Here is a 54766-nt window from a genome sequence, read left to right as displayed (position 1 = left end):
CAAGGGCTTTCCCTATGTACTCCTCCCTCGGGTCTGCCTTTCTGAGCGTTCCAAGTTCATTCCATGGAGCTTTTTTGAAGTTCCCGGATTCGAGAATGGCCTCAAGTTTGTCCTCCATTTCTGGAGTATATGCCATCCCGTTGGCCTGCCACACCTTTATTCCGTTGTATTGAGGGGGGTTGTGGCTGGCCGTTATCGTAACGCCCGCCTCTGCCCCGTAGAGCTTGATGGCGAAGCCTGTCAGGGGCGTTGGGGCCAAACCGATGTCTATAACGTCTATTCCCACCGATAGAAGCCCGCTTATTAAAGCCCTCTTCAGCATCTCGCCGCTCGTCCTTGTGTCCATGCCAACTACAACCGTCCCGGTTTCGAGGTAAGTTCCCAGAGCCCTGCCAACACTGAGGGCAAGCTCGGGGGTCAGCTTTTCGTTGACGACCTCTCGAATACCGCTGGTTCCGAAGTATTTCCCCATGGTGACCACCTGTGAGAATGATGTAACCAGTCAGAAGGTAAAAGCTATAATTTTTTCGTCGATTGAAGAAACGCAAAGTGGAAAGCAGAAAAAACAGCTCACTTCTTCACGAGCCTGTATATACCCACGGAAACCTCGTAGGAATCGACGTTCATTGGAGCCTTGTAGTCTATCCTCACCTGGAATCTCTGGGAAGAGCCGTAAATCATTTTCCCACCTTCGGATTCCGTTAGAACGTTCCCGTTCTCGTCGAGGATGCTTATCTTTTCGACTGTGCCTTCACTTTCCGCCTTTATCAGGTACTTTCCGGGCTCAAGGACGTTGGAGAGGTAGAAGACGTCTCCGCTGACGGTTTCGCTTTTGACCTCTACAGGAACCTGGTCGTAGGCGTTTTCGTAGTAGTACTGCATTCCAAAGACCCCGATAATGCCAATGAGTATCAGCAGAAAGAATCCACCGACGAGTTTCTTGATAATCCCCATTTTCTCACCTCCTTCACTCCTTTTCAAGTTCGACTATCTTCACAGCATCCCCAAACTCCTCAGGAGAAAGTTCTCCGGAGAGGGCCTTCAGGAGAGCGTTGCTGGAAACGGAAACGCTGACGTTCCTCTCTCCGAGATAGAGGATCTCAACCCTCTCCACCCAGGGAGCGTCCTCCAGTATAGCAAGGCTCATCCTGGCGTAGTCCCTCCAGAAGGAGTCCTCTCCAGCAAGATACTCAAGGGAAACACTCGCTGTATCGTTCGTGACGGTTACATTGTGCACGAGTACATCGAAGAGGCCTAAGTCAGTCTCTATCCTGAACTCCGGCCTTCTAATGTCCTCGAAGGTAGCGTTGTCGAAGTCGCCGTTTTCTACTGTGAGGGCCAGAATGGGTTCGTCTCCGAAGTAAGCCTCCACCCGGATGTTCTCCGAGCCGTTTTCATGCTCCTTCTTCGCGAGGGCATACGCCACACCTATCAGGCTTTCGTCAATGACTTCTGTTTTGAACCGAATGACCGTCCCGCTGTCAGAGGTGAGCACGGTGACGTTCTCAGCTATCGTTGTAGATCCTTCCGTTCCCGTGGAGGACGGGGTTTCGGTAACGCCGGAAGTCTCTCCAAGGCTGTTCGTCACGTTCTTGGCGGTGTCTATGACCTGTTCGGGGCTCAGGTCGTCTGGAATCTGGAAGTCCCAGTTGAGGTACAGGTAGGCACCTGCGATTAGGAGGAGTACCAGGAGCAGCTTCCCCTTCATATTACCCCCTCCTCGAAGAGCTTGTTGATGTAGAACCGTACCCTCGCTTCCTGGCTCTTAAAGTCGCCTTTGGAGTTCCTGTTCATCATGTTGACCCTGTGCATCCCCATGGTGGTGTCACTCATCTCCTCTATCGTGTTCCTGATGACCTCGCGGTACTTCATGCCGGCCTTTTTGTAGCGAATGGCAATCTCCGCAGTTTTTTCAAACTCCCACCGGTAGTCCTGGGCGAGGGTCTTCTTTATCGCCACGCCCATCGAGTTGAGGGCAATCTCTATCGGCTTCGTCCCGATGTTTGAAGGTACGGCGTTTTTGTAGGGCGACATCGCCTTCTCGCGGTTCTCTATGTCGGACATGCCGTTGTAGAGCGAGGCGCTCCTCTCGTCCACGTGCAGGTCTTTGGCGGTCTTCTTCACCATTTCATCGTCTGAGAAGACGTTGATGTCCTTGTCGGCCTTGAAGTAGTCCTTGAAGAGCCCCAGTGGCTTGGGAAGGTAGTTTGCTACTTGATCGATGAAAGTATCGAGGGCCTTGTTGCCGTAGTACTTGGTCTTCCAGCCAAGGACCGAACTACCACCAGAATAGTCCGGGTTTGAGTTGACAACCCTGATAACTTCCCCCTTCGGCGTTTTGATGACCGTAAAGCCGCCCCATTTTTCGCCGAGTTCCTTGAGCCTCTCTTTGGTATCTTTCATCCTCTTAACTGCCTCTGGGCTCAGGCCAGTTCCCGAAGTGCTCTCTCCCCCGGAGGCATCGACGGAGGCATTCACCGGAACCCTTACCGTGCTGTTGGGTATCCTGCTCAGATACATGTTAAGCAGAACAGGGGCGAGGCCCTCAAGGTTGCAGGCGTTTGTCCCCTCCTGGTAAGACGCCTCCGCGGTTACCCAGTAGTGGTCGTTAACCAGAGCCACATAGGTGTGCTTAATCGACGTGAACCCGTGGCCATTGAAGTACCTCTTGGTATACACGAACTTGAGGTCAGCGTACTTGGGTCCCTCGCTAAACTCGTAGTGGTAGGATATTGTCCCCTCCTTCTCACCGCTCCAGAAGCCTATGAGATCCTCCTCTCTGTCTGTGTAGTTCTTTCCCTGCTTGATGAACCAGCTGAACTGCTCCACGGCCTCGTTATCAGTGTAGTATGTGACCATGACCTCGATGTAGTTATTGTAATCGGGGCTGTGGTTGGCGCACATGAAGTCCTGGTAGGAGTTGATGTAGTTCGAGCCCTCCCAGCCGCCTCCCCCACTACCGTAGGAGATTATCAATCCAAGGGAGTTAGCTTCCTCCTTGGTTATCGAGGGCAACTGCCCCGGAAACTGGGAAGCGGAAACGGGTAAGGCAAGTAATAGCATAACCCCCAGGAAAAGGACGGATTTCTTTAACATCATGCCGACCTCCGAAGGATCCCCAGAAACCACCTCGCGAGCAGGAGGAAAACTATAACTGCCCCAACAAGCAGGAAAAGCCCAAGTAATGGGCCAAGAACCTTCAAGCCCGTAAGTGGTTCAGGGGACATATATTCACACTCCCAACAAAAACCTATCTCGCAGAAAAGGAAAGCGGGACAGGCTTTGCTTTTAGCATGTTACACATTCATGGGTAATAAGACTTTCGGAGAAGAAAATTCGAAATCGAAGAAATTAAAGGCCATTTCCCCGAAGTTTTTTCGCAAGTTCAACGAGTTTTTTGGCCCTTTCTAGGGAGACTTCGTTTTCAACGTTTCCATCGCGCTTTATCCACGTGCCAACTATGAAGCCGTCGGCGTATTTCCAGAGCTCAGGGAGGTTGTCATAGCTCGTTCCAGAACCCACCACCACTGGCACCGGGGAGATTTTCTTCGCGAGAGCGAGCTTTTCAACCTCTACCGGCTTTCCCGTCGCCCTGCCGCTGACGACGATTGCATCGGCAAGCCCTCGCTCGACGGTGTCCCTTATCGCGTCCTCGAAGTCGAAGAAGTGTACCGCGTGCTTGACGTGAACATCTGCGAAGACCTTTATTTTGCTCGGGAGGAGCTTTCTCAGCTTAGCAAGCTCATAGGCGATGCCCTCTATAACCCCCTGGTCGGTGTATGCAACGCCACTCAGCACGTTCACCCTTATGAAATCCGCCTTCACGACATAGGCTATGGAATAAGCGGCAAGGCCATCGTTCCTCAGGACGTTTATACCGAGGGGAAGGTCAACCTCGTCGCGGATTGCCTTGGCGACGGCTGTGAATGCCGCAACTGTGGTTTTGTCCACGTACTTCGGGAACGGAACGTCACCGAAGTTCTCGACCATGATAGCATCGAAACCTGCTTTTTCCAGCGTTTTTGCGTCCCTCAGGGCAGAATCAATAACCCCCTCAAAGTTCCCACCGTAGAGATAAGAACCGGGGAGGGGCTTGAGGTGGACCATTCCTATGAGGGGCTTCCTCTCAAACTCCATAACACCACCGAAAGGGGAGAGGCGGTGACATAGTTAAGGCTTTCGAATGTATGGTGGCATTGATGTCCAAAGATTTACATCGATGAAAAACCTTATATAACCAGCCCGAGAGGTAAGAGTATCATGGCGAGGCGGAAATACATCGCCTTTCTCACATTCACACTGATATCCCTCCTCATCGCCTCTGTTGTCCTTGGGCCAGCCCTCATTGAGGCCCCCCCTGGAACCAAAAGCATCGAGGACATGCTCTCACCGAAGCTCCCGCCCGGAAACGAGACCAACGAAACCGGGCCACCTGCCGAGGTTCCGGCTTCGCCCCACTTCATTCTTCTCGTGACCGGGGCAGCCCACACCCACTACCTCAGGCTCAACGTGTACACCGACTACACCGACGGAAGGTGGCTGACGAGAAACACCACGAGGGTTCCGAGCAACGTCCTCGCCCCTCCCGAGATAAAAGTCCCTCACCACAGCGAAAGTGACAGAATAACAGTTGTCTCGTTCATCCCCATCAGAGGAAACCTGTTCACGTCCCTCTACACGACCCGAGTTGACGGCGCCGGGGCAGAGGCCATTCCCGAGTACAACCTCTTCAGAACCCCCCTGAACGTGACGACTTACTCGTTCTCCGCGGTGAGCTACACCTTTGAGTGGCCGTATCTGATGAACCTCACCGCCGGAAACCAGACTGAGTATCTCTCAGCCCCCAACGACACCCGGCTGGTGACCCTGGCGAGGAGCATAACAACGGGGGCACGCTCGGACTACGAGAAGGCCCTCGATATAGCCAGATACCTCGCCAACAACTACCGGCTCGGAAACGCGACTCCCCCGGCCGGTGCAGACAGACTAAAGTGGTTTCTGTTCCAGTCCAAGGCAGGGGGCTCCTACGACTTCGCCTCGGCATTCGTGGTTCTGGCCAGGCTCAATGGCCTACCCGCGAGGCTCGTTGAGGGAGTTTACATAGATGCACTCCCCCAGACTCAGGTCGTGACCGAAAAAAACAGGCAATTCTGGGCCGAGGTTTACTTCGAGAACGCCGGCTGGCTCGTCTTTGACCCCCTGCATCCTGACCAGAACGTTTACGTCCCCTTCGAGCTGTCAATCAGGAGGGCCCTCCTGATTCTCGAACCGAACGGAACGGGAACCCTGGAGATCAGGTTCGAGCGCGTGGTGAGTGAGAGCGGGGTAAGGGTCGAGGTAAAGGCACCGGAAGTTGGTGTTATTACCCTAATCAACGAATCGGGGATACACAACGTGACGATCGGCCCGTTCTGGAAACCCGGATATTACCCAATAATAATGAACGCCTCGACTGAAAGGGGAGAGAGCATCGTGAGATTCGCCCCGGTTTTGGTTCCGGGCGAGCTTTCGACGATGCCAAACCGGACGGCCGTTAATCTGCTCAAGAGCGGGAGCGAGGAGGTTGAAATCACGGTTTACGGAGCGGGAAAAATCAACCTGGAGACTGATTCACGCCTCGTTGAGTCCTGGTTCGCCATCGAAACGGTAAGGAACGAGACGAAGCTCTACGTCAGGCTCAACGCCCCGGCCGACTACCCAAACGGCCTCCACGTGGAGAAGCTGGTGGTGATGAAGGACAGGGAAAGATTCAACGTTTACCTGCCGGTGATCGTTGTTGAGAGGACGGAGGTGAAAGCCAACGTTCCAAAAACCCTGACCGCGGGGGAGTTCCTTAACTTAACGGGCAAGGTGGCAACAGTGTCGGGCGAAAGACCGGGGAGGGGCAAGGCGGCGGCCTTCATCAGCGACGGGAATAGAACGATCCTCCTCGGGGTTTCCAATGTCTCGAACGGGGCATTTTCACTCCCTCTCAAAATCCCCGAGTACCTGAAACCCGGAACCTTCCAGTTGGAGGTCTACTACATCCCTCCCCTCGGGTATCCGTACCTGTCTTCAAGCACCGCGAAAATAGTTAAAATAAAGGGACTGGCGAAGTTTTCGCTCCCCGAGCTGATTTTAGCCCGGCCTGGAAACGTCACAGTGGTGGGAAGCCTTATCGACGGTGCTGGTGAGCCGATAGCCAACGCCACCATCTTATACTACCTGGACGGAAGGTACATAGGGAACGCAACGAGCAGAACTGACGGCAGGTTCTCCCTGAGGCTGGAGATTCCGGGGATAGAACAGCACACGCTGACCCTTGAGTATCCGGGGAGCGCCAACTATTCCCCTGCAACTATGAAAGCCACACTTGCGACCGTTGAACTCGACGTTCCAGATAGGATAACTGGCGAACTCGGGAAGCCCATCGGAATCAGCGGCAGGGTCATCGGAATTGAAAACGCCACGCTAAAGGCCTACGTCTTCCCGGGCAAGACCTACACCATCAACGTCGTCAACGGAAGCTTCGATTTCACCGTTGAGCCCTTCCAGACCGTCGGTGAGAGGTCCTTGGAGTTCAGACAAGGGGGCAGGGTTCTGAAGCGGATAACCTTTGCGGTTGTCTCCCCCGTGAGGATAGAACTGCTGACGAAGGAGGCGAGGGGCGAAAAAACCGCCCGGCTGAAGTTCCGAGTTGTGGATTCGGTCAACGATCCCGTCGGTGGGATATACCTCAACGTCAGCGTGGACGGCTTTGCGATGCGCGTGATGACCAACGGCTCCGGAATAGCCACCCTCGACGTCCCCGTGCCGGAGAAGGAAACCAACGCAACTGTGACGGTTGCATTCGACGGCTCCCCCTACTACTTGCCCGCCAGCGGAAAGTTCTACGTCATAATATCCAAAAAGCGAAAGATACCCTGGCTCTACATCGGGGTGGCAGTGATAATCGGCGCCCTGGTGGCCAGATACAGACTCGCGAAGAGGAAGCCGGAGGAGAAAAGGCAGGAGAGGATTCTGAAGATAATATTCAACAACGGCATACCCCTGTTCCAGGAGGGCGAGACCATGGAGATAAGCGTGGAGTGCGACGGTGAGCCCGAGCTCTACGTCGACGGGAAACCCTTCGGGAGGGGGCGGGACTTCAAATTAACTCTGCCGCTGGGGGACCACAGGATAGAGGCCAGGTGCGGCGACCTCGTGGAGACTGCCAGAGCCAGGATACTGCCCAGCTACAACGACGCCGTCGTGGAGTACTACGAGAGGTGCTTCCTCCCCTGGGCGAAGGGTGTGGGGGTGGACGTGGACGAACTGACGCCCAGGGAAATAGCGGAGACCCTCACAGACATGATGTACCCGTGGGAGCCCATAGACACCCTTACATGGATATTCGAGAAGGCCAAGTACAGCGGGAGGAGGGTCTCAAGGGACGAGTTCATACGGTTCTACCGCTCGGTGCTCGAGGTGATAGGAGGTGGCTGCGTTGTTTAAGCTCAACCCGGGAAGAATCGCGATATACATCGGTGCCCTGACGCTCATATATGCCCTCTCCACCCAGATGGAGGAGCTGAAAGCCCTCCTAATGCCTGCAGTGGTGCTCGCCCTGTTTTTAACTGCCGGGGACGTTGTCGGGGCGATAAAGGGGGAAAACGAGGCCTTCGCCCTCAGGCTTCTCGGAGTAACCCTCGCGGCGCTCTTCCTGCCAGCCGAATGGAACGTCCTCGCGGCCATGATAGTGCTCGGAGCGGGGACTGTCATAATAGCACCGAAACTGGAGGGCCATCCACGGTTCGTCAGGGGCGCGGGGCTCTTGATTGGCCTCTACGGCGTCTCAAGGCTTCCCCCTCTCGGAGCGATGGGGAGCGTCTTCAGCTACGCGGGCCTTTTCCTGTTCCTCGGCTACTCGATAGCAGAGCTCGGCGAGAGGCACCCTTGGACCGAGCCCGTTGAAAGAAACCTGCTTGGACTGGGCGCCCTCGGTGCGATCCTCGGGCTCTACACAGCGGTAAGGGGAAGCCTGAGCGAGAGCCACCCGGAGCTGGTATTCTACGGGGAGTGGCTGGTTCTTCTCCTGGGAGTCATCGTGGCCGGAAGCATGGTCTACTCGTACGTCAACGAAAAAGACCCGGAGGCGTATCTCCTTTCCCAGTGGAGAAAACACAAAGCAAAGACCGTGAAAAAGCTCGGCCCGGAACTCGCGGAGGCGAGTAAAGCCGTTGAGGACTTCGTGGTGCGCGGAAAGAAGGCGGCACTGGTGGCGTTCATAGCCTACTACGGGGCAAGGCTCTTCGATGACAGGAAAAAGTTCGAGGCGCTCATAGGGAAGATAGCCGACTACAAGGGCAGGCAGACCTCCCGGCTGACGCCGCTCTGGATAAGGCACGCCTACGAGAAGAGAGAACTTGAGAGGAGGATTAGAATCGTTGAGGAGGTTTTTGAGGAACTGAGAACGCGCATGGGGTGGGAGTCATGATGGAGATTGAGGAAGCCTCCAAGAAGCTTGAAGAGGTTGTAGAGAGGATTTCAACCGTCTACATCGGCAACGAGGAAGTCATTAGGAAGACTTTGGCTGCGGCGTTGGTGAATGGGAATGTCCTCTTCGAGGATTATCCTGGTTTAGGCAAGACGCTCTTAGCCAAAGCCTTCGGAAAAGTCCTCGGCTTGAAGTACACGCGCGTCCAATTCACCCCAGACTTGCTTCCAGCCGACATTCTGGGCACCAAAGTCTGGCGCCAAAACCTCGGAACCTTCGAGTTAATCAAAGGCCCAATCTTCACGCACGTTCTATTAGCGGATGAAATCAACCGGGCTCCCCCAAAAACTCAGTCTGCTCTACTCGAAGCCATGGAGGAGAAGCAGGTAACCATCGAGGGGGAGACTTTTACTTTGGAGAGGCCGTTCTTCGTCATTGCCACCCAAAACCCCATCGAGTTCGAGGGGACTTATCCTTTGCCAGAGGCTCAGCTCGACCGCTTTCTCTTAAGGCTCCGCGTGGGTTATCCGAAATCGCTTGAGGATGAGGTGGCCATCCTTGAGGCGCGCTTGAGCTGGGGGAAGGATGATCCGACGGTTGACATGAGGGCCTTGATTGATCGAGAGACTTTTGTCGAGATGCAGGATTTGGTCGAGCGGGGGGTTTTCATCAGCCGGGACTTGTTGAAGTACATTGCCGAGTTGATTAGGAATGCCCGCGCTGATGAGAGGGTTGAGGCTGGCCCGAGTCCTCGTGGGGGGATTGCCTTGATGAAGGTGGCTAAGGCGAATGCTTTGCTTGACGGGCGGGATTTTGTTCTGCCGGATGATGTTAAGGCTTACGCGGTGGACGCTTTAGCTCACAGGGTTGTGGTCAAGCCTGAGTACGCTTTTGAAGGCATAAACGGGGAGGAGATTGTTAGGGAAGCCCTAGAAAAAACACCCGTACCGAAAGAGGCGGGGGAGAGATGAGGAAAAGCCTGACCGGATACATCCTCTGGGCACTGCTCCTTGGGACGGCATTCCTCTCTCCAGGGATGATAGGCCTAGCCATAGTGCCGCTCTCCCTTCTCGCCCTGGCGATGCTAGTTGACCCCCCGAGGGAGGTTAGGGTGAAGAGAAGGCTCTCAAGGCGCGAGATAAGGCTCGGCGAAGAGGTCGAAATCAGGGTCGAGGTCACAGTGGAGAAGGGACTCGGACTGGTCGTCGTTAGGGACCCGCTTCCAAAGAACGTTGCCCTCACATTGGGAAACAACGTAGGAGTATTCTTCAAGGGTCTGAAGCCGCTGAAGGCAGAGTACACCTACCGGATACGGCCGATGCTCCGGGGAGTCTATACGCTGCCAAGGAGCGAAGTAACCACCAGAAATCCGCTGGGGACGAGGTACATCTGGGGGCTCTACGGTGAGGAGCTCAGGCTCAGGGCCGTTCCCAAGGTCATCAGGGCGGTTCCGATAGCGGAAACACGGAGGAAGGCCAAGATAAGCGTCCCCGAGACGAGCTTCTCGATAAGGGGGCCCATCTCCACAGACTTCAAGGAGATAAGGGACTACCAGACCGGCGACCCGATGAAGCTCATAAACTGGAAGGCCACCGCGAGAACGGGGCGGGTTCTCGTCAACGAGTTCGAGAGGGAGGGCAAGAAGACGGTCCTGTTCATAGTCGACGCCAGGGAGGCGATGAAGATAGGAATTGAGAGTGAGAGCCCCTACGAGCACGCCATGAACCTCGTCGCCTCGATGGCGCACCGCTTCCTCAGGAAGGACTACCATGTGGGGCTGTACCTACTCGGGGCCAGAAAGTTCCTGCCGCCGGCAACGGGGCCCAGACAGCTGCACACGATGGTCAGGACGATGATGGACTTCGAGAGGGTTCAAACAGAGGAGGAGAGCTTTGCCGATGCCGTTGAAAGGCTGAAGAGGATACTCGTCCAGTACACGCCGCTCGTCATATACGTCTCCAACGTGCTCGATAGGACTGCCGGGGAGACCAAGAAGGGGGTTCTGACCGTAATGGCCGTCCACAGGGGGAAATCCAGACCCGTGGTGGTGGACATATCGGTCTATCCGACCCTCGACCCCAAGACGGGCACACTCATAGAGATGGAAAAGCGGGCGATAACATCTGAGCTGGAGGGCACCGGAGCCTACGTCGTCCGCTGGATTCCGGGGCGGGAGGATATAGGAGAGGTTCTGAGCAAACTGCTGGGGGAGATAAGATGAACTTCAGGGCGGTAAAGCTGGCGGTGGTGCTCCCGGCGATAATCCTTACGTCTCTGGCGTATTCCGACGTATTCCGCCCCGGGGACTACCTCCTGGCGGCGGCCTTTGGAATAATCCTTCTGGGAACGTTCCTCTCCAGGGATTCCGCCAGCGGGACGGTCTTTCTCTCAACGGTGCTCTACGCGGTGCCCTACTCTATAGCCCTCTCGCAGTTCCTCCCAGCAGCATTCCCAGAAGCATACAGAAACCTGAGCGAGGCGATACTGGCGAGCCCCTACTTCTCCAGCCCTCTGGCAATCTTTGCCCTGATGGCCCTGAGCATACTCGCCGACTACGTTGACACCGCGGAGGCATGGGAGAACGTCCTAAGGGGGCTTGGATGGAGGGGAGCCGGTGGAAAAACTCTGCTCTACGGCCTTCCCGTCGTCCTGCTGGCCTTTGCCCTCTCACTGGGACTTCTGTGGCTCGGGAAAAGCCTGGGCCTCTCAACAGCGGGAATATTACTGCCGGTTTTCCTGCTCGTTCTCGGCGTGGCTATGGCCTATTCCTCAATCGAGAGCGGGAGCTATCGGAGGGTCATCGTTGCGGTCGAGGTTCCTCCATTGAACGGCGAGGTGGTGATAGAGACGCCAGATGGGAGCAGGGTCATGCCCCTGAGCCGTTCTTCAGCCTTCGAATGGGATACGCTGAGGCTGGAGGCCGAGCTCAAGAAGAGGCCTACACGGGTCGTCCTGAGGACGGGGGACAGAAGGGAGGTTCTGACCCCTCTAATAGAGAGCGCTGACGGCGAGACGCTCTTCCTTCTCTACCGGGAGAAGGGAGGAGAAGGTTAATATATCACGCCAGCCAAAAACAGGAGGGGGATGGAGATGGGAGATGAGTTGCCGAAAGCGGTGAATAAAGTTCTCGAACCGGGCGAGAAGGTCCTTTTCTCTGTAAAGAAAAAGATAAGCCCCGAAAAGCCGAAGTGGGTTCTCGTGACGGATAGGAGGATAATCTACCTCGACGAAAAAATTCTGGGCAGGTACGACATAAAGGCCCTGCCATACCAGAAGCTTGAGGAGGTCACCGTTGAGCTGGGCATCATCTCTTCGGAGTTCATCATAAAGGGCGAGGAGGACATAAGGCTCAAGCTCGGCTGGATGGACAAGGAGCAAGCAAGGAAGACGATAAACGCCATAAAGGACGCCCTCAACGCGATAGCCATCGAGCCGGTAACGATAGAGGTCAAGAAGGGTCTGACCCACGAGACGTGGGTTCTGAAGAAGCCAAAGGAACTTGTGAGCAGGGTCGTCCCGGGATCGACTGTCCAGCACGCGCCCCCTGTGGAGAAGAAGGAAGACCCGCTGGAAAAACTCAAGAAGCTGAAGGAGCTCTACGACATGGGTGTGATAAGCCAGGAGGAGTACGAGGAAAAGAGAAAGAAACTTTTGGAGCAGATTTAATCCCTTTTCTTCCAGATTATCAGAGCCGCCCCGAGCAGGAGGATGGCAACGAGGAGGTAGGGAAGAGGGTTCTTTCCAACTGGTCTGTGGATTATTGTCGTTGTTGGCATCGTCGGGGCCGTTTCGGTTTCGACGATTGGAGGCCCATCCCTGAGGACAACAACCGTGGAGTTCACAAAGCCGTAGAGGGTGACGTTGAGGGGTTCAAGCTCCCCCCATGGGGAGCCGGTGTAGAGCTCCACCGAGAACGTTGCCCCTTTGGGGAGCGGGGCAACGGTGAAGTAGTAGCCCGTCGAGGACCTGAGGAGCGGCCTCGGCTCGGCCAGTTCCGATAGGTTGCCCCTGATCCAGATCCCACCCGTGAGGTTTGTGGCGTTTATGGCTACAAGCACCGGGACGTCATTCCCGGAGTAGTAGCGCAGCTTTGCCGGTTTGCTGGCCTTCCCCCCTGTCTCGACCACGACGTCGAGCCACGCTTTTTGAGTTTTCACCTCGGGAACCTCGACGAGTATCTCCCCTGAGCTCCACGAGAGAACCCTAGCGCTGACGCCGCCGATGGTAACCCTTCCACCGCTTCCAAAGCCGGCCCCACCGATGAGGATCCTCTGACCGGGCTGGGCGATGTAGGGGGTCACCGAACCTATGAGGGGCTCTTTCTGCTCCCCTTCGATGTGGAAGACGTAGAAGCTGTTTCTAGGTAGTATTACGGTCGCTCTGCCGTTCTCAACTGCCATCTCCGCTCTGTAGAGGGCGTCGATGTAGGTTCCATCGGGCCAGTCGATGTTGATGCTAAGCTCTGCCGGTGATCCTTTGTTCATGACCACCAGGAGTTTATGGCTCCCAAAGGTTCTCTCAAAGGCCCACACCGAGTAGTTGGCGTAAACCGTTCTGAAGTCTCCAAAAGCCAAAGCGTCATTGGTCTTTCTGAGCTTAGCTAAAGCTCTGATTATTCTTGCCGCCTCGGTGGTGTTGTTGAAGACCATCATGGGCCGGTTGTACGGGTCGCCCTTTCCGTCTTTGCTCACCAGGTAGCTCTCGTCGCCGTAGTATATCACCGGGATCCCAGGCAGGGTCATCGTCAGTGCCAAGGCCATGTGGAAGCGCTCCACCGCGTCGTCCCGCTTTGCCGCGTTGAGGAAGCGGACGAGGTCGTGGCTGTCGAGGAAGTTCAGTTGCTTGTTCGGGTATACAAAGAGAGAATAATAGTCCTCAAGCGTTCTGGAGAGCGTCTCAAGGCTTCCCACGAAGCCGAAGGTTCTCACGATGTTTTCCCTTATCGGTATGTTGAGAACCGGCGAGACGTTGGAGTAGCGGTAGAGCTCGTATAAATCGTCGCTCCTTTCCGGTGAGAGCGAGTAGTACTCCCCGTAGATTAAGAGGGGTCTCTCAGAGTAGAGGCGGAGGTAAAAGGTCTCAAGCCAGCCGAGCTCCATGTGCTTGACGGCGTCGATCCTGAAGCCGCAGGCGCCTGAATTGGCAAAGAGCATCGCCCCCCCGGTGAGATAGGAATCGACCCAGGGGTTGAGCTGGTTGAAGTCTGCTAAACCATATAGGTTGGCGTACTTGAGGGGGATTCCAGACCAGGTGAAAATGTTGCCGTTGTGGTGGTAGATGTCCTCTCTTATGCCCGTTATCGGGTTCACCGTGGCGTTCTTGGTGTCCTCAAAGTAGTCCGTTACAAACGTGCCGTTGTCGTAGAGCGCTCCAAACTCCCCGTCGGTTGATGGGTTTGAGTGGTTGGGGACGTAGTCAACGATTACGCACATGCCCCTCTTTCTGGCCTCCTCTACCAGCTTAAGGAAGTCCTTCCAGGTTCCGAAGTGCTCCTCTATGCGTTTGTAGTCCCTCGTCCAGTAGCCGTGGTAGGGGGCGGAGCCGTGTGCCATCCTGTTTATGTTGTCGTTGAGGGGGGAGACCCATATCATGGAGACGCCGAGGCTCGCTATGTAGTCAAGCTTTTCCGTGAGCCCCTCTATGTCCCCGCCCCAGTAAAGGCGGTAGTTTCTGTGCTCCGGATCGTAGAAGGGCCCGTTGTTGCTCTGGTTCCCATCGTAGAAACGGTCAACCATGATTTGATAGACGACGCCTCTCTCGGGGACCTGGTAGGCACCCACCAGCGGTATCAGGAGCAGCAGAATGACAACCGCAGCCAGTGCTCTCCTCACAGTATCACCAGAAGTGATAAGAAAAGGCCCTTAAAAACTTCACGTTCTTGCTATGTCCTTAAAGCTCATGGACACTATGGAACCAAGGATTTCGTCGTTCGCGGCCTTCAGGGCCCTGAGCCTGTACTTCCCCTTACCGGCTTCCCATTGAAGCACTGTGCTGGCGGTCTCCTCCAGGAGTGGGAGGAGCTCGGGGTTCTTCCGCTCCATGACATCTCGGTTTATGAAGTAGAAGGCGAAGCGGCTCTTTCTCCCCACAAAGGTGGAGATGTTGCGGACGAGTCTTATAACGTCCTGCCTCTCGAGGGCCACGAAGAGCTTGTGTATGCCGAGGACCGGATTGCACACGACCTTTTCAGGCACGACCTTGTCGTATATCTTGCCGTAGTACTTGAAGTCGAGGGAGTACTTGTCCACCTCGACCCTGCCAACGACGTTCCCGAACTCCCTGTTGCCCCCGATCTTTATTACAGGAATCCCCATGAGGGCCTCCGTGTCCAAGCCCATCAGTTCAAGTCGAATCACATATTCAGAAAACGTGTCCGAGATATCGTCAATAAGAACCGGACTCTCTGCGCCTCCGCATCTGCGGCACATGAGGTAAAGGAGGAGTTCGGGAGACGACACCGCACCGTATTCAACGAGCACAGTCTCACCAGGCCTTATTTTGAGGAGAATCTTGTCAATCCCGTGACATACCATATCCGCTCACCTATCCAGTTTTTAAGACGCCGACCTATAAAAGCTTACCGAGAAGGGCCCGAATCTACACCAATCTGGCAATGCCGAGAACCCTCGGGGAATAAAAGGAGCCCTTTCTAGTGATTTCGCGTCCGATTGCCCTGATCGAACGCAGGAACTGGAAGGCATTTCCGACGAGCATGTTGTCCCTAAACGGAGCCACCTTGCCGTTCTTAACAACGTAGCCCAGCTCAACCGTCAGCGAGAAGTCCCCGCTGGTGGGATTGGCCGTGTGCTCACCGAAGACTTTCCTCACGACGATTCCCTCAAAATCCTCCAGGTTCTCGTCACCTGGCATCACCATCACGTTGCTCGTCCCTATGTGCGGGGTCGTCCTGAAGTCCCGGACCGCGTTTCCAGTACTCCTCAAATTCAGGAAGCGAGAGTATGTTTCGTCGAGGAGGAAGGAGCGTATTACACCGTCTTCGACCAGAATGGTCCTCTCGCCCGGGTTGCCTTCCCCGTCGAAGGGGAAGCTTCCAACGCCCCCCGGAACCGTTGCATCGTCAATCACCGTAAGCACCTCGGGTGCGACCTCCTCCCCGAGCCCGGAAAAGCGGCTCCTGCCGTGATAAACGCCGTCTCCAAAGAGGTTTTCAAGGAATATCCCCAGAACGGCGCGGAAGGCTTCGGGTTCAAAGAGGATCTCACCCGAGTAGGGCTCCATCTTCCCGGCGCGATAGCTGAGCTCTGCCTCCTCGATAGCAGAAAGAATGGCGTTTTCAAGCTCCTCAAAGGGTTGAAGGGAACGATAAGTCTGATAATACGAGCCCGAACCGGTTTTTCCATCCGTTTTCACGGCGTAGGTTGAGACGCTCATCCCGGTACCTCTGGCCTCGAACCAGACCCCGTTGGAGTTAGCTATCCCGTAGGCAGTAACCGCGAGGGCCATCGAACCCGATAGGGTAAGCGAATCGTTCTTCAGCTCGCGCATCTTGGCGGAGAAGTCCCGCGCGAGAGAGTGGGCCTCCTCGAAGGGTATTTCATCTATCCTCCTGTCGTAGAGACCCTCGACGCGGGGCACTTTCGCCGGATAAGGGAAGCCAACGAAGGGCACCTCGCTAACCTTGGCTAGCTTTACCGTCCTTTTTACGAACTCCTCAAGCGTTCTCCTCCCATGGTTCAGGCCAGTTATGTAGGAGAAGCCAAGCCGCCCCTTGTAGCCGATACGCAGGCCTATACCAGAATGGAACTTCCGCTGAGAGCGCTCGATTCTCTCGCGCTCTATCCTGAAGGAACCCCCTCTGCCCTTCTCCCAGTAAAGCTCCCACTCGACGTTCTCTCGCTCCAAGATCCTGACAAGTTCCTCTATCATTGGCATCCGGGAGAAGTTCGGAGGGGAATTTAAAAGGTATTCGACTGCTTCTCCATGGCCTCGTAGAGTTGCAGAAGCTTTTCGTAGGCGGCCTCCTTCATCTCGGCCAGCCTTTCGAACAGCTCCGCTACCTCCTCGTCGCCGGACATCCTCTGGAGCTTCCGGTAGATGTCCCTGCCTATCGTTTCGGAGAGCATGGCAATTGCAAGGGTGTTTTCAAGCTCTTTGACCTCCATCAGCTCTCTGCATACCGGCAGAGTGTCCAAGGGCGGGGCGTTGAACTCGAGGGGCTTCATACCGGGATAGAGCTCCTCGAAGAGCTTCCTCAATTCCGCCGCATGCTTCCGCTTTTCCTTTGCCAAGTACCTAAACTCGTCAACTAGGATGCCCTCAACTCGGCCGGCAAGCCATTCATAGGTTTCTGCACCGCATTCCTCGTTGCAGATGGCATAGCTGAGGAGTTCGTAGCCATTGAGGTTCTTGAGTAGTGTCTCAACATCTTGAATAATGCCCACATCTATAGCCATTTCACTCACCAAACGTAAAATTAGAGCTTGGAGTATATACGCTTTATCTTAGCCCACCAACGAGCGCCCTCGTCAGAACGTGTGGCCCCCCGTCATCAACGGGAACCCACTGGCCCTTCCCGCAGTAGCCCGGGAACTCCACCCTAAGGTCATCCCCAATGGCGCGGATGTTTCTCAGGATGTCGAGAATTCTGCCGGAGAGTGCCACATCCCTCACCTGGGCTTTAATTTCACCGTTCTCTACTATGTAGCCCTCCTTGGCGCCGAAGGTGAAGGTGCCGTTGGCGGTGTCGACCTCGCCCCCCTTGTCCCCTATCATGTAGAGGCCGTTCTTGACCTCCTCGACCATTTCCTCGAAAGACCAGTCCCCGGGCTCGACGTAGGTGTTGCCCATCCTCACGAGGGGTTGATGGCTGTAGCCCTGCGCCCTTCCGTGACCGTTTGGTTCGAGACCGAGCAAAGCGCTCGTCTCGCGGTCGGTGAGGTAGTTCATCAAAACGCCGTTCTTTATTATCTCAACCCTCTTGGCCTTTATTCCCTCGTCGTCGTAAACGTAGGAGCCAAACTTGCCCGGGAGCGTTGGGTCGTCCACGACGGTTAGCCCCTCGACGGCTATTCTCTCACCCAGCTTACCAGCCAAGATGCTGTCGCCGTTCTTAACCGAATCGGCTTCTACGGCATGGCCCAGAGCCTCGTGGATGAAGACACCGGTAAGTTCTGGATCCATTATCACAGGGAACTCTCCGGAAGGGGGCGACTGAGCATGGAGGAGCGAGATTGCCTTCTCCTTCACAAAGGCAGTCCAGTGGTTCAGATCTATCTCCTCAACAAGCTCCCAGCCCGCGGTGCCGCCAAAGCTCTTCCAGTAGCTCTGCATCTCTCCATTCTCCCTGGCAGTTACGGAGAAGCTTAGTCTCAGCCTAGGAACGACCGTCTGGATTTCACTCCCGAGGGAGTTGAAGTAGAGCTGTTCCTTAAGGCCATCACCGTAGTAGACGCTCCTGTTGGAGACCCCTCTGCCCCGGAGAAGCGAGTCAATCTTCTTCACGAGGGCGAGCTTGTCCTCGACATCAACGTCGAGAAAGCTCTTCTTCGGCCTTATTTCGGCCCTGTCCCTGATGGGGTCTCCAAGGTGAATCTTCGAATCGCCCTTTGAGAGTTTCGCTATCTTCATGGCAGTCTCTATGGCCTTTTCAGCGCGGCCCATGTCGTTGGCGCTTGAGAAGCCCCAGGCCCCGTTGAAGGCCCTCACCCCTATCCCCATTTCGGTGTTCATGGCAAGCTCTTCGAGTTGACCGTTCTGCATAGTGAGGTGGGAAGCCGTGACGCGAGTTATGCGTATTTCATAATAGAATATACCGTAACGCTCCGCAAGTTCCTCAGCCCTTCGTATCAGTGCCTCCATCCTCCCACCGATGGGCATAAAAGGGGTAGCGTTTATATGGGTTCCCATAGAGGGATGAACCACAAGGGTTTAAGTGTTGGATATGGAGAGGCGTAGTGAGATACTCCACCAAATCCAGAGCAAACCGGGGATAACCTTCCGGGAGCTGGCTAGGGAGCTTGGAATAGGAATAGGCGACCTGCAGTATCACCTCTACCGGCTGGAGAAAGAGGGGAAGGTGTTTTCAAGGAAGCTCGGAAAGAGACGCTACATCTTTCCCTCAGGCTTCGAAAAGGACTGTCAGAGGTTGCTGATAGCCATCTCGACGGAGACCCGAAGGAGAATCCTCCTGACCCTCATGGAAGGCCCCCTGACCCAGAGCGAGATAGCCAAGAGGCTTGGTCTCAGCCAACCAACTGTGAGCTACCACATGAGTGAACTCCTCAAGCTCGGCATCGTGGATGCCCGAAAAGAGGGGAAGAGCGTGACGTACACCCTCTCCTACGACCCGATGATAATAGCGCGCGTTATAAAGGAGTACAGGCCCAGTCTTTGGGAGAAGCTGGCGGACAACCTGATTGACCTGCTCACCAGCGTGGGTGATGAGGAATGATGGAGACCCTACTGGCAATCATGGCCTTGATACTGTCACTGACCCTTGCGGGGATCTCATTGATAGCCTACAGGAAGAGCCATCTCCGCGCGGCGCTCTATCTGATAGCCGCGTTTCTCCTGCTGACCATAAAAAAGGTCATAGAGACCCTGCACCTAGCGGAATGGATAGAAAAGGACGTGAGCATGGCCGTTGGTGCCCTCGAAGTCGTGGTGCTGCTGCTCTTCGTGGTCGCACTCTGGAAGCGCTAGCGAACCACCATCACCGGAGGCTCTATCAAGCCAACGACCTCCTCAAGGAGGCTTCCTATCCTCGTTTTTCCACTCCTCCCATAGGCCCCCATGACAACAAGCCCATACTTTCCGGAGTTGGCCTCCTCAAGTATGGTGTCCTTGGCCGAGCCCTCCACGATCCTTATCGAACAGTTCACGCCCTCCTGGTGGCAGAGCTCAAGGAGGTTCGTCATTATGTCGCGTATGCTCTTCTTCATCTCGCGCCATATCTCCTCCTCGAACTTTTGAACGTTCGTGAGGTCCTGGCTGAGCATCCCCATGTTGAAGGCTAGGGCCTTCGCCTCCCTCCTGTCAAGAACGGAGAACAGGATGAGCTTACCTCCCCTCCTTTTGGCGATGGCTATCGCGTGAAGGGCAGCCTTCTGGCTCCACTTGGAGCCGTCAACGAGCACGAGTATCCTCATGGATCACACCCCTACGTACCTTATCCATATGATAATCATACCCATTCCAACCGTGCTGAGCATTATCACGAGGCCCACCTTGAGGAAGTCCATGAAGGTTATGTTGAGCCTCTCCCTGGCCGCTATACCGAGGACAACGATGTTGGCGCTCGCTCCTATCGCGGTTCCGTTTCCACCGAGACAGGCTCCAAGAGAGAGCGCCCACCAGAGGGGATAGACGTCCATAGAGACGCTCATGGATTTTATCAGGGGTATCATTGCCGCAGTCAGGGGTATGTTGTCCACTATGGCCGAGGCTATGGCCGAGAACCACGTGACCATCACTATGGCCTGTCCCGTCGTGTGGACGTAGCCGAGAAGCCAGCGCGCAACGTCGTCTATCACCCCGGTCTCCACGAGGGAACCGACGATTATGAAGAGCCCCATGAAGAAGAATATCGCCGTCCACTCTATCTTTTCGAGGACTTCCGTGGGCTCCATCCTGCTCCAGAGGAGAAGGAAGGAAGCACCGCTGAGGGCCACGACCGCCGGGGGGAGGCCGAGCCTGTCATGGACGAAGAACAGCAGAACAACCGCGACTATAACGACCACGGACTTTTTGAAGAGCGCCCAGTCTCTTATGGCCTCGTCCTCCCTTAGCATCTGAATGGTGGACTGAATCCTCTCCATCTTTGCGGGGGTTATCTTCATTGCATCTCTGTAGACAAGATATATTATACCGAGGGTTATGAGGAGGTCTATGGCCGCTATGGGCCCCATGTTCAGGAGGAACTCGGTGAAGCTCAGTCCAGCGGCAGAGCCTATCATTATGTTGGGGGGGTCGCCTATCAGCGTTGCAGTTCCGCCGATGTTTGAGGCGAATATCTCGGCCAAGAGGTAGGGAACAGGATTAACGTCCATAAGGCGGGTTATGTAGAGGAGCATCGGTGTCAGAAGGAGAACCGTTGTAACGTTGTCAAGAACCGAGCTCACCAGAGCAGTCACTATTGAGAACAGTATGAGGACCTTCATGGGACTTCCCTTGGCAAATTTTGCAGTCTTTATCGCTATGAACTCGAAGAGGCCACTCTCCTTGGCGGTGTTGACTATCATCATCATCCCTATCAGGAGGAACAGCGTCCCGAGGTCGAGATACTCGGACATCTTCTCCCACGGGACCACACCAACGAAGAGGACTATAGAAGCGCCAAAGAGAGCAGCGACCGTCCTGTGAACCCTTTCGCTGATTATCAGGGCGTAGATAAATACGAACACTGTAACCGCGATTGCCACCTGCTCGTTCAGTACCATTTAAACCACCCTAATACACTATGGTTGGCCTTTCCACGTGCTGGACTATCTTGAGGACCAAGGGGCTTATCGGAGACGTTCTCGTGACCTCAGAGCCGTAGCTCCTGGAAATGACGAGGAGATCGAAGTTTCCTTCAACCATCATCCGCACGACGTCATCGCTTTTGTTCCCGATGAAGTGCCTCCTCTCAACCCGAAGCCCATGCTCCTCCAGTCGGGAGGCTATCTCCCTGGCGAGCCGTTCCGCGAACTCTATCTTCGCCTTCCTGAGCTTTTCGGCCTCGTCCCTGCCGAGGGTCTGCTCTATGAGGGAGAGGGTTCTTTTCTCGGATATGTACACGACAGTAACGGAGGCACCGGGATAAGCGCTCAGTGTCTCGTAGAGTTCCTCCCGTATCTCCCCCGAGAACCTGTCCACCGGGAGGAGTATGGAGTGTATCTCCGGGAGAACAAACTCCTCGGGGAGCAAGAGAAATTCCCGGTAACGCTTGGCTATCTCCTCGTACCTCTCACCGGCGATGTTCCTGAACTTCCTAGCGATGAGCTTATTGAAGATGTCCATTGCCATCCCCGGAGTAGGAAGATAAAGAGATGATTTAAGCTTTTTGTCGCCCGGTTTTAGAGGGTTGAACCACAAACGCTTTATTAAGGCGCAACGAGCTAAAAACGGGGTGAGAAAATGAAAAGGGCACTTGTACCACTGCTGATAATCACGCTTCTGCTCCCGTTTGCATCCTTTGCCACCGCTGAATGCCCCAGCGAAGGCCACACGGTAGTGCTGAAGGCACCGGCAGTTTCCAGGACTGCGGACGGTCAGCTCATAGGTGTTGCCACAGACTTTGTAATCACCGTCGCGCCGGGAACAGGTCACGTTTACGTCGAGACGTGGCCTCTAGCTGAAGTGGATATGCAGGCGAGTGCCAGATTGGCCGCACAGATAGCGGGCAAAGTCCTCGGGGTGAATATGAGCAAGTACGATGTTTTTATCCAGATCAAGGCGGACTCACCAATCATAGGCGGCCCCTCCGCGGGAGGGACCATGACCGTCGGGATTATCGCGGCCCTTGAGGGGTGGAAGGTCAACCCAAAGGTAATGATGACAGGGATGATAAACCCGGACGGCACCATAGGGCCCGTCGGGGGAATCTTGGAGAAGGCCTCCGCAGCCCACGACGTCGGGGCGCAGCTCTTTCTGATCCCCCAGGGACAGCGCATTCAGTACGTTCAGGAGACCCAGAAAAAGGAGATTGGCGGCATAGTGGAAATAAACACTCAGACGAAGAAGGTTGACGTCGTTGACTACGCCAAGGAGCGCTGGGGTTTAACAGTCATTGAAATCAGGGACATATACGACGCCGTCTATTACTTCACAGGGCACAGGATACCCCGCCCCGAGGCGCCCGCGTACGTAAAGATAGACACTTCCTTCCTCAAAGACGACGCCCTGAAGGACTACGACAACACCACCGCATACTATCAGTCAACGCTGGAGAGGCTCAAAAAGAGCGACGTCAACTACGCCACATACACGACCCTCCTAGAGGCCCTAAACGAGGCAAAAGCCATCCTCAACCAGTCGAAGCAGAGCCTCGACGACGGGATGTACTACACAACGATGAGCAAGGACTTCCAGGCAAGAATAATAATAAGGCACGTGAACTGGTACCTGGGCGTGAAGTCGGAGGAGGACGTCCAGAGAATCCTTAGGACGGCTGGCTCGGAGATAAACGCCTCTGAGAAGAGGGTGTCCAACATCACGATACGGGGCACGACGATGCTCCAGGCAATAGCCGCCGCCGAGGAGAGGGTGGAGCAGGCCAAGGGCCTCCTCGATGAGGCCTGGAAGTACTACTACAACGGTGACTACTGGGACGCAATAGGTAAAGCCGCCTACGCCTACGAGAGGGCAAAGACAGCGGTCTTCTGGGCGAGTCTCGGCGAGAGGTTCGCGACCGGCGATGTGATAGGCAAAGACGTGGTCAAGACCACAGCGAGGGACTATATAGATGAGTCCAACCTCATAGTGACCTACATAGAATCGATGTACGGCACCGTTGGGGGCGACCTGAGTCAGAGCATCCAGCAGGCGGAGCAGTACTACGAGGACGGCAAGTACTCCGCGGCGCTCTTCACCGCGATGGAGGCGCGCGTGAGGGCTCAGGTCTTCCTCGATACGCTGGGAATAGACAACCAGACTGTCCTCAAGGATAAGCTGGCGGGAATGAAGGAAGGGGCAAAGGTGGCCATTGCGCTGGCCCAGAACAAGGGCATAACGCCCGTGCTGGCCATAGCATACTACGAGTTCGCCGAGAGCTACGAGAAGAGCGCCGAGGAGAACGGCAGCATGGAGGACCTCCAGACGGCCATGATATTCTACCAGTACGCCAGGGAAACCGCCAACCTGTTCCTCAGCAAGCCGAGCCAGACGACGATTCAAACGAACACCACCGCAACGGACATACCCCAGATAGTCATCCCCACACCCTCACCCGCCGAGACTTCGACGAGCACTCCCACTTCCCCGGAGAGAATCCCCGAGACGGCGATAATCCTGATAGCCGTCGGTTCGTTCCTCGTGGGTGCGGCGATCGGCAAAAAGCTCTAACCTGGGAGGGCCCTTACTTTCATCTTTTTTAAAAGCCCCACCTCCCACTCGGCCAAACTTGGGCAGACGGTACAGCCGAGACGGTAGAAGCCCTCGTAATAGAGTGGATGCAACTCAAAACCCCTCATGAGGACGAAGAGCTGAACCATGAATCCACTCCAGAACTTTATCGGCATGGCTTCTACAATCCTCCCAAACTCGGTCGTCCTCTCGATGACGGGGGGCTTAAGTCTCCTCCTCGTGCTCTCCCCGTCCCTGTCACCAACCAGAAGGACTGGATTTTCAAAACCAGAAACGACGGAATAGAGGGCCTCCACTTTCTTCCTTGTGCACCAGCGGTTTTTGTGGGTAGGCATGCCGTACCTCTCAATGGGCATCGGAACATCAACACGAATCAGGTTGACACCAAGCTTCCGGGAGAGCTTTTCGACGTACTCGTCGGTTCCAGGCATTTCGTATTCCATGCGGACGTAGATGGCTGTAACATCGCCGAAAACTTCCTTCGCAAGTATCAGAACCGCGGTCGAATCCTTCCCCCCGCTCCAGGGGACGATTACCTCATGCCCTCTGAAATTCTCAAGAAAGGCCTTACTCGCCTCGACGAAGGCTTCAAGGTAGTCCCTGTTTGCCTCAACGAGGGACTCAAGGGAGACGTCTTCACCACCAGGAATCCTCCAGAGCACCTCAGTTGGAAAACCCAGCTTCTTGCTCACCTCTGCGACCCTGTAAGGCCCAGAAAAGTAAACTTCGTGGTTCATAAGCTTCCTCAAGACGAGGGAGTTCTCCCCAAGCTCAACCCCCAGTTCTCCCATCGCCTCCCTAAAGCCCTCCCCGAGGGCCAGGTAAATGTCGTAGTCGGGGTTTATCTCTATCCCGAAGGGGTTTTCTGGGTTCAAGACGTAGGTCTCTTTCCACTCGATACCGAGACGAAAGCGGGCCTTTATCTCCTCGATGTTGGAGTACAGCTCATCGACGCGCATGTTCCTCACGCGCTTTGTCCTCAAGAGTCTCGCGTAGAAGGGCTTGCCGGATTCCTCAAGGACGGGTAGTACTTCCTCCATCAGATTCCCCTCGGCCTCTCCAAGGAGCAGAATGGGCACGTACGGCCCGTCGAGGAGCTCTCGGAGGGGGCCCTCGACCTCTTCCAGCGTTCTGCCACCACCGAGGCTTGAAACCTTCAGAAAACCACCATAATTCCGTTCGTTTATGTATTGAATGGTCTTGGCGTCCTTTCTGGCCCTAACTATGAGATGGAACATGAAAAAAGATTTTAGGAGAAGCTTAAAACCTTTGCCGCCGATGATGAAAACTCCCTGCCCTGAACGGTGAGGAGAACCGGCTCCCTGAGACGGCACTGGAATTCGGACTCACTCCACAAGTTCATCAAAGAAGTCTTCGAAGGCCTTCTTTGAGGCAAGTCCTCTCAACTTTTCGAATTCCTCCTTTAAAGCCTCGTAGTTTTTCCTTGATACCGCCGCCAGGTCCTTCATTAGGTTTCTTTCCTCATATCCGGAAAGCCTCTGAGCGAGGTAGGAGTAAACCTTCTCCCCAAGCTCCTCAAGCTCCATGGCAGTCCTCAGAACCTCAAGGTAATCCCCAACAGTTCTTATTCCAGACTTCCTCTCAAGAAAAATCCTGCTCCATTCCGTCTCAGAGACTTCAATGTTGAGATCAGGAAAGAGCTTTCTGGCGATCCTCCTCAGTTTTTCCTCACTTTTAATCTTCCTCTCCACAAAGTCCCCAAACTTTATTCTACCGTAGCCGTGGGGGAGGGTATCCCTCAAGATGGCGTATATCCTGACGGAATACTCCTCGCTCTTCACCAGATAGGCTAAGACCTCTGGTAGGGGACTCTTTGATACGTCTTCCAGAACCTTCTTTATCTCCTCAAAGGTGTCCCCAGCGGCCATGAAGGACTCAATGGGAGTCGGCATCCCACCACCTTTAGAGAATTTGAACCTTAAACTAAAAATCGTTTTCGCAGAAATGGTGGACCGGGCGGGATTTGAACCCGCGGCCTCCGCCTTGCGAGGGCGGCGCTCATACCAGGCTGAGCTACCGGCCCATGCCCGGTAATAGTGAACCCGACCGGGGTTTAAAAGCTTTTGGTCTGAAAGGCGGCATATGTGGACAGGTTTTAGCCGAATTTCTACTGAAAAAGAAGGGTTTTTAACGCATAAATGCCAAATAACCGCGGTGGTTGAATGGACACGAGGGACTTCCACAGAGACAACTTCCCTGGAAACGGAAAGATTGAGCTCATCCCCAAGGTTCCCCTCACGAAGGAAACCCTCAGCCTCGCCTACACCCCCGGTGTGGCGGAGGTATCGATGGCGATAGCAAACGGAGAAGACCCCTGCGAGTACACCAACAGGTGCAACACGGTCGCTGTTGTAAGCGATGGCACGAGGGTGCTGGGCCTCGGCGATGTCGGAGCTTCGCCGGCACTCCCCGTCATGGAGGGAAAAGCTCTGCTCTTCAAGGCCTTCGGTGGGGTGGATGCTTTCCCGCTCGTTCTGGCCGAGAAGGACCCCGAGAGATTCATCGAAGTCGTCAAGGCCATCTCGCCCTCCTTCGGGGGGATAAACCTTGAGGACATAGCATCGCCAAAGTGCTTCTACATCCTCGAAAGGCTCCGCAGCGAGCTTGACATCCCAATCTTCCACGACGACCAGCAGGGGACGGCTTCGGTTGTTCTGGCAGGGCTGATAAACGCCCTCAAGGTCGTTGGCAAGAGGCTGGACGGGATAACCGTCGCCCTCTTCGGTGCCGGGGCGGCCGGCTTCGCGACGCTGAAGATAATAACCAGGGCAGGGGTAAGGCCGGAGAACGTCAGGGTTGTGGAGCTGGTCGATGGGAAGCCGAGGGTTCTGACCCCAGACCTGCCGATTGAGGAACTCTTTCCCCACAGGGGAGAACTGCTCTCCAAAACGAACGGTGAGGGAATCGAGGGCGGTCCAGTGGAAGCCCTAAACGGCGCCGACGCGCTCATATCCTTCACGAGGCCCGGACCCGGCGTTATAAAGCCGGAGTGGACAGAGCTCATGGCCGACGACGCGATAGTCTTTCCGCTGGCAAATCCAACCCCCGAGATACTTCCGGAGGAGGCGAAGAAAGCCGGGGCGAGGATAATAGCGACGGGAAGGAGCGACTACCCAAACCAGGTGAACAACCTCCTCGGATTTCCTGCGATTTTTAGGGGAGCACTTGACGTCAGGGCCAGAACCATAACCGACGGCATGATAATAGCGGCTTCAAAGGCGATGGCGTCGGTAATAGAGCCGAGCGAGGAGGAGATAATCCCGTCCCCCTTCCACCCGGAGGTCCACCCGAAAGTTGCTAGAGCGGTCGCAGAGGAAGCGATGCGTGAAAACGTTGCAAGAATACGCGTGCGCGGGGAAGAGGTGGAGGAGAGGCTGAGGCGCTGGAGGGAGTTCTACGAGCGGGAGATAGGGCCTCTCAACGACCGTAGAGGGAGCTACCGTTAGCGTCTATCGCCACAATCAGCGGGAAGTCCTCGACTTCAAGAACCCACACCGCCTCAGGAATACCGAGCTCTTCCAGCCAGAGAACGTCAACGACGCGCTTTACGCTCTTCGCCGCGAGGGAGCCGGCTCCACCGGTGAAGGCGAAGTAAACGGCGCGGCCTTTAAAGGGCTCCGGGTTCATGCCTCCCTTCCCTATTATCCCGCGGACGCCGAGGGAGAGAATCCCCTCCAGGTAGCGGTTCATTCTTGAACTCGTAGTCGGGCCTGCAGAGACTACCTCATAGCCCCCACCGCCTTTCCTCACGACTGGCCCGCAGTGGTAGATTACCGCGCCCTCAAGGTTGAGGGGAAGCTGCCCTTTCTCAGCCAGCTCAAGGATTTTTCTGTGTGCCGAATCCCTGGCGGTGTAAACTGTCCCGGAGAGGTAAACGACCTCGCCGGCCCTGAGATTCAGGACGTCCCTCTCGCGCAGGGGAGTTCTCAGTCTCATAATAGGCCCTGATATGGAGTCCTTAAAGCAGTTTCGGGTTTGGCAGGTGGAGTCAAACCGACCCCATAAGTACGAGCCCGCGGATTTTTAATTAGGTGATTCCATGAAAGCCAAAGTTGTTACTTCCGCGATGCTGGCCCTTCTTCTCGTGGTCTCGATAGCCGGCTACGCCGGGGCCTTCGAGAAGGGCGGCATGGGAAAGCTTGAGTACAAGGTATACTCAAAGGACCAGGTAATGTCCGGGGCCTACAAGGTTTACGGCAACCCGAAGCTCGACTTCTGGGCGACGAAGACGGTTCTGACGAACGATGGGAAGGGAACCATAAAGAACATCCGGATAAAGTATTCGATCGACAACTATGCTCCAGAGACCGAGAGGAGATACCCCCTCCTCCTGCCGGGTGAAACCATAGTCGACCTCTACTACCCCATCCTTTCGAGTGACGTCACCCGTTTATCGGCCTCAACCCCATCAAACGTACGTATAACCGTGACCTACGAGGTGAACGGTGAAACAAGAGAGGAGAGCGTTACAAAGCCCCTTTCAATACTTGGAGCCAATGACTTCGTCTTTTCCTCGCTCAACCCCGAAGAGAGCACGGGGAGCTTCTACGACACCTTCAGCAACGCCCCGCTTCTTGCTGCGTGGGTAACGCCAAGTGACCCCGTTGTCAGAGAATTCGCTGACCTCGGCAACAAGCTGGCCGGGGGTGCGGGCGCGAGCTTGAGCGACGATGAGGCGATAAAAAGCCTCAGCGGCATGTGGGAGCTCGCCGTGAGAAACGGTTTCTCCTACAAGACCGAGGGGGAAGGCTACTGGACGGGCAAGTTTGCAGAGCACATAATGTTTCCGAGGGACGTGATCCGGGACAAGAGCGGAACCTGCGTTGACCTGGCCCTCTGGTTCGCCTCCCTGGCGATGTCACAGGGACTCAAGGCGTACATAGTCCTCATGCCAGGGCACGCCTTTCCGCTGATAGAACTGCCCAGCGGCGCCGTAATACCCGTTGAGGCAACCGCCATAAACCAGGGGGTTTCATTCCAGGAAGCTGTCCAGATCGGCATGGAGAAGAGCTGGAAGATGGCAATGAACGGCCCGCACGACATCATAGACGTCGCGGAGGAACACTCCAACGGAATAGTCCCGCCGGAGCTGCCATCCCTCGAGGCGGATATCCTCTCAAAGTGGGGGATAGGCCTGAACGCTGGAGCGGGCAACGCGGGTGAAAACGGGGCAAACAACGGGGGCGCCGGTGGAAACGGAGGGAACCCCGGAGGTGGAAACGGCGGAGATGATGTCGGAAACGGTGGGTGGGACTCCTACCACGGCGCCTATTTCTCATTCAACTATCCGGCCAACTGGGACGCGCCGGAGGACTATGGCGGCTACGTCTATCTCTTGAGCCCCGACGGGGAATTCGAGTTTATCGTTCTTTACTCCCGGGGGGCGAGCGTTGAAGACATGGCCCAGGCCTTCGAGGGAAGCCTGGTAGATGCAGGGGTCGAGATAACAGATCGCCAGGATGGCGAGGCGAGCTTGATGGGTCAGAGCGTGTACGCGGTAGCGTATAGCCTTAGAACGGACTACGGGAAATACTCCGCCGCTGCGAGGTATTTCACGGCAAACGGGGTTGGCTTCGCCGTTATCTACGATTTCCCTGCCGGAAACAGCGAGTACAACCAGATAGGCGAACACATCGTAGAAACGTTCAACCTGGGGGGATGAAGATGAAAACGATCGTGACCCTTGTTATACTGCTCCTCCTTGCGGCGCCCCTCGTCGCGGGGGAGGTCAAGATAGTGGAGTATAAGATAGACGGAACGATGAAAGTTACGCTGGACAACGTGGGGAACGCCCATGTGGAGGAGGCATGGCACCTCACCCCCAACCTCTACCTCCAGATGAAGGAGACGTACCCGACCACATACATGCTGAGGAGGGAGTTCGAGAACAGGAGAAGCGACACCGAGTACAGGGACATGAAAATCGAATGGGACGACTCCAACAACGGCGTCAAAGCAACGTACACCATGCTCGGAGCGGCTATCAACAGGGGTGACCACTGGGAGCTTGACCTCGGAGACGGCGACATGACCCTCTCAAGTCAGAACGGGAACACGGTGGTCCTAACCCTGGTCCAGCCGATTTCAGGGGGTGATGGGAGGCTCATCGAGACCGCAACGATAGTCCTTCCGGATGGGGCAAAGAACGTGGGGATTGACGGGGGAATGCTCAGATATGAGCTTCCCGATAAAGAGAACGGAAGAAACCCCGCCTTCCTGGGCCTGGCGCTCATCTCGCTCGTCGGCCTGATTCTCCTCAACGTGCCCCTAAAGAGGGGAGGAGAATGATAAGGGAGATAAAGAGGGAGATGGTGGACTACATAACGAGGGAAACGGGGGTGAACAGGGAAACAGTTGTCAAGGTTCTCCGGGCGGAGGAGAAGTACCTCCTGACCGAGATTCAGGATGCCCTGGGGCGGGTCGGATGACCCTCCCATTTTCCGGCAACTATAAAAACTTTGAAAGCGTAATAAACTAAAAACCGGCCACGGGTTAACCACCGGTTCTGGAGAGGGTTGCGTGAACTTTTCGAACGACGTGTCCGTGCTGAAATCGATTCTCAGCGAGACGAACCTCCAGATAATCTCACTCCTCAGGACAGACTCCCTGAACACAAGGGAGATAGCCCGGCTTCTCCAGAAGGACGAAACGCAGATCTCCAGGGGATTAAGGGGCCTTGAGAGGATGGGCATCGTTGAGGGAAGGTGGGTTCGGCTGAGGGGCAGAAACGTCAAGTTATACTCCCTCAAGTGCGATGAGTTCAGCGTCCGTTTCACAGCGGGGGGAGTCGAGGTGGTTATGGGGGAGACCGTTTACCACCGCCCCCAGCCACTCCCGGCATCCAGCGCTCCGGAGGTGGAGAACTTCGTCGGGAGGGATGAGGAACTGAAACTCCTCAAAGGAAGCTCCCCGGTCGTAGCAGTGTTCGGGATAGCCGGGATAGGGAAATCCAGCCTCGTGGCAAGGGCCTTCGATGACGCCTTCTGGTATTCAATGGATGGAAGCGAGAGCCTTGAGTACATCGCCTGGCGGATGGCACTCCACCTGAACATGAAGGGATTCCCTGAACTGATCGAATACCTTCGCGCCGGAGGACGGGACCCCAAATCCATGAAGGGACTGATTCTTGAGGGGATCGAGGAAACACGCTCAGTCATAGTCTTCGAGGACATCCACAAGTGCACCGATGGTGAAATCGAGTCGTTCCTGCGGTTCCTATCCTCCAGAGTCGAGAGGGGAAAGCTCGTCCTCATATCAAGGGAAAAACCACGGGTGGATTACGAGAGGGTTCTGTTCATACACCTCAGGGGGTTGAAAGTCGAGGAGTCTCACAGGCTTTTGAATCTCAGAATACCTGGCATAACTCCCAAGGAGGCAGTAAGGTTACACCACTTAACCCTGGGTCATCCCCTGCTCCTCGCCCTCGCCGCGGAGGCCCGGGGAGTAGCTGGGGACAGGACTTCCCTCTTCGAATACCTGCTGGGGGAGATATACGAGAAGCTGGACGAGAGGGAGAGGCTTGTGCTCCAGGTTCTGGCACTGTTCGATGAGCCCGTGGAGTTACCGGCCCTCAAGAGGATGACGTACGGAAGCGCATTCCTGGTCCTGTACTCCCTCCTGAACAAGGGACTCGTGGAGAGAAAGGACGAGAACTATTACCTCCATGACCTCCTCAGGGCGTTCATAAGGGAGATCAGTGAGGTTGATGAGAAGAGCCATTACAGGGAGTACATCTCATATCTCCTGGAGAAAAACACCGCCAGGGATTTCTTAACGGCCTTTAAGTATGCTATCAGGCTGGGAGACGAGCAGATGATAGCTGATATCACCGAACTGAGGATAAGAAGGCTCTGGAGGGTTGCACTGGACTTTCCGACGACATACATGAGGCTCCTCAGAAAGGTGGAGGATAGTCCCTACGCAAAGAAGGAGATGGCGAGGCTCTACTTCAACAGAGGATTCTTCGAGAGGGCGCTGGGTCTCTGGCATAAGGCCCTGGAGGGCATCGAAGGGGACTTTCACAGATTTGACGTCCTAATGATGCTCGTCGACGTCCACTGCGAGATGGGAAACATCGAATTGGCGGAAGAGACTCTTAGCGAGCTCGAGGGAATTTTCAGAAGCCACAGAGACGACCCGTACATCGAGCTGGGGTACTACATCGAGCTCACGAAGGTGCGGACATTCAAGAGGGAGCGCGAGAAGGCCCTAGAAGGCGCCTTTAAAGAGCTTGAGGCGGTGAGGAGCTACCCGGAGCCGTATCCCGAACTCGAGGCGCTGATCCTCTACCACATAGGCTACCTCTACGTCGAGCTCGGCGAGCTTCAGCGGGCGCTGACATACTACAGGGAGGGCCTTGAGACGGCTAAGGCATACAGCCTCCCATTCATGATGAACCTCGGATACCTTCAGATGGGTATAGTCCAGTATTACCTCCGGAACTTCAACGAGGCCGCTGGCAACGCAGAGAAGGCGGCTGAGTACTTCCTGGGGGTTAGAAACTATCGCAGAGCTCTGGACGCGCTCTTCAGGCTGACGGTGTCCCTCATGGGGCTGGGAGAGTATGGAAAAGCCGAGAACCAGGCTAAGAAAATGGCGGAGATAACACAGAGCACGAACTACCCCCCGGGATGGACGGCATACTTACTCATTGGAATCCTGAGAGAGCTCAGGGGGGAAGATGGAGGAGAATACCTGGAAACGGGCCTGGAAAAGCTCCGGGACAACGACTACCTCTACAGAGGACTCTTTGAAGAGCTCACAGTGCTCTTCGACGAAAGAGACGTCAATTTCTGGCTTTCCAGAGGTTCTAAACCCTGACCACAGCACTCCCGTCGGGCTTTATCTCGACGAACGCCCTCCTGTTGGCCCAGCACTGGACGACCAGACCTACCGGGAAGCTCGCGGGGTGCCTGTGGGCGGCCTCTATCTTGACGTCCAAAGCGGTTGTTTCTCCGCCCATGCCCATCGGGCCTACTCCCAGGGAGTTGACCTCCTCCAGGAGCTCGACCTCGATCTTCGCTATTCTCCTATCGGGATTCCTCTCCCCCACTTTTCTCAGCAGGGCCTTTTTGGCCAGGAGCAACGCATAATCCGCACTCCCACCAACGCCTATCCCCAGGACAATCGGAGGACAGGGCTTCCCGCCGCAGGCCTTAACGTGCTCGACGACAAAGCGCCTCACTCCCTCCCAGCCCTCGCCAGGGGTCAGCATAGCCAGAGCGGAGCAGTTCTCGCTTCCCCCTCCCTTCGGAAGAACGGCTATCCTTATCGCATCCCCCGGAACGAGCTCCCAGTGGATTAGGGGAACGTCCCTGCCCGTGTTGTCGCCGGAGTTCCTTCCGGTAAGGACGTTAACGGCGTTTGGCCGGAGGGGAATCTCATGAGTTGCCCTCCTCGTAGCCTCGGTGAGCAGGTCTCTGAGTCCACCGAGGCAGGGACTCTCAACGCCGGCCTCGACGAAGAAGGTCACCGTGCCCGTGTCCTGGCAGACGGGAATGGACTCGATTTTACCAATCTCTATGGACTTGAGAATGTTTCTGAGGTTGAAGCGCGCTATTTTGCTCTCCTCTCGCTCGTAAGCCTCCCTGATGGCCAAAACGACATCATCGGGAATCCTCGTGACGGCCAGCCTTATCGCCTCGACGACGGCATCAATCAATTGGCATTCACCTGTTGAAAGTTGCGTTTGGGATTAAAAAGGTTGACGCGAAAATTTAAAAGCCACCTCCAGAGCGGAACAGCCTTAACGGTTAGGTTGTCTCGCCTTATCTCACCGGAGTAGTCCCACGTCACGAGCGTCCCAGTTTTCACGCGGAACAGTTTCATAACCCTGAAAAGGTTCTCCACTTCCCTTGAAGCTACCTCGTCCTCACCCGAGGCATACGTAACCTGTATGAGTTCGGTCTCCTCTTTATCCCTAACAACAAAGTCCACCTCGCCCCTGGTGTCCCGATAATGGTAGAGTTCAAGGCCGGGTCTCCTGTAATATTTGAACCGCAGGAGTTCAAGAAAGACTGCATTCTCCATGAGCCTACCGATGTTTTCCGAAACCTTTGGAAGGACCGCATTGAGCATTCCCGTGTCAACTGCGTAGACCTTCTTATCGCTCCTCACGACCTCTTTGGGCTTGAAGGAGAACTTGGGAAGCTCAAAAATCAGGTAGGCGGACTCAAGGTACTCAACGTAGTTCTTCACCGTCTCGATGTTGCCGATTCCGAGGGCGTTCTTTGTCTTGCTGTATGTAAATCGTCCGGCGAAGTTCGAGAAGAGGTAGAAGGCGACCTCCTTCAGCTCACGGACGTTTCTAACGCCATAGCGGACTATGACATCCCTCGTGATGATATCGTTGTAGAGATTTATGAGGTACTCCCTGCCGAAGTGCAGAGCCTCTGGGAAGCCACCGCGCTCGATGTACTCCGTTAGGGCCCTCTTTATCAGAGCCTCGTCCCTCGTTGTCTTAACATCCGGCTCAATTTTCCGGTACGTTAAAAACTCCCTGAACGAAAACGGCAGGAGTGTATAGCTCAGGTATCTTCCAGTCAGATACGTTGCGAACTCCCGTGAAAGAAGCCGGGCATTGCTCCCGGTAACGACTGTTGGATAGTCGTCCCTAAGAACCGAAACCATCCTCTCCCAGCCCTCGACTTCCTGAACCTCGTCAAGAACCACGTAATCAAACTGACCAAAAAGCTCGTAACCTGCCTGCATAAGCCTCCTATAGTCCCCAATCGCGAAACCCGCCATCGCAGGATCCTCAAAGTTTACATAGAGGGGCCTGCCGGGAAGGGTCGCCGAGAGAACGGATTTTCCGGAGCGCCTCGGCCCGGTTATTATGTGAGCCGTTGGGCTGAAGTTAGCAACGATCCTCCCCTTCAGTTCTCTCCCGACGATGTTCTCCCGCTCAAGCTTCCTGCTCAGGGTATCCCACTGATCGGCCAATACTCTCTTAAGTTCCTCAACGTTCATGGAAGTAACTAGTTCAAACTCCCTATAAAGTTTACCACCATACTGGCAAACTTTTCATCAAAATCGTACCACCATACTGGTAAACTTCCCAGCGAACTTTACTGGTATGCTGGTAGAGGTTTGCGAGAACATAAGAAAGAGAAAAGAACTCAGCCCTTCAGAACCTCGACTATCTGCTCCGCGACCTGGACTCCAGCCCTCATCTGGGCCTCGACGGTTGAGGCCCCTATGTGGGGAGTAAGGACAACGTTGTCGAGCTTTGTGAGCGGGTGATCCTTCGGGAGGGGCTCCTCCTCGAAGACGTCCAGGCCAGCTCCAGCGATCCAACCCTCCTGGAGGGCCTTAACGAGTGCTCCGGTGTCAACCACAGCCCCCCTAGCCGCGTTTATGAGTATCGAGGTCGGCTTCATGAGCTTAAGGCGCTCCTCGTTGATGAGGTGGTAGGTTTGCTCCACTAACGGGACGTGGAGAGTGACTACATCGCTCTCCCTCAGGAGGGTCTCGAGGTCAACGAACTTCCCACCGACCTCTTTGGCCCGTTTTTCGTTCGGGTAGGGGTCGTAGAGCAGGACTTTCATGCCGAGGGCTTTGGCTATCTTGGCTATCTGGTAGCCTATTCTTCCAAAGCCGACTATTCCGAGGGTCTTGCCCTCAAGCTCGATTCCCATAGCCTGCTTCTTGGCCCAGATACCTTCCCTCATCTTCCTGTCGGCGAAGGCTATCTTCCTGGCCACGTTGAACATGAGAGCAACGGCAAGCTCGGCGACGCTTCTGCTTGAGGCACCGGGACTGTTGACGACTTTAATGCCCCTCTCCTTTGCCGCCTCAAGGTCTATGTTGTCCAGCCCGACACCGGCCCTTCCGATGACCTTGAGCTTTGGAGCCACCTCGATGACCTTTCTCGTCACTCTGGGCTTGCTCCTAACGATTATGGCATCAACATCCCCTACGAGCTCCAGAAGGCGAGCCTCATCGGGATATTCCTCAAAGATAACATCAAAACCGGCGTTCTTCAAAATCTCTATCGCCCTCTCGTGCAGGGGGGCCGCAACGAGAACCTTCACCATTTCCATCACCTCATCCCCTTCTTTTTATGGCCATGAGCATAACCTGGTCGGAAGCGTCCTCAGCACGGTCTGCTATGTCACCTATCTTCGTCAGTATCTGGTTCCAGATAAGCTTGGCGTAGGTCGTGATTGTCTCGCTCTCAAAAACCTTGCCCTTGACGTCGTACTCAACCTCGTCGGCCTTTTCCTCGGCGTCCTCAACGGCTTTGGCCAACTCTATCGCCCTGTCAACGTCGGAGTTGAGGGCATTAACGGCATCCTCAAGGATGGCGTAGCTTTCTATTGCCGACTCCACGAGCTCCATAATCTCGCCCTTTAGCTCCATCGGCGCCTTCGGCTTCGCAAGAATCAGAGTGTGGGCCGCGCTCTCGGCAGCGTCAGCCACCTGGTCGATGAGCTCGCTCAGCCTCACGTAGTCCCCCCTGTTGGCGGGCAGAAATGCGCCCTCGTAGAGCATTGTCTCTATGCCTCTCCTGAGCGTGTCGGCCTTGCTCTCAAGCTGGTCAACCTCCCTCTCAAAGGCCCTGGCCCTCTCGAAGTCCCCGTCGAGATAGGCGTTCATAAGCTCCCTGAAAGCGACCAGAGACTCTTTAACGACCTCAAGGTGACTCTCGATGGCTTCAAAGACGCTGCTCTCTTTACCACCGAATATGGGCATTTTCCCTCCCCCTCGATAACTTCCAACCGTGGGGTTTATCTACTTTGCCCTTCCTTTGCCTTGATGAGTGCCCAGAGGAGCTCGTTTCTCGGGGCCTCGATGCCGACGGAGCTAGCGTACTCCACTATCTTGCCATGGATGTAGTCAACCTCCGTCCTCTTCCCCCTCCTTATGTCCTGGAGGGTGGAGTTGTAGTTCTCCCTAGTGCGCTCTATCGTGTCCCACAGGAGCTCCAAGGGGTGCATCTCGAACTGGACGCCAAGCTGCTGGGCGACGAGGCATCCCTCCCTGGCGATCTCAACCGATATCGCTTCAAGGTACGGGTTATCCTTCAAAAAGCCGTTTTTTACTTCAAGGACCGTTCCCAACCCATTGATGACTGAGTTGACTATGGTCTTTGCCCATTTCCATCCATTCACGTTCTCCGTGACGTGGGTTTCCAGGCCGGAGGCGTTGAAAACCCCGGCGACCTTTCCGACGAAGGGGTCGCTTCCTCTAGGATACCTGCCGATGACGGTAATTCCCTTTCCTGTCCACCTCACGTGCCCCCACTCGACCAGCATCGCCCCGTTCGTGGTTATCCCTCCCATAACATTGGGCGTAACCTTCAACGCAAGCTCCTCGTTGCCCAGGCCGTTCTGAATGCTGAGAATCCACGTCTCTGGCCCGATGCAGTTGCGCGCACACTCAAGGGCGGCCTTGGTAGAGTAGGACTTGGTCGAGAGTATCAGAAGCTCCGGGGGCTCATCGGGCGCGTAGAGGCTTGCCTCCGGATGCACAGTGAACTCCTCAAATCCAGAAACGTGTAGCCCGTTCTCGTTTATGGCCCTTACCTGCTCCTCCCTTCCGATGAGCGTTACGTCGTTGCCGGCCCTTGTAAGTAGGGCTCCGAAGAGCGAGCCTATGCTCCCCGCACCGAGTACGTAAATCTTCATTCCACCACCGCAAGCGTTTAAAGAGAAACCCTTAAAGCCCTATCGATGATAAGCGTTGTTCTCGTCGAGCCAGAGGGGCCGGCGAACATAGGGATGGTAGCGAGAACCATGAAGAACTTCGGCTTCTCCAGGTTAGTCCTCGTTAATCCGAACGTCACCGAGGAAAGCTACAGCTACGCAGTTCACGCGGTGGATGTTCTCGAAGACGCGCTGATATTGGAGAGCTTTGAGGAGGCTCTGGGGCTTTTTGACCTCGCCGTTGGAACGACAGGAAAGCCCGGGAAAAGCTACATCCCCGAAAGGGCACCGCTGATGCCCTGGGAGCTGGGAGAAACCCTACATGGCTATTCTGGGAGAGTCGGCCTCTTCTTCGGCAGGGAGAGCATCGGCCTGAAGAACGATGAGATGGCAAAGCTCGACTTCACGGTAACGATTCCGACAAGTGAGGCCTATCCGGTCATGAACCTTGCCCAATCCGTTGCCGTTATCCTCTACGAGCTTGCGAAGGAGAGGCCAGAAGCTAACGTCCACTCCCTCGAGCCCGCAACGAGGAGGGAGAAGGTGGAGCTGGTGAATGCCTGGGAAAAACTGTTAGAGGTTCTTAACTACCCCAAAGACGCCGAGAGGAGGAAGGTCTTCGTAAAGGTCTTCAGGCGTTTCGTTGGCAGGGCTGCCCTCTACGGGAGGGAGGTTCACACGCTCATCGGGCCGATCAGGAAAGCCTCTAAAAAACTGGAGGAATGCGGAGATGCTGAGCGTAGGGAGGTTTGATATAGCGGGCAGAGAGGTATGGATAGGGGTAGTCCACTCCGAAAAAATCCAGGGAATAACGTTCTCCCTGGAAAGGGAGCAGTTTGAGAGCAACATAAACCGCCTCTTGGCCTTTCTAAGAAAGAGGGGCGTTAGCGTTGACGCCGCGAGGAAAAAGAGCCAGTACCCATCTCTGGTAATGGAAGTTATCACCGGAGAGCTCAACAACGAGGAGCTCCTCTCGATGCTGTCCTTCGAGGGAGTTACTCCCTTCGAGAGGCGAGTTTACGAATGGCTCACGAAAAACGTTAAAAGAGGGAGCGTTATAACATACGGTAACCTTGCGAAGGCCGTGGGAACGTCTCCACGGGCAATCGGCGGGGCCATGAAGAGGAACCCGTACCCGATAGTCGTTCCCTGCCACAGGGTTGTGGCTCGCGATGGTATCGGTTACTACACTCCGAGGCTGGAGGAGAAGATGTTCCTGCTCGAAATTGAGGGGGTGGAAGGATGGACAAGCTCAAAGCGTACCTAATCGGTTTCCTGATAGCAATCCTAGCAATAGCCGCTGGAATAGTCTGGTACGGCGGCTGGACAATGCTGCTCAGGGTTATCCTGACCCTCGGCTTCCTCGGCGTCACCCTGATGCTGCTCTTCTTTACCGGACTGACGCTCTACGCCGAGAGCTGGAAGTACGGGATAATCCTTGCGGTCTTCACCGCGATAAGCGGCTACGGCCTCTACCTGAGCGCCACCTGGCGGAGCCTCAACGTCGTTGCCGGTATAATAGTCTTCTTCATCGCGATAGTTGCCTTCGGCATCTGGTATATCAGCGAGCCGGATTTAAGCCTGGCAGACCGCTTCCGCTCGGCGGAAAAACTCGAAAAGATGGGCAAATACAAGGCCGCGGCAAGGAAGTACGAGAAGGCCGGAAACTACCTGAAGGCCGCTGAGATGTACGAGAAGCTCGGCTGGATGGAGAGCGCCGCCTGGGCCTACGAGAAGGCCGAGAAGTACGAGAAGGCGGCGGAGATTTACGAGCAGCTGTATGAGAAGGAGAAGGACACCTACTACCTCAAGGAGGCCCACGAGTACTGGAAGAAGGCGGGAAACATGGATAGGGCAGCTAAAGCCCTTGAGCGCTACGCCGAGGAGGAGCCGTGGTTCTGGGAGGACGTGGCGAAGCTCTACGAAGAGCTGGGCAACGAGGAGAAGGCCAGGGAAGCATGGGAAAAGGCCCTGGAGTACTACCAGAAGGAAGCCCAGGAGGAGGGGGTCTTTTACGAGGACGTTGGAAACATAGCGAGAAAGCTTGGAAAGGAGGGGCTGGCGAGGGAGGCATACCAGAAGTTCCTTGAATACTGCCTGAAAGAGGCGGAGCAGGACCCCATGTGGTGGAAGCACGTTGCTGAGGCCTACGACTACCTGGGAGAGAAGGACAAGGCGGAAGAGGCCAGAAAGAAATACGAGGAGTACAGGGCGAAGATCATGAAGGCCAACGAGGAGACCTCGAAGTTCCCGGAGGAGAAGGAGAACCAGAGCTAAAATACCCTCTTTATTCCCTCAATTTTGTCAAAGTTCCTGTCGTTCGAGAGTATCCTCTTCACGCCGTACTTCTTCATTGTGGTGTAGTGAATGGCGCCATCAAAATCCAGCTTTTCTACTCTCTCCGCTTCCATGAGAATTTCAGGCGTCAGCGGGACGACTCGAATCCCAAGTTCCGGAAGTATTTCCATAAGGTCAAACCTTCCGTTACTGTTCAGCCTTCTGAGGAGTATATAGAGCTGCCAAACGGTCAGAGATGAGGTTATCATTGACCCGTAATGTTCTTCCAGCAAATCGGTGGCCCTATCAGAGAACTCGGGGTTATCAGTAAGGTGGTAGTAGATCACGTTAACATCAACGTAGACCCTCACAGCTCTCCCCTCAGGAGCTTTTCAGTTTCTTCGTCCACGATTTCGTCAATTTCTTCACCTGTAAGGTTTTCCCCCCGGAAAATTCCCCGGTATTTCATCAGCTTCTCCCTGACGGGAATCAGGATTATCCTGCCGTCCTTCTCCTCGACGTAGAACTCCCTGGAACGGAGGTTTTTCCTGATGCTGGCGGGGAGGTAAACCCTCCCGTTGTCGTCGAGCCTCACAACTTCCACTGCCATGGTAAAGATTAGATTTTTGGAAAATAAATAGTTTTTGGCAAACACGATTCCCTAATACACTTCTCCCGTTTCCTCAAGCTCCTCCAGTTCCTCCTCGATTTCCCTCTTCTTTTTCTCGGCATAGCGCTCCATCCAGTCGAAGAAGAGCCAGGTCGCTAGGAGAAGCAGGGCTATACTTAAGAAGCCGAATACAATCTGAAAATCCGTGGGAACGGTCTGGGGGATGTAGGGCATGCTCCCACCGAAGGGGATTTTGCGGAGCACCTAAAAAACTTTGCCAACCTTTTTAAAATCCGGGTGAAACTCTCCTCAGGTGGTAGCGATGATGGGAATGAACCCCCGGCAAATGAAGAAGCTCATGCGCCAGATGGGCATCAAGATGGAGGAGCTCAATGGCGTCAAGGAAGTCGTAATCAGACTTGAGAACAGGGAGATAATCATAAGAGACCCCGCGGTCACGGTTATCACTGCGCAGGGCGAGAAGAGCTACCAGATAATCGGGCCCGAGGAGGTCAGGGCGATAGTCAGCATCCCCGAGGAGGACATAAAACTCGTGATGGAGCAGACCGGCGTTGACTACGAGGCCGCAAAGAAGGCCCTGGAGGAGGCCAAAGGGGACCTGGCAGAGGCGATACTTAAACTGAGCGGGGAGTGAAAAAAGAAAAGGCCTCATGTCCTTTGCCCTTTTTCGAAGTTCTCTATAGCCTTCACGAGCGGGATGAGATGCATCAGCGCCGGACCACCGGCCATGAGAACCGCGACAAGTCCTGCCTCTATAAGCTCCTCAGGCTTTGCGCCGGCGGCGAGGGCCTTCTGGGTGTGGAGGTAGATGCACCACTCGCAGCCCTGGGCGATGCCAAGGGCAAGGGCTATGAGCTCCTTCTCACGGGTTGTCAGTGCCTTGTTGTCGAGGGTCTCACGCAGGAAGCGGGAGAAGGCCGATATCTCCTTCGGGTGCTCCTTTCCGAGTTTGTCGAGGAGCTCTTCTATTTCCTGAAGTTTGACGTTAACCTCGTCGTAATCCATGGGAACCACCGTAAATAACTCGCGTTCTGGGTTTAAAGGCCTATCTCCAACTTTAGGTTAGAAACCAGCCGTTCCAAAAGACTATAAACCCCATCGAATAGGTGGATACGATGAGGGCGATAGGGGTCATAAGGAAATCAAGGCGGGACAGGATAAGCCGCGAGGAGTTTGAGGAACTCCTGAGGAGTGCCGGCTACGAGGTAGTGGCGATTCTGGAGCAGAACAGGGAAGAGCATCCCAAGTACAACATCGGAAAGGGCAAGCTGGAGGAGCTGAAGGAGCTCGTGAGAGAGCTCAAGCCGGATAGGGTGATATTCGCCAATAAGCTCACGCCTAGCCAGGCCTACAACCTCTGGAAGGAGCTGAGGGTTGAAATCATTGACAAGTGGCAGCTCGTCCTTGAGATATTCGAGAGGCGGGCACATTCCAAGGAGGCCAAGCTCCAGGTTGAACTCGCCTCCCTTCAGTACGAGGTTCCGCTGGTTAAGGAAGCAATTAGGAGAATCAAGCTTGGCGACAGGGCAGGCTTCAAGGGTATGGGTGAATACCAGACCAGGCAGTACCTCAAGCACATCAGGTATAGAATGGGCAGGATAAGGAAAGAGCTGGAAAAAGTCAAGGCCGACCGGGCTGTAAAGAGGAAACGCCGTGAGGAGGTCGGCTTCATACTCCTCGCCCTGGCAGGATACACCAACGCCGGCAAGTCAACGCTACTCAACACCCTGGCAAGGGAGGAGATAGAGGCGAGAAACCAGATGTTCACGACTCTCGATACAACCACACGGCGCTTCAAGCTCTCGGGAAAGAGGGTTCTCCTGACTGACACGGTTGGCTTCATAGACGGGCTTCCCCCCTTCATAGTCGAGGCATTTCACTCGACGCTGGAGGAGATCGTGAAGGCGGATATAATACTCCTCGTGCTCGACGTCAGCGAGCCCTGGGGCGAGATAAGGAGAAAGTTTCTGGCTTCCCTCAACGTCCTCAGGGAACTGAGGGCCCTTGATAAACCAATGATAGTCGTGCTCAACAAGATAGACCTGACCACGGATGAGGACGTGAGGGACAAGGCAAAGAGGATATGGGAGATAATCGAGGAGCGTGGTATAAACGTCTCCCGCGTGGTGGCAATATCTGCAAAGCTCAACCAGCTGGAGGAACTCTATAGTGCCCTGGAGGAGGTCATACTAACCCTGCCCAAGTACAGTGCCTTTGAGATAACCGTGGACGATCCGGAGAAGGTGCCACAGGTTATGGCGCTGATAAACGCCATCGGCGAGGTTCTGAATGTGGAGTATGGGGAAGAAACGAGGATAGAAGCGTACATTCAGACGGGGATGATAAAGGAGCTGACGAGGCTCGGGGTTGGAATAAAGAGACTAAACTAGCCCCACCAGTGAGAAAGCCCTGAATATCACCAGGGAGATAACTATGGCCGTCAGCGGTGTGGCGACCCATCCGAAGATTATGTCCCTGATGACCGACCTCTCAACCCCTTCCCCCGCGAGAAGGCCAACGCCAACGACGCCGCCGACTATGGACTGGCTCGAGCTGACCGGAAGTCCGAAGAAGTTCGCCAGGCTGACGGCTATTGCCGAGCCGAACTGGGCTGCAAAGGCCGAAACCGGGCCGAGGGCGGTTATCTTCTTTCCGACGGTGTGCATAACCGCGTAGCTGAAGGTTAGCGAACCAACTGCCAGGCTGAGTGCAACCACTATTCCGGCCGTTTTGGGTTCCATGAAGCCCGCACCCACTATTGGGCCGGAGGCGTTGGCAACCTCGTTCGTCCCGAAGTTGAATGCCATGTAGGAACCCCCAAGTATCGCCAGAGCCTTGTAAAGGGCTCAATTGTTGACATGCTCTTGATTTTAGAGATGACCCAAGAGTAAAAGCGATAGAGAAGCATGGCAAGTATCCCCGAAAGTATGGGTGAAACAACCCAAGCGGAGGCTATCTTAAGGAGGGTGTACCAGTTGACGGGTGCGCTTGTCGCGAGGCCAACCCCTATGACACCGCCCACTATCGCCTGGGTTGTGGAAACCGGCAAACCCTTGACGGTCGCTATCGTCACCCATACACCAGCGGCCAGGAGGGCTATAACAGCCATCTCCATGGTCAAAAAGCCGCTGGGAACTATTCCCTCCCCAACGGTCTTCATGACCTTGTATCCCTTGAGATAAGCCCCAAGAACAACGAATATCGCTATCGTGAGCGTGGCCTGGCGGAAGCTGAGTATCCCGGCACCGACGGCGGTGCCCATGGCGTTGGCGGAATCGTTGGAGCCTATGTTCCAGGCTATGTAGAACGCCACCGCAATCGCTGCAAGGGCCAGCCCGTCCATGGGTATCACCTATATAGTCTATATATATCCCCGGTGGAGGCGAGGCTTAAAAGTTTTTGCCAAGATGTGAACGAACTTTTTTCGAGAAATGATGCCTTAATTAAGCCATTGACGACTGACAACGTTCATGCCTACCCAAAGACACCTGCCGAAGGTCGGTTAAGCCAATACCGAAACTTAAATAAATGCATTGGATGATTAAAGTTTGACAAACTTAAGGAGGCAGGAATGATGATAGAGATTCGTTTTCACGGTAGGGGTGGACAGGGCGCAGTTACCGCCGCCAATATACTAGCCTCAGCTGCTTTCCTTGAGGGCAAGTACGTCCAGGCGTTCCCGTTCTTCGGTGTTGAGAGGCGTGGAGCGCCGGTTACGGCATTCACCAGGATTGACGAGAAGCCGATAAGGATAAAGACCCAGATCTACGAGCCGGACATAGTAGTCGTCCTCGATCCCAGCCTTCTCGACACAGTTGACGTTACAGCGGGTCTCAAGGACGACGGCATAGTCATCGTCAACACCGAGAAGAGCAAGGAGGAGGTTCTTGAGAAGCTCAAAAAGAAGCCGGCCAAGCTGGCCCTCGTCGATGCTACCACCATAGCCCTCGACGTCCTAGGACTGCCCATCACCAACACCGCAATCCTCGGTGCGGTCTCAAAGGCCACAGGCGTCGTTACCCTCGAGCACGTCCAGAAGGCCATCCAGGACGTCTTCTCCGGAGCCCTTGGCGAGAAGAACGCCAAGGCAGCTGAAGAAGCATTCAACAAGACCGCCATTTACGAGCTCTGATTCTCTTTCCTTCATAATCCTTGACAAGGGGTGAAAAGCGTGAACACGTTGTTTGGTGAAAGGAAGGAAGGGGCAACCAAGATCGTCCTCAAATCTGTGGACGAGTATCCTGAGGCCCCCATCAGTCTGGGAACCACTCTGAGCAACTTTACTGGGGATTGGAGAACATTCATACCCGTGATAGACGACGACAAGTGCGTCAAGTGCTACATCTGCTGGAAGTTCTGCCCGGAGCCGGCAATATTCATCCGTGAGGATGGGTATGTTGGAGTGGACTACGACTACTGTAAGGGTTGCGGAATCTGCGCGAACGAGTGCCCGACCAACGCTATAACAATGGAGAAGGAGGAGAAGTGAGATGGCCGAGTACAAGCCCATTAGGAAGGTTGTGAGCGGCAACTACGCCGCTGCATACGCCGTCAAGCACGCCCGCGTTGAGGTCGTCGCGGCCTACCCGATCACTCCCCAGACGAGCATCATCGAGAAGATAGCCGAATTCTTGGCCAACGGCGAGATCGAGGGACTTGAGTACGTTCCGGTGGAAAGCGAGCACTCAGCCATGGCCGCCTGTATAGGTGCCAGTGCCACCGGCGCCAGGGCATTCACTGCAACCTCCGCCCAGGGTCTCGCGCTCATGCACGAGATGCTCCACTGGGCAGCTGGGGCGAGGCTCCCGATAGTTATGGTCGATGTGAACCGTGCAATGGCTCCCCCCTGGAGCGTCTGGGACGACCAGACCGACAGTTTAGCTCAGCGCGACACCGGCTGGATGCAGTTCTACGCCGAGAACAACCAGGAAGTTTACGATGGCGTGCTGATGGCATTCAAGATAGCCGAGACGGTTAACGTCCCCACTATGGTCATAGAAAGCGCCTTCATACTGAGCCACACCTACGACGTCGTCGAGATGATCCCCCAGGAGCTGGTTGACGAGTTCCTCCCGCCGAGGAAGCCTCTCTACACCCTCACAGACTTCGACAACCCAGTGTCGATAGGTGCCCTTGCAACGCCGAACGATTACTATGAGTTCCGTTACAAACTCGCCAAGGCCCATGAGGAGGCAAAGAAGGTTATAAAAGAAGTCGGAAAGGAGTTCGGCGAGCGCTTTGGAAGGGACTACAGCCAGATGATCGAGCTCTACAGGACCGAGGATGCCGACTTCGTCTTCATGGGCATGGGCTCGCTCATGGGAACCGTCAAGCAGGCCGTTGACGTCCTCCGCGAGGAGGGCTACAAGGTGGGAGCAGCAAAGGTCCGCTGGTTCAGGCCCTTCCCGAAGGAAGAACTGTACGAGCTCGCAAAGGGCGTTGATGGCATAGCCGTCCTCGACAGGAACTTCTCCTTCGGACAGGAGGGCATACTCTTCACCGAGGCCAAGGGAGCGCTCTACAACACCAATGCAAAGCCGCTCATGAAGAACTACATAGTCGGCCTCGGAGGAAGGGACTTCACCGTCAGCGACGTCAGGAAGATAGCCGAGAACATGAAGGCGATAATCGAGAAGGGAGAGCTTGATGTAGAGGTGGACTGGTACCACCTTAAGAGGTGAGAACGATGGAGATTCCCGAGAACGTTAAGAAGAGGTTGAGCATTCCCGCTGAGGAGCACTTTTACGCTGGCCATACAGCCTGCCAAGGGTGTGGTGCCTCGCTCGGTATTCGCTACGTGCTGAAGGCGTACGGAAGGAAGACCATATTCACAATCCCGGCGTGCTGTTCGACCATCATAGCCGGTGCGTGGCCTTACAACACCCTTGATGCCAACCTGTTCCACACGGCATTTGAGACCACCGGTGCCGTGATGGGTGGCATTGAGGCCGCTCTGAAGGCTATGGGGTACAAGGTCAAGGGCGAGGACGGAATAATGGTCGTCGGGTGGGCCGGCGACGGTGGAACTGCCGATATAGGCCTGCAGGCACTCTCAGGCTTCCTCGAAAGGGGACACGATGCAGTTTACATAATGTACGACAACGAGGCCTACATGAACACCGGAATCCAGAGGTCCGGCTCGACCCCCTACGGAGCCTGGACCACCAACACCCCCGGCGGAAAGAAGCACTTCCTCGAGAGGAGGCACAAGAAGAAGGTCATCGACATAGTCATCGCCCACGAGATACCCTACGCGGCAACTGCCAGCATAGCCTTCCCAGAGGACTTCATAAGGAAGCTCAAGAAGGCCAGAAAAATACCGGGTCCGAGCTTCATACAGCTCTTCGCCCCGTGCCCGACAGGCTGGCGCTCACCGACCGACAAGAGCATCGAGCTTGCCCGCTTAGCAGTCCAGACCGCCTACTTCCCGCTCTTTGAGTACGAGAACGGAAAGTACAAGATCAACATGCCCTCAACTAAGAAGGAGCCCAAACCAATAGAGGAGTTCCTCAAGCTCCAGGGCAGGTTCAAGTACATGACCAAGGAGGACATAGAGATCCTCCAGGAGTGGGTCAACCACGAGTGGGAGAAGCTCAAGAAGCTCGCCGAGGTATTCGGCTGAGCTTTCCATCTTTAATTCCTCGCAAGGTTTAAGTTCCAATATGATAATTCACCTGAGGTGATAAACATGGCCGAGAGTCCGTTTAAGGCCGACATTGAGAGGGTTCAGAAGGAGTATAGCGAAAAGATGACCCCAGGGGCGATAGCCACGATTCCTGGGAGCAGCGTCATAAACAAGACCGGTTCCTGGCGTGTTTTCATGCCAGAGTTCAACCGGGACAAGTGCGTCCGCTGCTACCTCTGCTACATATACTGCCCGGAGCCGGCTATCTATCTCGACGAGGAGAACTACCCGGTCTTTGACTACGACTACTGTAAGGGTTGCGGAATCTGCGCGAACGAGTGCCCGACGGATGCAATAATAATGGTTAGGGAGACCAAGTGAGGTGGTGAAAGATGCCGATGAGAAAGGTTATGAAGGCCAATGAAGCCGCTGCCTGGGCGGCCAAGCTCGCCAAGCCGAAGGTCATAGCGGCGTTCCCGATTACACCATCAACGCTCGTTCCAGAGAAGATTAGTGAATTCGTTGCCGACGGAGAGCTCGACGCTGAGTTCATCAAGGTCGAGAGCGAGCACTCGGCGATTTCAGCCTGTGTTGGGGCTTCAGCAGCGGGTGTTAGAGTCTTCACAGCAACGGCCTCTCAGGGTCTTGCACTCATGCACGAGATACTCTTCATTGCAGCAGGAATGCGCCTTCCGATAGTCATCGCCGTCGGAAACCGCTCCCTGAGCGCACCCATCAATATATGGAACGACTGGCAGGACACCATCAGCGAGCGCGACACCGGCTGGATGCAGTTCTACGCCGAGAACAACCAGGAGGCACTTGACCTCATTCTGATAGCCTACAAGGTCGCCGAGAACGAGAAGGTCCTTCTCCCGGCGATGGTCGGCTTCGACGCCTTCATCCTGACCCACACCGTTGAGCCGGTCGAGATACCCGATCAAGAGGTTGTGGACGAGTTCCTCGGCGAGTACGAGCCGAAGTACGCATACCTCGACCCGGCCAGGCCGATAACCCAGGGTACCCTCGCCTTCCCGGCCCATTACATGGAGGCCCGCTATACTGTCTGGGAGGCCAACGAGAACGCCAAGAAGGTCATCGATGAGGTTTTCGCCGAGTTCGAGAAGAAGTTTGGAAGAAAGTACCAGAAGATAGAAGAGTACAGGACGGACGACGCTGAGATAATCTTCGTTACCATGGGCTCCTTAGCTGGAACCGTCAAGGAGTACGTTGACCACCTCAGGGAGAAGGGCATAAAGGCCGGTGCCGCAAAGATGACAGTTTACAGGCCGTTCCCGACTGAAGAAGTCCGCGCTCTCGCCAAGAAGGCGAAAGTCATAGCTCTCCTCGAGAAGAACGTCACCTTCAGCATCGGTGGGGCACTCTTCCAGGACTTCAGCAGAGCTTTGATAAACGAGAGCGAGAAGCCGAAGATCGTTGACTTCATCCTCGGCCTCGGTGGCAGGGACGTCACCTTCAAGGACCTAGACGAGGCCCTGGCCATAGCACAGAAGGCTCTGGCTGGAGAGGAGTTTGATGAGGTCAACTGGATCGGCCTGAGGAAGGAGATTCTGTGAGGTGATGAAGATGGCAGTTAGAAAGCCCCCGATCACAACTCGCGAGTACTGGGCACCCGGTCACGCCGCCTGTGCCGGCTGTGGCTGTGCCACCGCTCTCAGGCTCGCCACCAAGGCCTTCAGTGAGGCCATGGAGGAGAAGTACGGTGATCCTAACGCCTTCGCGATAGCTCAGGCCACCGGATGTATGGAAGTCGTTAGTGCCGTCTTCCCGTACACCGCCTGGAAGGCCCCCTGGATACACGTCGCCTTTGAGAACGCAGCTGCAGCTGCTAGCGGTGTCGAGGCCGCCTGGAAGAAGCTCGGAAGGAAGGGCAAGATACTCGCCATAGGCGGTGACGGCGGTACCGCGGACATCGGTATGCAAGCGTTAAGCGGTATGCTCGAGCGCTGGCACAACGTCGTTTACCTGATGTACGACAACGAGGCCTACATGAACACCGGAATCCAGAGGTCAAGCTCAACCCCCTACGGTGCCTGGACCACCACCAGCCCGCCGGGCAAGTACTCCATCGGTGAGGACAAGCCCAAGAAGTGGGTCGCCCTCATAGCTGCCGCCCACCAGGTTCCCTACGTCGCAACCGCCAGCATAGGCAACCCCTTCGACTTCGTCAAGAAGATGAAGAAGGCCGCCAAGGTGGACGGCCCGGCTTTCGTCCAGGTTCAGTGTACCTGCCCGACCGGCTGGAAGAGCCCGCTCGAGAAGGGCGTTGAGATAGCTCGCCTTGCCATCGAGACCGGCGTCTGGCCGCTCTTCGAAATCGAGAACGGCGACCTCTGGAACATCAAGATACAGTCCCCAGGAGGGGGCGCCAAGGTCAAGCGCGAGGGAGGTCGCGTGGTAGCCATCGAGTTCAAGAAGCCCATCGAGGAGTACCTTAAGCTCCAGGGCAGGTTCAAGCACCTCTTCAAGCAGCCGGAAGCGATAGACGTCATGCGCGAGCAGATCAAGGCTATGTGGAAGGTTCTTGGCGTTGACGTCACCCTCCCGAAGCCGGAGGAGTGAGCCTTTCCTTTTTCCTGGCTTTTTTGGCGTTAATCCACCGCATCCTTGAAGGCCAGCGCGAGGGCCCTAACGCAGTTTTTAATTTCCTCGCTCACTTCCATCCAGTCCCCGGGCTGACAGCCGAGGAGCAGGAACCGGGTCTCCGGAAGCATCTCGGCCAGATGGTCGAGCGTCACCCTGAGCTGGAAGCGGAAGTCCTCGGGAACATCTCCAATAGCCTCCCAGGGGTCGGCAGCGACCACTTTACCGGGCCCACTCCCGAATTCAAGGGGGACCGCAACTATCACCAGCTCCGGACGAAAGCGTATTATGGCCCCCGCCTGGCTCTCAGGAACGTCGTGGCAGTTGATCGGAAGGAAGTTGGGATTCTCCACCGCCAGAGAAAGGGCCTCGGCCAGATAGGCCCCAAATCCATAATCACCGCGTTTCTCGTTGCCCACGCCACAGAGGACTATCCTGCGCGCATCTCCGATTATCTCGTCGATCCTCACGGTGAAACCTCCAAAAAGATATCAGAGAAGAACGTAGCCGGAACTCACGCTCTTCCTGAGCTCTTCCTCACTCAGCTCCCTCCTGTGCTCGGGTATGTTCCTGGCGCGCCTCTCGTTGACGAGTTCAAGGACCATCTCCAGCGGGCCGTACTGGATGGCCTCCGCCGGGCACATGAGGGCGCAGGCCGGTTCGAGACCCACCTCACGTCTGTCTGCACACATGTCGCATTTGGTTATTGCCCTGACCTTAAGGCTGTAGAAGGGAACGCCGTAGGGACACACCTGGAGACAGGCGAGACAGCCGATGCACCTGTTCTCGGCTATCCTCACGGCTCCATCCTCGTCCCGGTAGATGGCATCGGTTGGGCAGACCCTCACGCAGGGAGCGTCGTCGCAGTGCTTGCAGTTTATCGGGAGGTACTGCTTGTTCTCCGTCACGTAAATTCTTATGTGCGGGCTCCCATCATGGATAAAGTCGCAGACGGTCTCACAGGTTTCACAACCAATGCACGTGAGGTGGTCGAGGTAGAGGTACTTCCTCTCCATCAGGGCTCCCCCCTGAGCCACCCGTCGATTGAGACTGCCGCATAGAGGCCGTCCTTTATCGCCCTGCCGACCTTCGTCGGGCCGTTGACGACATCCCCGGCGGCGAAAATTCCCTCGACGCTGGTCATGTGCCTGGAATCAACTACGATCCTGCCCCTCCTGTCGGTGACGATGTAGGAGCCGTTAACCGGTGGGGTGGAGACCATGCCTATGGCGAAGACCAGGTAGTCGAGCTCAACCTGGAACTCCGAGCCTTCAATGGGTATAGGCCTCCTCCTTCCGGTTTCATCGGGCTCTCCAAGACGGGTTCTAAGGAGTTCTATGGCCCTAACGCGGCCGTTCTCACCTATCACGCGCTTTGGAGTGACGAGCTCGAACCACTTGACCCCCCTGTTCCGCAGGATGTTTATCTCGTAGGCTCCGGCGGGGGCTTCCCTTATCGTCCTGCGGTAGAATATCTCAACCTCCGCACCGAGGCGGTTGCACTCAAAGGCAACGTCAACGGCCGTGAGGCCCGCCCCTATTATCCCGACCTTCTTGCCCTCCAGCTTGGGGACCTTATCCCTCGGAACGTAGCCGAGTTCGTAACCTTTTATCCAGAAGAGGAGCTCCAGCGGTGAGAGTATGCCCTCCAGGTCGTCCCCAGGAATTCCAATCCTCCTCACGTTCCAGATTCCGGTGGCTATTAGAACCGCGTCGTAGTTCTCCCTGAGCTCACTGAGCCTAACGACCCTCTCGTAGAACTCGTCGCCCTCGTCCTCCCGCTCATCCTCCATGACCTTCGTCCTCGGGTAGTAGGTTACCTCAAACTCCTCCTCAAGTTCCTTCGCGCCGAGGCGAACCCTCTCGACTGGAATCCTGAACTCCGGGATGACGAAGAGCATCAAGCCGCCGGGCTCGGGCATTTTGTCGTAGATGTCAACGTCGTGTCCCCTGCAGACGAGGTAGCCGGCAGCCGTGAGTCCAGCAGGTCCGGCGCCGATTATTGCTACTCTTTTCCCCGTCGGATTGGGCTTCTCTCTGCAGAGAAAGGAGAACTTTATGCCCCTCATTTAACGGTCCCCCCGAAGAACCTCAGGTACTCGCTCGGGAACTCCTTGACGCGATCGTGCTTGCATCTGTCACACATGAAGACGACCTCAGGATGATCGTAGAACTTTTCGAGCTTGTGGTAGAGGAACTCCGCGGTTTTAACGGTGTAGTCCAGCTTCCTACCACAGACCTGGCAGTGGGCGTACTCGAACTCGAGGTCGAGCCTGTCAGGGTGACCTTGGATAGCCTTCGTCGGACATATCTCGTTGCACTCGTAATTACACTCCCTGCAGAGCTCAGGATGGAAGGAGATGACCTTCTTACCGTTATCTATAACGAATATCGCGTTGTGTGGACACACCTGGGCACAGAGGGCGCAGCCTATGCAGGCGTCAGCGTTTAAGCCTTCCTTTTCCGGAGTCTCGGCCGGGGGTGAAAGGGAGGCCTTCTCTTCCCTCCCGAATAATCCCTTGATGCGCTTGAACATCGTCCCACCTCAAAAGGGAATAAAAGAGGGAGCTCAGATGCCGAGCTCCTTCCTCTTCTTCATTATGTGGTCGTACATCAGCTTCGCTGCCTTGTACGGGTCGGGCTCCACTATGAAGGCCGCTCCAACGATGTCGTAGAGATCCTGCGTGAGGATCTTCACCACCTTTGGACCGCCGAGAACCGGCGGAACTATGCCGAGGTGAGTGGTGATTCCGCTGGCCACGAAGTAGGTTCCGATTGAGACCGCCTTCTCGGTCATGGCCTCGGGGGCGGAGCCCACCACTGGTAATGCCGAGATGGGGACGTTCAGATCCCTCGCTATGAGGTCAGCTAAAACCAGCATCCTCGTGCAGTCAACGCACGAACCCATGTTGAGGGCGGGAGGAATGCCCCACTCCTTGGCGAACTCCCTCAGGCCGGGCCCGACGTTCTCGGTGTCAACGTACTCGGGCAGGAAAATACCGTACTTCATCGCCGCTGTTGCCCAGCAACCGGTTCCTATGAGGAGAACGTCCCTCTTCATCAGCTCGTTGGCTATCTTTATGTGGTTGTGGTCCTGCTTTATCTTGGGATTGTTGCATCCGACCAAGCCGGCGACGCCCTTTATCTTGCCCTCGACTATCGCCTCCTCCAGGGGCTTGAGGGAGCCTCCGAAGTGTTTGAGTATTGCCTCGACGCTGAAGCCAACGTATCCTGCCATCTTCTCCTTGGGTATCTCTACCCTCTGCTTCGACCGGTTCGGGAAGTTCTCAACAGCGGTCCTGACTATCTCCCTGGCTATCTCATCCGCTCTCCTTTCGTCGAACTTGATGTGTATGGCTCCAGGGAACGTTGCCAGCGGACTGGTATCTATTATCTTGGTGTGGAAGCACCTGGCCACGTCAACCGTCGCGGGCATTATACACTGCACGTCAACGACCATGGCCTCAACTGCGCCGGTAACTATGGCCATCTCCTGCTGGAGGAAGTTGCCGGCTATGGGTATGCCGTGCCTCATGAGAACCTCAAGACCGGTACAGCACATTCCGACGACATTTATTCCTTTGGCGCCGAGTTTCTCGGCGAGTTCGAGCAATTCAGGATCCTGTGCCGCCTCGACTATCTTCTCAGACAAAACCGGCTCGTGGCCGTGGACGACTATGTTGACGTAGTCCTCCTTCAGAACCCCAAGGTTGGCCTCGGCCTTTATAACCTGTGGCGTTCCGAAGAGTATGTCCTGGAGCTCAGTCGCTATTAAAGAACCACCCCAAGCATCGCCGAGGGAAGTCTTCAGACCGTGGAGGAGTATGCTAACCGGGTCGTGATCTGTTCCTATGTGTGTCCTGTGGAGGCTCTCCACTATCTCCCTGTCGATTCCCCTCGGCAGGATGCCGTTCTCGAACCAGGGCATGCCGGCCTTTTCGGGGGCCTTCTCGAATATCTCGTAGGTCTTGGGGTTGAGATAGGCCTTGAGGAAGGCCAGCGCCTCCTCATCCTGCTTTCCGAAATCGTGGAGCGCCACTTCGGCAACTTCCCTGGCAAGCTCCCTTATAGTCTTGCCCTCGGTCTCGATTCCGAGTCTCTTGGCAACCGCTTTAAGCTTCTCAACGTCCCTAACCTGATAAGGCAGAACGTTCGAGGCCATGTTATCCAGCTCAAGGACGGGCTTCCCTTCCTTCTTGAACTTCTCGGCCATCTCGGCCGCTATGAGCAGGGTTAAAGCCACGTGCCGCCCGTGGTCGCTGTGGGCAGCAGCACCGGCTGCTATCATCCTGAGGAGGTTCCTGGCGACTATAGTGTCGGCATCGGCACCGCAGACGCCCCTCCTTGGCTCACCTCCAAAGGGGTTGATCCTGCACGGTCCCATCATACAGTTCCTGCAGCAGACTCCAAGGAGGCCGTAACCGCACTGCGGCTGTTGCTTCTCAAGCCGCTCCCACACAGTTTCGATGCCCATCTCCTGGGCCCGTTCGTACATCCGCTGGGTGGTACTATCGATGGAGACTTCTTTATACTTCTTCATTTCGACTCCCCCTCATTAATACGAATAATTTCGGCGTACATGGACCTGAAAAGGTCCCAACCGTTGTATTCCTCCTCATATGTGCCTTCTTTCAGCCTGATTATCCTCTCGGCCGTTTCTTTCCTGACGTTGGAGACTATCTCATCAATAGTGCCGAACTGGAGCGCCCCGGTCTTGCACGCCTCAACGCACGCTGGAAGTTTTCCTTCGACCCTTCTGTCGGGACACAGGTCGCACTTGAACATCACACCGTTGAGGGCTTCGAACTCGGGAATACCAAACGGACAGACGATGGCACACATCTTGCAGCCGATGCACTTTTCAGGGGTTATCATAACCGCGCCGTCTTCGTCGTGATAGAGCGCACCGGTGGGACATACCTCAACACAGGGTGCGCCATCGCAGTGCCGGCAGTTCATGGGTACGTTGTAGGCCCCCATGGGGAGAATGTGTATCCTCGGCAGGGGCAGCGGATCCTCAAAGATCGCCGAGAAGAGGTCCTTGCTCTGGGAGTGTTCCACTGCACACGCTATCTCACACTGCCGACAGCCAATGCACTTCGCTGGATTTATGAAAATAGTAGGCTTTGAATCGGTGGGCATAGGAAATCACCGTTGTTCTTTTTGACGTATACTTTATAAATCCCTTTCCGTTTTAACATACAACCCGGGGATAGTCTTTAAAATTGTAACAAAAATCGTTAAAAAATACAACAATGCAATGAATCAGGGTCACATAGGCCCTCCCGCGAGATAACTACCCAAAAGTGTGAAACCAAAGGTTATACATTTCTGTCCATCAAAGGTCATCTATAAAAGAATGTACATAAGTTCCAGAAAAATGGCATTAATTACCCAAATTTGTAGAATCATTGAGTTCGTATGTCGAACCTAAAAGCATTTATATCGCCGTATTTCAATCATTAGAGGTGCTCGATTATGACA

Annotated in this window: 58 protein-coding genes, 1 tRNA gene and 1 pseudogene (2 of these 60 cut by a window edge); 27 read left to right on the top strand and 33 right to left on the bottom strand. The window is 55.3% G+C overall.

The features are described from left to right. From glmM to E3E25_RS10775, 5 genes are all read right to left on the bottom strand, one after another. A protein-coding gene (gene glmM / locus E3E25_RS10795) for a phosphoglucosamine mutase (protein WP_167893304.1) crosses the window boundary here: on the bottom strand, positions 1–472 show its start. Its footprint begins 878 nt before the window's first position; the window shows 472 of its 1350 coding nt (coding positions 1–472); the start codon lies at positions 470–472; the stop codon falls past the left edge of the window. A gap of 98 nt (positions 473–570) precedes the next feature. Then, on the bottom strand, positions 571–954 hold the full coding sequence (locus tag E3E25_RS10790) for a hypothetical protein (RefSeq protein ID WP_167893303.1): 384 nt from the start codon (positions 952–954) through the stop codon (positions 571–573). Between the two features lie 13 nt (positions 955–967). Next, the gene (locus tag E3E25_RS10785) at positions 968–1708 is read right to left on the bottom strand and encodes a hypothetical protein (RefSeq protein ID WP_167893302.1); all 741 of its coding nucleotides are present in this window, start codon (positions 1706–1708) and stop codon (positions 968–970) included. Then, positions 1705–3099 (bottom strand): hypothetical protein, encoded by a 1395-nt coding sequence (locus tag E3E25_RS10780; RefSeq protein ID WP_167893301.1) that lies wholly within the window; start codon positions 3097–3099, stop codon positions 1705–1707. The genes E3E25_RS10785 and E3E25_RS10780 overlap by 4 nt, the downstream gene beginning before the upstream one ends. Positions 3100–3351: 252 nt before the next feature. Further along, positions 3352–4137, bottom strand: a complete 786-nt coding sequence (locus tag E3E25_RS10775) for a BtpA/SgcQ family protein (protein ID WP_167893300.1) — start codon at positions 4135–4137, stop codon at positions 3352–3354. Between the two features lie 123 nt (positions 4138–4260). On the opposite strand from E3E25_RS10775, the gene E3E25_RS10770 reads away from it, so the two are divergent. The 6 genes from E3E25_RS10770 to E3E25_RS10745 are packed head-to-tail and all read left to right on the top strand — an operon-like array spanning position 4261 to position 12121. Next, positions 4261–7473, top strand: a complete 3213-nt coding sequence (locus E3E25_RS10770; protein WP_167893299.1) for a transglutaminase domain-containing protein — start codon at positions 4261–4263, stop codon at positions 7471–7473. Next, on the top strand, positions 7457–8455 hold the full coding sequence (locus tag E3E25_RS10765) for a hypothetical protein (protein ID WP_370456686.1): 999 nt from the start codon (positions 7457–7459) through the stop codon (positions 8453–8455). Before E3E25_RS10770 ends, E3E25_RS10765 begins: the two co-directional genes overlap by 17 nt. Continuing rightward, entirely contained in the window at positions 8452–9426 is a 975-nt protein-coding gene (locus tag E3E25_RS10760) for a MoxR family ATPase (protein WP_167893298.1), read from the top strand. Before E3E25_RS10765 ends, E3E25_RS10760 begins: the two co-directional genes overlap by 4 nt. Continuing rightward, the gene (locus tag E3E25_RS10755) at positions 9423–10676 is read left to right on the top strand and encodes a DUF58 domain-containing protein (protein ID WP_167893297.1); all 1254 of its coding nucleotides are present in this window, start codon (positions 9423–9425) and stop codon (positions 10674–10676) included. Before E3E25_RS10760 ends, E3E25_RS10755 begins: the two co-directional genes overlap by 4 nt. Further along, positions 10673–11509, top strand: a complete 837-nt coding sequence (locus E3E25_RS10750) for a hypothetical protein (protein WP_167893296.1) — start codon at positions 10673–10675, stop codon at positions 11507–11509. The genes E3E25_RS10755 and E3E25_RS10750 overlap by 4 nt, the downstream gene beginning before the upstream one ends. A 36-nt stretch (positions 11510–11545) precedes the next feature. Continuing rightward, entirely contained in the window at positions 11546–12121 is a 576-nt protein-coding gene (locus tag E3E25_RS10745; RefSeq protein ID WP_167893295.1) for a PH domain-containing protein, read from the top strand. Here the strand turns inward: E3E25_RS10745 and E3E25_RS10740 are convergent. The 5 genes from E3E25_RS10740 to E3E25_RS10720 all read right to left on the bottom strand — a co-directional run bounded on the left by E3E25_RS10740 (position 12118) and on the right by E3E25_RS10720 (position 18274). Beyond that, a complete protein-coding gene (locus E3E25_RS10740; RefSeq protein ID WP_167893294.1) occupies positions 12118–14286 on the bottom strand; it encodes an alpha-amylase family glycosyl hydrolase in 2169 nt (722 codons plus the stop codon). The genes E3E25_RS10745 and E3E25_RS10740 overlap by 4 nt on opposite strands. Positions 14287–14325: 39 nt before the next feature. Beyond that, on the bottom strand, positions 14326–14988 hold the full coding sequence (locus tag E3E25_RS10735) for a DUF257 family protein (RefSeq protein ID WP_167893293.1): 663 nt from the start codon (positions 14986–14988) through the stop codon (positions 14326–14328). Positions 14989–15052: 64 nt separating this feature from the next. Next, positions 15053–16342 carry a TldD/PmbA family protein gene (locus E3E25_RS10730; RefSeq protein WP_167893389.1) on the bottom strand — a complete coding sequence of 430 codons (1290 nt, stop codon included), beginning with the start codon at positions 16340–16342 and terminating at the stop codon, positions 15053–15055. Positions 16343–16371: 29 nt separating this feature from the next. Then, a complete protein-coding gene (locus E3E25_RS10725; RefSeq protein ID WP_240910830.1) occupies positions 16372–16869 on the bottom strand; it encodes a ferritin family protein in 498 nt (165 codons plus the stop codon). A gap of 43 nt (positions 16870–16912) precedes the next feature. Next, the gene (locus tag E3E25_RS10720; RefSeq protein ID WP_167893388.1) at positions 16913–18274 is read right to left on the bottom strand and encodes a TldD/PmbA family protein; all 1362 of its coding nucleotides are present in this window, start codon (positions 18272–18274) and stop codon (positions 16913–16915) included. 82 nt (positions 18275–18356) lie between these two features. Here E3E25_RS10720 and E3E25_RS10715 point away from each other — a divergent pair, with 82 nt between their 5' ends. Both E3E25_RS10715 and E3E25_RS10710 read left to right on the top strand, forming a co-directional pair. Beyond that, positions 18357–18866, top strand: a complete 510-nt coding sequence (locus E3E25_RS10715; RefSeq protein ID WP_167893291.1) for a metalloregulator ArsR/SmtB family transcription factor — start codon at positions 18357–18359, stop codon at positions 18864–18866. Further along, the gene (locus E3E25_RS10710; RefSeq protein WP_167893290.1) at positions 18863–19117 is read left to right on the top strand and encodes a hypothetical protein; all 255 of its coding nucleotides are present in this window, start codon (positions 18863–18865) and stop codon (positions 19115–19117) included. The genes E3E25_RS10715 and E3E25_RS10710 overlap by 4 nt, the downstream gene beginning before the upstream one ends. Here the strand turns inward: E3E25_RS10710 and E3E25_RS10705 are convergent. From E3E25_RS10705 to E3E25_RS10695, 3 genes are read right to left on the bottom strand one after another with little or no spacing between them, the layout of a single operon-like run. After that, the gene (locus tag E3E25_RS10705; RefSeq protein WP_167893289.1) at positions 19114–19563 is read right to left on the bottom strand and encodes a universal stress protein; all 450 of its coding nucleotides are present in this window, start codon (positions 19561–19563) and stop codon (positions 19114–19116) included. The two genes, E3E25_RS10710 and E3E25_RS10705, sit on opposite strands and share 4 nt — an antisense overlap. Positions 19564–19566: 3 nt before the next feature. Further along, positions 19567–20853, bottom strand: coding sequence for an SLC13 family permease (locus tag E3E25_RS10700; protein WP_167893288.1), 1287 nt, complete (start codon positions 20851–20853; stop codon positions 19567–19569). Positions 20854–20863: 10 nt separating this feature from the next. Beyond that, positions 20864–21421, bottom strand: coding sequence for a universal stress protein (locus E3E25_RS10695; protein WP_370456685.1), 558 nt, complete (start codon positions 21419–21421; stop codon positions 20864–20866). A 111-nt stretch (positions 21422–21532) separates the two neighbouring features. Here E3E25_RS10695 and E3E25_RS10690 point away from each other — a divergent pair, with 111 nt between their 5' ends. Further along, complete coding sequence (locus E3E25_RS10690) at positions 21533–23458, top strand: S16 family serine protease (RefSeq protein ID WP_167893287.1); 1926 nt, start codon at positions 21533–21535, stop codon at positions 23456–23458. Here E3E25_RS10690 and E3E25_RS10685 read toward each other — a convergent pair. The 3 genes from E3E25_RS10685 to E3E25_RS10675 all read right to left on the bottom strand — a co-directional run bounded on the left by E3E25_RS10685 (position 23455) and on the right by E3E25_RS10675 (position 25523). Next, positions 23455–24717 carry a phosphoadenosine phosphosulfate reductase family protein gene (locus tag E3E25_RS10685; protein ID WP_167893286.1) on the bottom strand — a complete coding sequence of 421 codons (1263 nt, stop codon included), beginning with the start codon at positions 24715–24717 and terminating at the stop codon, positions 23455–23457. The genes E3E25_RS10690 and E3E25_RS10685 overlap by 4 nt on opposite strands. Before the next feature lie 108 nt (positions 24718–24825). Beyond that, positions 24826–25392, bottom strand: coding sequence for a ferritin family protein (locus E3E25_RS10680; protein WP_167893285.1), 567 nt, complete (start codon positions 25390–25392; stop codon positions 24826–24828). Positions 25393–25445: 53 nt separating this feature from the next. Beyond that, positions 25446–25523, bottom strand: a tRNA-Ala gene (locus E3E25_RS10675). Between the two features lie 139 nt (positions 25524–25662). Between E3E25_RS10675 and E3E25_RS10670 the strand changes: the two genes are divergently transcribed. Then, on the top strand, positions 25663–26946 hold the full coding sequence (locus E3E25_RS10670) for an NADP-dependent malic enzyme (protein WP_167893284.1): 1284 nt from the start codon (positions 25663–25665) through the stop codon (positions 26944–26946). On the opposite strand, the gene E3E25_RS10665 is transcribed toward E3E25_RS10670, so the two are convergent. After that, the gene (locus E3E25_RS10665) at positions 26918–27436 is read right to left on the bottom strand and encodes a FumA C-terminus/TtdB family hydratase beta subunit (RefSeq protein WP_167893283.1); all 519 of its coding nucleotides are present in this window, start codon (positions 27434–27436) and stop codon (positions 26918–26920) included. The genes E3E25_RS10670 and E3E25_RS10665 overlap by 29 nt on opposite strands. Positions 27437–27539: 103 nt before the next feature. Here E3E25_RS10665 and E3E25_RS10660 point away from each other — a divergent pair, with 103 nt between their 5' ends. The 4 genes from E3E25_RS10660 to E3E25_RS10645 all read left to right on the top strand — a co-directional run bounded on the left by E3E25_RS10660 (position 27540) and on the right by E3E25_RS10645 (position 32320). Then, on the top strand, positions 27540–29162 hold the full coding sequence (locus E3E25_RS10660) for a cysteine protease (RefSeq protein ID WP_167893282.1): 1623 nt from the start codon (positions 27540–27542) through the stop codon (positions 29160–29162). Further along, a complete protein-coding gene (locus E3E25_RS10655; protein WP_240910826.1) occupies positions 29159–29788 on the top strand; it encodes a hypothetical protein in 630 nt (209 codons plus the stop codon). Before E3E25_RS10660 ends, E3E25_RS10655 begins: the two co-directional genes overlap by 4 nt. Further along, entirely contained in the window at positions 29785–29928 is a 144-nt protein-coding gene (locus tag E3E25_RS10650) for a hypothetical protein (protein ID WP_167893281.1), read from the top strand. Before E3E25_RS10655 ends, E3E25_RS10650 begins: the two co-directional genes overlap by 4 nt. Before the next feature lie 91 nt (positions 29929–30019). Next, on the top strand, positions 30020–32320 hold the full coding sequence (locus E3E25_RS10645; RefSeq protein ID WP_167893280.1) for an ArsR family transcriptional regulator: 2301 nt from the start codon (positions 30020–30022) through the stop codon (positions 32318–32320). On the opposite strand, the gene E3E25_RS10640 is transcribed toward E3E25_RS10645, so the two are convergent. The 5 genes from E3E25_RS10640 to E3E25_RS10620 form a co-directional block, all read right to left on the bottom strand. Continuing rightward, positions 32310–33161, bottom strand: coding sequence for a fumarate hydratase (locus tag E3E25_RS10640; RefSeq protein ID WP_167893279.1), 852 nt, complete (start codon positions 33159–33161; stop codon positions 32310–32312). The two genes, E3E25_RS10645 and E3E25_RS10640, sit on opposite strands and share 11 nt — an antisense overlap. Continuing rightward, on the bottom strand, positions 33158–34468 hold the full coding sequence (locus E3E25_RS10635) for an ATP-binding protein (protein ID WP_167893278.1): 1311 nt from the start codon (positions 34466–34468) through the stop codon (positions 33158–33160). Before E3E25_RS10635 ends, E3E25_RS10640 begins: the two co-directional genes overlap by 4 nt. A 149-nt stretch (positions 34469–34617) precedes the next feature. Then, positions 34618–35532 (bottom strand): hydroxyacid dehydrogenase, encoded by a 915-nt coding sequence (locus E3E25_RS10630; RefSeq protein WP_167893385.1) that lies wholly within the window; start codon positions 35530–35532, stop codon positions 34618–34620. Positions 35533–35545: 13 nt separating this feature from the next. Next, positions 35546–36193 carry a TIGR00153 family protein gene (locus E3E25_RS10625; protein ID WP_167893277.1) on the bottom strand — a complete coding sequence of 216 codons (648 nt, stop codon included), beginning with the start codon at positions 36191–36193 and terminating at the stop codon, positions 35546–35548. Positions 36194–36228: 35 nt separating this feature from the next. Beyond that, positions 36229–37128: a 2-dehydropantoate 2-reductase gene (locus tag E3E25_RS10620; RefSeq protein ID WP_167893276.1), complete on the bottom strand. Its 900-nt coding sequence runs from the start codon at positions 37126–37128 to the stop codon at positions 36229–36231. 45 nt (positions 37129–37173) lie between these two features. Here E3E25_RS10620 and E3E25_RS10615 point away from each other — a divergent pair, with 45 nt between their 5' ends. From E3E25_RS10615 to E3E25_RS10605, 3 genes are read left to right on the top strand one after another with little or no spacing between them, the layout of a single operon-like run. Beyond that, positions 37174–37899, top strand: a complete 726-nt coding sequence (locus tag E3E25_RS10615; RefSeq protein ID WP_167893275.1) for an RNA methyltransferase — start codon at positions 37174–37176, stop codon at positions 37897–37899. Further along, positions 37877–38413, top strand: coding sequence for a methylated-DNA--protein-cysteine methyltransferase (gene otg, locus E3E25_RS10610; protein ID WP_167893274.1), 537 nt, complete (start codon positions 37877–37879; stop codon positions 38411–38413). The genes E3E25_RS10615 and otg overlap by 23 nt, the downstream gene beginning before the upstream one ends. Then, the gene (locus tag E3E25_RS10605; RefSeq protein ID WP_167893273.1) at positions 38389–39423 is read left to right on the top strand and encodes a lipopolysaccharide assembly protein LapB; all 1035 of its coding nucleotides are present in this window, start codon (positions 38389–38391) and stop codon (positions 39421–39423) included. Before otg ends, E3E25_RS10605 begins: the two co-directional genes overlap by 25 nt. Here the strand turns inward: E3E25_RS10605 and E3E25_RS10600 are convergent. Genes E3E25_RS10600 through E3E25_RS10590 form a run of 3 tightly spaced genes read right to left on the bottom strand, consistent with a single transcriptional unit; the run spans position 39420 to position 40297 of the window. Next, positions 39420–39794: a type II toxin-antitoxin system VapC family toxin gene (locus E3E25_RS10600; RefSeq protein ID WP_167893272.1), complete on the bottom strand. Its 375-nt coding sequence runs from the start codon at positions 39792–39794 to the stop codon at positions 39420–39422. The two genes, E3E25_RS10605 and E3E25_RS10600, sit on opposite strands and share 4 nt — an antisense overlap. Then, a complete protein-coding gene (locus E3E25_RS10595) occupies positions 39791–40033 on the bottom strand; it encodes an AbrB/MazE/SpoVT family DNA-binding domain-containing protein (RefSeq protein ID WP_206204721.1) in 243 nt (80 codons plus the stop codon). Before E3E25_RS10595 ends, E3E25_RS10600 begins: the two co-directional genes overlap by 4 nt. 51 nt (positions 40034–40084) lie before the next feature. Next, positions 40085–40297 carry a hypothetical protein gene (locus E3E25_RS10590; protein WP_370456684.1) on the bottom strand — a complete coding sequence of 71 codons (213 nt, stop codon included), beginning with the start codon at positions 40295–40297 and terminating at the stop codon, positions 40085–40087. Between the two features lie 58 nt (positions 40298–40355). Here E3E25_RS10590 and E3E25_RS10585 point away from each other — a divergent pair, with 58 nt between their 5' ends. Further along, positions 40356–40688, top strand: a complete 333-nt coding sequence (locus E3E25_RS10585) for a nascent polypeptide-associated complex protein (protein ID WP_167893382.1) — start codon at positions 40356–40358, stop codon at positions 40686–40688. 14 nt (positions 40689–40702) lie between these two features. On the opposite strand, the gene E3E25_RS10580 is transcribed toward E3E25_RS10585, so the two are convergent. Next, positions 40703–41059 carry a carboxymuconolactone decarboxylase family protein gene (locus E3E25_RS10580; protein ID WP_167893381.1) on the bottom strand — a complete coding sequence of 119 codons (357 nt, stop codon included), beginning with the start codon at positions 41057–41059 and terminating at the stop codon, positions 40703–40705. 110 nt (positions 41060–41169) lie between these two features. Between E3E25_RS10580 and hflX the strand changes: the two genes are divergently transcribed. Then, complete coding sequence (gene hflX, locus E3E25_RS10575) at positions 41170–42444, top strand: GTPase HflX (protein ID WP_167893271.1); 1275 nt, start codon at positions 41170–41172, stop codon at positions 42442–42444. On the opposite strand, the pseudogene E3E25_RS10570 reads toward hflX, so the two are convergent. Beyond that, a pseudogene (locus E3E25_RS10570) lies at positions 42436–43397 on the bottom strand (inorganic phosphate transporter). The gene hflX and the pseudogene E3E25_RS10570 overlap by 9 nt on opposite strands. Before the next feature lie 231 nt (positions 43398–43628). On the opposite strand from E3E25_RS10570, the gene E3E25_RS10565 reads away from it, so the two are divergent. The 7 genes from E3E25_RS10565 (at position 43629) to porB (ending at position 49262) form a co-directional block, all read left to right on the top strand. Continuing rightward, positions 43629–44186, top strand: coding sequence for a pyruvate/ketoisovalerate ferredoxin oxidoreductase subunit gamma (locus E3E25_RS10565; protein WP_167893380.1), 558 nt, complete (start codon positions 43629–43631; stop codon positions 44184–44186). Between the two features lie 39 nt (positions 44187–44225). Beyond that, positions 44226–44543, top strand: coding sequence for a 3-methyl-2-oxobutanoate dehydrogenase subunit delta (locus E3E25_RS10560; RefSeq protein ID WP_167893270.1), 318 nt, complete (start codon positions 44226–44228; stop codon positions 44541–44543). Position 44544: 1 nt separating this feature from the next. Continuing rightward, the gene (gene porA / locus E3E25_RS10555) at positions 44545–45735 is read left to right on the top strand and encodes a pyruvate ferredoxin oxidoreductase (protein WP_167893269.1); all 1191 of its coding nucleotides are present in this window, start codon (positions 44545–44547) and stop codon (positions 45733–45735) included. Between the two features lie 5 nt (positions 45736–45740). Then, positions 45741–46676, top strand: a complete 936-nt coding sequence (locus E3E25_RS10550) for a 3-methyl-2-oxobutanoate dehydrogenase subunit beta (protein WP_167893268.1) — start codon at positions 45741–45743, stop codon at positions 46674–46676. A 66-nt stretch (positions 46677–46742) separates the two neighbouring features. Beyond that, positions 46743–47060, top strand: a complete 318-nt coding sequence (porD, locus tag E3E25_RS10545; protein WP_167893267.1) for a pyruvate synthase subunit PorD — start codon at positions 46743–46745, stop codon at positions 47058–47060. Between the two features lie 11 nt (positions 47061–47071). Then, entirely contained in the window at positions 47072–48256 is a 1185-nt protein-coding gene (gene porA / locus E3E25_RS10540) for a pyruvate synthase subunit PorA (protein WP_167893266.1), read from the top strand. Between the two features lie 10 nt (positions 48257–48266). Then, complete coding sequence (gene porB, locus E3E25_RS10535) at positions 48267–49262, top strand: pyruvate synthase subunit PorB (RefSeq protein WP_088181006.1); 996 nt, start codon at positions 48267–48269, stop codon at positions 49260–49262. A 29-nt stretch (positions 49263–49291) separates the two neighbouring features. On the opposite strand, the gene E3E25_RS10530 is transcribed toward porB, so the two are convergent. Genes E3E25_RS10530 through E3E25_RS10505 form a run of 6 tightly spaced genes read right to left on the bottom strand, consistent with a single transcriptional unit; the run spans position 49292 to position 54424 of the window. After that, positions 49292–49753, bottom strand: coding sequence for a hydrogenase maturation protease (locus E3E25_RS10530; protein ID WP_167893265.1), 462 nt, complete (start codon positions 49751–49753; stop codon positions 49292–49294). A gap of 21 nt (positions 49754–49774) precedes the next feature. Continuing rightward, positions 49775–50299 carry a 4Fe-4S dicluster domain-containing protein gene (locus E3E25_RS10525; protein ID WP_167893264.1) on the bottom strand — a complete coding sequence of 175 codons (525 nt, stop codon included), beginning with the start codon at positions 50297–50299 and terminating at the stop codon, positions 49775–49777. Further along, the gene (locus E3E25_RS10520) at positions 50299–51351 is read right to left on the bottom strand and encodes an FAD-dependent oxidoreductase (protein WP_167893263.1); all 1053 of its coding nucleotides are present in this window, start codon (positions 51349–51351) and stop codon (positions 50299–50301) included. Before E3E25_RS10520 ends, E3E25_RS10525 begins: the two co-directional genes overlap by 1 nt. Then, positions 51348–51818, bottom strand: coding sequence for a 4Fe-4S dicluster domain-containing protein (locus tag E3E25_RS10515; RefSeq protein ID WP_167893262.1), 471 nt, complete (start codon positions 51816–51818; stop codon positions 51348–51350). The genes E3E25_RS10520 and E3E25_RS10515 overlap by 4 nt, the downstream gene beginning before the upstream one ends. Positions 51819–51851: 33 nt before the next feature. After that, the gene (gene cooS, locus E3E25_RS10510) at positions 51852–53822 is read right to left on the bottom strand and encodes an anaerobic carbon-monoxide dehydrogenase catalytic subunit (RefSeq protein ID WP_167893261.1); all 1971 of its coding nucleotides are present in this window, start codon (positions 53820–53822) and stop codon (positions 51852–51854) included. Next, complete coding sequence (locus E3E25_RS10505) at positions 53819–54424, bottom strand: 4Fe-4S dicluster domain-containing protein (RefSeq protein ID WP_167893260.1); 606 nt, start codon at positions 54422–54424, stop codon at positions 53819–53821. The genes cooS and E3E25_RS10505 overlap by 4 nt, the downstream gene beginning before the upstream one ends. 336 nt (positions 54425–54760) lie before the next feature. Between E3E25_RS10505 and E3E25_RS10500 the strand changes: the two genes are divergently transcribed. Further along, on the top strand, positions 54761–54766 hold the 5' end (the start) of the coding sequence (locus E3E25_RS10500; RefSeq protein WP_167893259.1) for an AAA family ATPase. The gene runs 900 nt beyond the window's last position; 6 of the gene's 906 nt are visible here — the first part of the coding sequence; the start codon lies at positions 54761–54763; the stop codon falls past the right edge of the window.

It is taken from the genome of Thermococcus sp. MAR1, assembly GCF_012027305.1.
Taxonomy (GTDB): domain Archaea; phylum Methanobacteriota_B; class Thermococci; order Thermococcales; family Thermococcaceae; genus Thermococcus.
Note: the sequence above shows the minus strand (reverse complement) of the source record. Positions and strands in the feature narration are given on the sequence as shown.

Bases quoted from the DNA above. Each gene is read 5' to 3' on its own strand.
- E3E25_RS10700 (WP_167893288.1), bottom strand. From the start codon at position 20,853: ATGGTACTGAACGAGCAGGTGGCAATCGCGGTTACAGTGTTCGTATTT.
- E3E25_RS10690 (WP_167893287.1), top strand. From the start codon at position 21,533: ATGAAAAGGGCACTTGTACCACTGCTGATAATCACGCTTCTGCTCCCG.
- E3E25_RS10605 (WP_167893273.1), top strand. From the start codon at position 38,389: ATGGACAAGCTCAAAGCGTACCTAATCGGTTTCCTGATAGCAATCCTA.
- E3E25_RS10550 (WP_167893268.1), top strand. From the start codon at position 45,741: ATGGAGATTCCCGAGAACGTTAAGAAGAGGTTGAGCATTCCCGCTGAG.
- E3E25_RS10750 (WP_167893296.1), top strand. From the start codon at position 10,673: ATGAACTTCAGGGCGGTAAAGCTGGCGGTGGTGCTCCCGGCGATAATC.
- E3E25_RS10670 (WP_167893284.1), top strand. From the start codon at position 25,663: ATGGACACGAGGGACTTCCACAGAGACAACTTCCCTGGAAACGGAAAG.
- E3E25_RS10695 (WP_370456685.1), bottom strand. From the start codon at position 21,421: ATGGCAATGGACATCTTCAATAAGCTCATCGCTAGGAAGTTCAGGAAC.
- E3E25_RS10595 (WP_206204721.1), bottom strand. From the start codon at position 40,033: ATGGCAGTGGAAGTTGTGAGGCTCGACGACAACGGGAGGGTTTACCTC.
- E3E25_RS10525 (WP_167893264.1), bottom strand. From the start codon at position 50,299: ATGGAGAGGAAGTACCTCTACCTCGACCACCTCACGTGCATTGGTTGT.
- E3E25_RS10515 (WP_167893262.1), bottom strand. From the start codon at position 51,818: ATGTTCAAGCGCATCAAGGGATTATTCGGGAGGGAAGAGAAGGCCTCC.
- E3E25_RS10625 (WP_167893277.1), bottom strand. From the start codon at position 36,193: ATGCCCATATTCGGTGGTAAAGAGAGCAGCGTCTTTGAAGCCATCGAG.
- cooS (WP_167893261.1), bottom strand. From the start codon at position 53,822: ATGAAGAAGTATAAAGAAGTCTCCATCGATAGTACCACCCAGCGGATG.
- E3E25_RS10680 (WP_167893285.1), bottom strand. From the start codon at position 25,392: ATGCCGACTCCCATTGAGTCCTTCATGGCCGCTGGGGACACCTTTGAG.
- E3E25_RS10635 (WP_167893278.1), bottom strand. From the start codon at position 34,468: ATGAACGTTGAGGAACTTAAGAGAGTATTGGCCGATCAGTGGGATACC.
- E3E25_RS10520 (WP_167893263.1), bottom strand. From the start codon at position 51,351: ATGAGGGGCATAAAGTTCTCCTTTCTCTGCAGAGAGAAGCCCAATCCG.
- porB (WP_088181006.1), top strand. From the start codon at position 48,267: ATGGCAGTTAGAAAGCCCCCGATCACAACTCGCGAGTACTGGGCACCC.
- E3E25_RS10580 (WP_167893381.1), bottom strand. From the start codon at position 41,059: ATGGATTACGACGAGGTTAACGTCAAACTTCAGGAAATAGAAGAGCTC.
- E3E25_RS10565 (WP_167893380.1), top strand. From the start codon at position 43,629: ATGATAGAGATTCGTTTTCACGGTAGGGGTGGACAGGGCGCAGTTACC.
- E3E25_RS10660 (WP_167893282.1), top strand. From the start codon at position 27,540: ATGAAAGCCAAAGTTGTTACTTCCGCGATGCTGGCCCTTCTTCTCGTG.
- E3E25_RS10790 (WP_167893303.1), bottom strand. From the start codon at position 954: ATGGGGATTATCAAGAAACTCGTCGGTGGATTCTTTCTGCTGATACTC.
- E3E25_RS10745 (WP_167893295.1), top strand. From the start codon at position 11,546: ATGGGAGATGAGTTGCCGAAAGCGGTGAATAAAGTTCTCGAACCGGGC.
- E3E25_RS10685 (WP_167893286.1), bottom strand. From the start codon at position 24,717: ATGTTCCATCTCATAGTTAGGGCCAGAAAGGACGCCAAGACCATTCAA.
- E3E25_RS10755 (WP_167893297.1), top strand. From the start codon at position 9,423: ATGAGGAAAAGCCTGACCGGATACATCCTCTGGGCACTGCTCCTTGGG.
- E3E25_RS10710 (WP_167893290.1), top strand. From the start codon at position 18,863: ATGATGGAGACCCTACTGGCAATCATGGCCTTGATACTGTCACTGACC.
- otg (WP_167893274.1), top strand. From the start codon at position 37,877: ATGCTGAGCGTAGGGAGGTTTGATATAGCGGGCAGAGAGGTATGGATA.
- porA (WP_167893269.1), top strand. From the start codon at position 44,545: ATGGCCGAGTACAAGCCCATTAGGAAGGTTGTGAGCGGCAACTACGCC.
- E3E25_RS10720 (WP_167893388.1), bottom strand. From the start codon at position 18,274: ATGGAGGCACTGATACGAAGGGCTGAGGAACTTGCGGAGCGTTACGGT.
- porA (WP_167893266.1), top strand. From the start codon at position 47,072: ATGCCGATGAGAAAGGTTATGAAGGCCAATGAAGCCGCTGCCTGGGCG.
- E3E25_RS10655 (WP_240910826.1), top strand. From the start codon at position 29,159: ATGAAGATGAAAACGATCGTGACCCTTGTTATACTGCTCCTCCTTGCG.
- E3E25_RS10780 (WP_167893301.1), bottom strand. From the start codon at position 3,099: ATGATGTTAAAGAAATCCGTCCTTTTCCTGGGGGTTATGCTATTACTT.
- E3E25_RS10760 (WP_167893298.1), top strand. From the start codon at position 8,452: ATGATGGAGATTGAGGAAGCCTCCAAGAAGCTTGAAGAGGTTGTAGAG.
- E3E25_RS10715 (WP_167893291.1), top strand. From the start codon at position 18,357: ATGGAGAGGCGTAGTGAGATACTCCACCAAATCCAGAGCAAACCGGGG.
- porD (WP_167893267.1), top strand. From the start codon at position 46,743: ATGGCCGAGAGTCCGTTTAAGGCCGACATTGAGAGGGTTCAGAAGGAG.
- E3E25_RS10725 (WP_240910830.1), bottom strand. From the start codon at position 16,869: ATGGCTATAGATGTGGGCATTATTCAAGATGTTGAGACACTACTCAAG.
- E3E25_RS10735 (WP_167893293.1), bottom strand. From the start codon at position 14,988: ATGGTATGTCACGGGATTGACAAGATTCTCCTCAAAATAAGGCCTGGT.
- E3E25_RS10730 (WP_167893389.1), bottom strand. From the start codon at position 16,342: ATGATAGAGGAACTTGTCAGGATCTTGGAGCGAGAGAACGTCGAGTGG.
- E3E25_RS10665 (WP_167893283.1), bottom strand. From the start codon at position 27,436: ATGAGACTGAGAACTCCCCTGCGCGAGAGGGACGTCCTGAATCTCAGG.
- E3E25_RS10585 (WP_167893382.1), top strand. From the start codon at position 40,356: ATGATGGGAATGAACCCCCGGCAAATGAAGAAGCTCATGCGCCAGATG.
- E3E25_RS10705 (WP_167893289.1), bottom strand. From the start codon at position 19,563: ATGAGGATACTCGTGCTCGTTGACGGCTCCAAGTGGAGCCAGAAGGCT.
- E3E25_RS10620 (WP_167893276.1), bottom strand. From the start codon at position 37,128: ATGAAGATTTACGTACTCGGTGCGGGGAGCATAGGCTCGCTCTTCGGA.
- E3E25_RS10615 (WP_167893275.1), top strand. From the start codon at position 37,174: ATGATAAGCGTTGTTCTCGTCGAGCCAGAGGGGCCGGCGAACATAGGG.
- E3E25_RS10775 (WP_167893300.1), bottom strand. From the start codon at position 4,137: ATGGAGTTTGAGAGGAAGCCCCTCATAGGAATGGTCCACCTCAAGCCC.
- E3E25_RS10505 (WP_167893260.1), bottom strand. From the start codon at position 54,424: ATGCCCACCGATTCAAAGCCTACTATTTTCATAAATCCAGCGAAGTGC.
- E3E25_RS10770 (WP_167893299.1), top strand. From the start codon at position 4,261: ATGGCGAGGCGGAAATACATCGCCTTTCTCACATTCACACTGATATCC.
- E3E25_RS10650 (WP_167893281.1), top strand. From the start codon at position 29,785: ATGATAAGGGAGATAAAGAGGGAGATGGTGGACTACATAACGAGGGAA.
- E3E25_RS10785 (WP_167893302.1), bottom strand. From the start codon at position 1,708: ATGAAGGGGAAGCTGCTCCTGGTACTCCTCCTAATCGCAGGTGCCTAC.
- hflX (WP_167893271.1), top strand. From the start codon at position 41,170: ATGAGGGCGATAGGGGTCATAAGGAAATCAAGGCGGGACAGGATAAGC.